This window comes from Lentzea sp. NPDC059081 (assembly GCF_042738015.1).
In the GTDB taxonomy this organism is placed as follows: Bacteria; Actinomycetota; Actinomycetes; order Mycobacteriales; family Pseudonocardiaceae; genus Lentzea.
Genome location: NZ_JBHYGW010000027.1, coordinates 1 through 55,171 on the forward strand (window position 1 = coordinate 1; position 55,171 = coordinate 55,171).

59 protein-coding genes (1 of these 59 cut by a window edge) are annotated in these 55,171 nt (G+C 69.4%); 34 read left to right on the top strand and 25 right to left on the bottom strand.

Annotated elements, in window-relative coordinates:
• Positions 1–137: 137 nt before the first annotated feature.
• A complete protein-coding gene (locus tag ACFWV3_RS36910; RefSeq protein WP_382418514.1) occupies positions 138–524 on the bottom strand; it encodes a VOC family protein in 387 nt (128 codons plus the stop codon).
• Between the two features lie 36 nt (positions 525–560).
• On the opposite strand from ACFWV3_RS36910, the gene pruA reads away from it, so the two are divergent.
• Positions 561–2,189 (top strand): L-glutamate gamma-semialdehyde dehydrogenase, encoded by a 1,629-nt coding sequence (gene pruA, locus ACFWV3_RS36915; protein ID WP_382418516.1) that lies wholly within the window; start codon positions 561–563, stop codon positions 2,187–2,189.
• Here pruA and ACFWV3_RS36920 read toward each other — a convergent pair.
• From ACFWV3_RS36920 to aroA, 4 genes are read right to left on the bottom strand one after another with little or no spacing between them, the layout of a single operon-like run.
• On the bottom strand, positions 2,186–2,914 hold the full coding sequence (locus ACFWV3_RS36920) for an NAD-dependent epimerase/dehydratase family protein (protein ID WP_382418518.1): 729 nt from the start codon (positions 2,912–2,914) through the stop codon (positions 2,186–2,188). The genes pruA and ACFWV3_RS36920 overlap by 4 nt on opposite strands.
• Positions 2,915–2,936: 22 nt before the next feature.
• The gene (locus ACFWV3_RS36925; RefSeq protein WP_382418520.1) at positions 2,937–3,410 is read right to left on the bottom strand and encodes a hypothetical protein; all 474 of its coding nucleotides are present in this window, start codon (positions 3,408–3,410) and stop codon (positions 2,937–2,939) included.
• A gap of 2 nt (positions 3,411–3,412) precedes the next feature.
• Positions 3,413–4,411 carry a ribosome small subunit-dependent GTPase A gene (gene rsgA / locus ACFWV3_RS36930; RefSeq protein WP_382418655.1) on the bottom strand — a complete coding sequence of 333 codons (999 nt, stop codon included), beginning with the start codon at positions 4,409–4,411 and terminating at the stop codon, positions 3,413–3,415.
• Positions 4,412–4,413: 2 nt separating this feature from the next.
• Positions 4,414–5,682, bottom strand: coding sequence for a 3-phosphoshikimate 1-carboxyvinyltransferase (gene aroA, locus ACFWV3_RS36935; protein ID WP_382418522.1), 1,269 nt, complete (start codon positions 5,680–5,682; stop codon positions 4,414–4,416).
• An 86-nt stretch (positions 5,683–5,768) separates the two neighbouring features.
• Between aroA and ACFWV3_RS36940 the strand changes: the two genes are divergently transcribed.
• Together ACFWV3_RS36940 and ACFWV3_RS36945 are read left to right on the top strand one after the other, a co-directional pair.
• Entirely contained in the window at positions 5,769–6,491 is a 723-nt protein-coding gene (locus ACFWV3_RS36940; protein ID WP_382418524.1) for an SOS response-associated peptidase, read from the top strand.
• Positions 6,488–7,099 carry an alpha/beta family hydrolase gene (locus ACFWV3_RS36945; RefSeq protein WP_382418526.1) on the top strand — a complete coding sequence of 204 codons (612 nt, stop codon included), beginning with the start codon at positions 6,488–6,490 and terminating at the stop codon, positions 7,097–7,099. Before ACFWV3_RS36940 ends, ACFWV3_RS36945 begins: the two co-directional genes overlap by 4 nt.
• Here ACFWV3_RS36945 and ACFWV3_RS36950 read toward each other — a convergent pair.
• Positions 7,096–7,953: a hypothetical protein gene (locus tag ACFWV3_RS36950; RefSeq protein ID WP_382418528.1), complete on the bottom strand. Its 858-nt coding sequence runs from the start codon at positions 7,951–7,953 to the stop codon at positions 7,096–7,098. The two genes, ACFWV3_RS36945 and ACFWV3_RS36950, sit on opposite strands and share 4 nt — an antisense overlap.
• A gap of 65 nt (positions 7,954–8,018) precedes the next feature.
• On the opposite strand from ACFWV3_RS36950, the gene ACFWV3_RS36955 reads away from it, so the two are divergent.
• Together ACFWV3_RS36955 and ACFWV3_RS36960 are read left to right on the top strand one after the other, a co-directional pair.
• A complete protein-coding gene (locus ACFWV3_RS36955) occupies positions 8,019–8,561 on the top strand; it encodes a DinB family protein (protein WP_382418530.1) in 543 nt (180 codons plus the stop codon).
• 133 nt (positions 8,562–8,694) lie between these two features.
• Entirely contained in the window at positions 8,695–9,207 is a 513-nt protein-coding gene (locus ACFWV3_RS36960; RefSeq protein ID WP_382418531.1) for a hypothetical protein, read from the top strand.
• Here the strand turns inward: ACFWV3_RS36960 and ybaK are convergent.
• Entirely contained in the window at positions 9,204–9,680 is a 477-nt protein-coding gene (gene ybaK / locus ACFWV3_RS36965) for a Cys-tRNA(Pro) deacylase (protein WP_382418533.1), read from the bottom strand. The genes ACFWV3_RS36960 and ybaK overlap by 4 nt on opposite strands.
• Before the next feature lie 50 nt (positions 9,681–9,730).
• On the opposite strand from ybaK, the gene ACFWV3_RS36970 reads away from it, so the two are divergent.
• Positions 9,731–10,396, top strand: coding sequence for a sigma-70 family RNA polymerase sigma factor (locus ACFWV3_RS36970; protein WP_382418534.1), 666 nt, complete (start codon positions 9,731–9,733; stop codon positions 10,394–10,396).
• A complete protein-coding gene (gene rsrA / locus ACFWV3_RS36975; RefSeq protein ID WP_330853469.1) occupies positions 10,393–10,653 on the top strand; it encodes a mycothiol system anti-sigma-R factor in 261 nt (86 codons plus the stop codon). Before ACFWV3_RS36970 ends, rsrA begins: the two co-directional genes overlap by 4 nt.
• A gap of 64 nt (positions 10,654–10,717) precedes the next feature.
• Here rsrA and ACFWV3_RS36980 read toward each other — a convergent pair whose 3' ends face one another.
• Entirely contained in the window at positions 10,718–10,792 is a 75-nt protein-coding gene (locus ACFWV3_RS36980; protein ID WP_369809028.1) for a 50S ribosomal protein bL37, read from the bottom strand.
• A 54-nt stretch (positions 10,793–10,846) separates the two neighbouring features.
• Between ACFWV3_RS36980 and ACFWV3_RS36985 the strand changes: the two genes are divergently transcribed.
• Positions 10,847–12,325, top strand: a complete 1,479-nt coding sequence (locus ACFWV3_RS36985; protein ID WP_382418656.1) for a histidine kinase N-terminal domain-containing protein — start codon at positions 10,847–10,849, stop codon at positions 12,323–12,325.
• A gap of 142 nt (positions 12,326–12,467) precedes the next feature.
• Here the strand turns inward: ACFWV3_RS36985 and ACFWV3_RS36990 are convergent, their stop codons facing one another.
• Positions 12,468–12,722 (bottom strand): WhiB family transcriptional regulator, encoded by a 255-nt coding sequence (locus ACFWV3_RS36990; protein ID WP_330853468.1) that lies wholly within the window; start codon positions 12,720–12,722, stop codon positions 12,468–12,470.
• A 245-nt stretch (positions 12,723–12,967) separates the two neighbouring features.
• Positions 12,968–13,903, bottom strand: coding sequence for a diacylglycerol/lipid kinase family protein (locus ACFWV3_RS36995; protein ID WP_382418537.1), 936 nt, complete (start codon positions 13,901–13,903; stop codon positions 12,968–12,970).
• A 254-nt stretch (positions 13,904–14,157) separates the two neighbouring features.
• Here ACFWV3_RS36995 and ACFWV3_RS37000 point away from each other — a divergent pair, with 254 nt between their 5' ends.
• The 3 genes from ACFWV3_RS37000 to ACFWV3_RS37010 all read left to right on the top strand — a co-directional run bounded on the left by ACFWV3_RS37000 (position 14,158) and on the right by ACFWV3_RS37010 (position 16,330).
• Positions 14,158–14,574 carry a hypothetical protein gene (locus ACFWV3_RS37000; RefSeq protein ID WP_382418539.1) on the top strand — a complete coding sequence of 139 codons (417 nt, stop codon included), beginning with the start codon at positions 14,158–14,160 and terminating at the stop codon, positions 14,572–14,574.
• Between the two features lie 91 nt (positions 14,575–14,665).
• A complete protein-coding gene (locus ACFWV3_RS37005) occupies positions 14,666–15,367 on the top strand; it encodes a S1 family peptidase (protein ID WP_382418541.1) in 702 nt (233 codons plus the stop codon).
• 84 nt (positions 15,368–15,451) lie between these two features.
• Positions 15,452–16,330: an SAM-dependent methyltransferase gene (locus tag ACFWV3_RS37010; protein WP_382418542.1), complete on the top strand. Its 879-nt coding sequence runs from the start codon at positions 15,452–15,454 to the stop codon at positions 16,328–16,330.
• Between the two features lie 81 nt (positions 16,331–16,411).
• Here ACFWV3_RS37010 and ACFWV3_RS37015 read toward each other — a convergent pair whose 3' ends face one another.
• The 3 genes from ACFWV3_RS37015 to ACFWV3_RS37025 all read right to left on the bottom strand — a co-directional run bounded on the left by ACFWV3_RS37015 (position 16,412) and on the right by ACFWV3_RS37025 (position 18,024).
• Positions 16,412–16,828: a DUF5684 domain-containing protein gene (locus ACFWV3_RS37015; protein WP_382418544.1), complete on the bottom strand. Its 417-nt coding sequence runs from the start codon at positions 16,826–16,828 to the stop codon at positions 16,412–16,414.
• Between the two features lie 126 nt (positions 16,829–16,954).
• Positions 16,955–17,428, bottom strand: a complete 474-nt coding sequence (locus ACFWV3_RS37020; protein WP_382418546.1) for a GNAT family N-acetyltransferase — start codon at positions 17,426–17,428, stop codon at positions 16,955–16,957.
• Entirely contained in the window at positions 17,428–18,024 is a 597-nt protein-coding gene (locus ACFWV3_RS37025; protein WP_382418548.1) for a histidine phosphatase family protein, read from the bottom strand. Before ACFWV3_RS37025 ends, ACFWV3_RS37020 begins: the two co-directional genes overlap by 1 nt.
• 68 nt (positions 18,025–18,092) lie before the next feature.
• On the opposite strand from ACFWV3_RS37025, the gene ACFWV3_RS37030 reads away from it, so the two are divergent.
• Positions 18,093–18,254, top strand: coding sequence for a hypothetical protein (locus ACFWV3_RS37030; RefSeq protein WP_382418549.1), 162 nt, complete (start codon positions 18,093–18,095; stop codon positions 18,252–18,254).
• 190 nt (positions 18,255–18,444) lie between these two features.
• The gene (locus ACFWV3_RS37035) at positions 18,445–21,057 is read left to right on the top strand and encodes an alpha/beta hydrolase family protein (protein WP_382418551.1); all 2,613 of its coding nucleotides are present in this window, start codon (positions 18,445–18,447) and stop codon (positions 21,055–21,057) included.
• Positions 21,058–21,216: 159 nt separating this feature from the next.
• Here ACFWV3_RS37035 and ACFWV3_RS37040 read toward each other — a convergent pair whose 3' ends face one another.
• A complete protein-coding gene (locus ACFWV3_RS37040; RefSeq protein ID WP_382418553.1) occupies positions 21,217–22,077 on the bottom strand; it encodes a helix-turn-helix transcriptional regulator in 861 nt (286 codons plus the stop codon).
• Positions 22,078–22,228: 151 nt separating this feature from the next.
• Here ACFWV3_RS37040 and ACFWV3_RS37045 point away from each other — a divergent pair, with 151 nt between their 5' ends.
• The 3 genes from ACFWV3_RS37045 (at position 22,229) to ACFWV3_RS37055 (ending at position 23,975) form a co-directional block, all read left to right on the top strand.
• Positions 22,229–23,056: an SDR family NAD(P)-dependent oxidoreductase gene (locus tag ACFWV3_RS37045; protein WP_382418554.1), complete on the top strand. Its 828-nt coding sequence runs from the start codon at positions 22,229–22,231 to the stop codon at positions 23,054–23,056.
• 20 nt (positions 23,057–23,076) lie between these two features.
• On the top strand, positions 23,077–23,532 hold the full coding sequence (locus tag ACFWV3_RS37050) for a VOC family protein (protein WP_382418555.1): 456 nt from the start codon (positions 23,077–23,079) through the stop codon (positions 23,530–23,532).
• A gap of 95 nt (positions 23,533–23,627) precedes the next feature.
• Positions 23,628–23,975 (top strand): DUF4333 domain-containing protein, encoded by a 348-nt coding sequence (locus ACFWV3_RS37055; protein ID WP_382418557.1) that lies wholly within the window; start codon positions 23,628–23,630, stop codon positions 23,973–23,975.
• A gap of 56 nt (positions 23,976–24,031) precedes the next feature.
• Here ACFWV3_RS37055 and ACFWV3_RS37060 read toward each other — a convergent pair whose 3' ends face one another.
• Genes ACFWV3_RS37060 through ACFWV3_RS37070 form a run of 3 tightly spaced genes read right to left on the bottom strand, consistent with a single transcriptional unit; the run spans position 24,032 to position 25,478 of the window.
• Entirely contained in the window at positions 24,032–24,436 is a 405-nt protein-coding gene (locus tag ACFWV3_RS37060; RefSeq protein WP_382418559.1) for an arsenate reductase ArsC, read from the bottom strand.
• Complete coding sequence (locus ACFWV3_RS37065) at positions 24,433–25,125, bottom strand: aquaporin (RefSeq protein WP_382418561.1); 693 nt, start codon at positions 25,123–25,125, stop codon at positions 24,433–24,435. The genes ACFWV3_RS37060 and ACFWV3_RS37065 overlap by 4 nt, the downstream gene beginning before the upstream one ends.
• On the bottom strand, positions 25,122–25,478 hold the full coding sequence (locus ACFWV3_RS37070; RefSeq protein ID WP_382418563.1) for an ArsR/SmtB family transcription factor: 357 nt from the start codon (positions 25,476–25,478) through the stop codon (positions 25,122–25,124). Before ACFWV3_RS37070 ends, ACFWV3_RS37065 begins: the two co-directional genes overlap by 4 nt.
• Before the next feature lie 78 nt (positions 25,479–25,556).
• Here ACFWV3_RS37070 and arsM point away from each other — a divergent pair, with 78 nt between their 5' ends.
• A complete protein-coding gene (gene arsM, locus ACFWV3_RS37075; protein ID WP_382418564.1) occupies positions 25,557–26,309 on the top strand; it encodes an arsenite methyltransferase in 753 nt (250 codons plus the stop codon).
• Positions 26,310–26,389: 80 nt separating this feature from the next.
• Here the strand turns inward: arsM and sodN are convergent, their stop codons facing one another.
• A complete protein-coding gene (sodN, locus tag ACFWV3_RS37080; RefSeq protein WP_330850521.1) occupies positions 26,390–26,797 on the bottom strand; it encodes a superoxide dismutase, Ni in 408 nt (135 codons plus the stop codon).
• 73 nt (positions 26,798–26,870) lie between these two features.
• On the opposite strand from sodN, the gene ACFWV3_RS37085 reads away from it, so the two are divergent.
• The gene (locus ACFWV3_RS37085) at positions 26,871–27,173 is read left to right on the top strand and encodes a S24 family peptidase (RefSeq protein ID WP_382418566.1); all 303 of its coding nucleotides are present in this window, start codon (positions 26,871–26,873) and stop codon (positions 27,171–27,173) included.
• On the opposite strand, the gene ACFWV3_RS37090 is transcribed toward ACFWV3_RS37085, so the two are convergent.
• The gene (locus ACFWV3_RS37090; protein ID WP_382418568.1) at positions 27,163–27,762 is read right to left on the bottom strand and encodes a dTDP-4-dehydrorhamnose 3,5-epimerase family protein; all 600 of its coding nucleotides are present in this window, start codon (positions 27,760–27,762) and stop codon (positions 27,163–27,165) included. The genes ACFWV3_RS37085 and ACFWV3_RS37090 overlap by 11 nt on opposite strands.
• Before the next feature lie 337 nt (positions 27,763–28,099).
• On the opposite strand from ACFWV3_RS37090, the gene ACFWV3_RS37095 reads away from it, so the two are divergent.
• Positions 28,100–29,296: an NADP-dependent malic enzyme gene (locus ACFWV3_RS37095; protein WP_382418570.1), complete on the top strand. Its 1,197-nt coding sequence runs from the start codon at positions 28,100–28,102 to the stop codon at positions 29,294–29,296.
• 233 nt (positions 29,297–29,529) lie between these two features.
• Positions 29,530–32,697 (top strand): EAL domain-containing protein, encoded by a 3,168-nt coding sequence (locus ACFWV3_RS37100; RefSeq protein ID WP_382418571.1) that lies wholly within the window; start codon positions 29,530–29,532, stop codon positions 32,695–32,697.
• Here the strand turns inward: ACFWV3_RS37100 and ACFWV3_RS37105 are convergent, their stop codons facing one another.
• Together ACFWV3_RS37105 and ACFWV3_RS37110 are read right to left on the bottom strand one after the other, a co-directional pair.
• A complete protein-coding gene (locus ACFWV3_RS37105; protein ID WP_382418573.1) occupies positions 32,698–33,933 on the bottom strand; it encodes a hypothetical protein in 1,236 nt (411 codons plus the stop codon).
• Positions 33,934–33,942: 9 nt separating this feature from the next.
• Positions 33,943–35,487 carry a bis-aminopropyl spermidine synthase family protein gene (locus ACFWV3_RS37110; RefSeq protein ID WP_382418657.1) on the bottom strand — a complete coding sequence of 515 codons (1,545 nt, stop codon included), beginning with the start codon at positions 35,485–35,487 and terminating at the stop codon, positions 33,943–33,945.
• Positions 35,488–35,624: 137 nt separating this feature from the next.
• Here ACFWV3_RS37110 and ACFWV3_RS37115 point away from each other — a divergent pair, with 137 nt between their 5' ends.
• The 4 genes from ACFWV3_RS37115 to ACFWV3_RS37130 are packed head-to-tail and all read left to right on the top strand — an operon-like array spanning position 35,625 to position 38,908.
• Positions 35,625–36,707: an ABC transporter ATP-binding protein gene (locus tag ACFWV3_RS37115; protein WP_382418575.1), complete on the top strand. Its 1,083-nt coding sequence runs from the start codon at positions 35,625–35,627 to the stop codon at positions 36,705–36,707.
• Positions 36,704–37,342: an ABC transporter permease gene (locus ACFWV3_RS37120; protein WP_382418577.1), complete on the top strand. Its 639-nt coding sequence runs from the start codon at positions 36,704–36,706 to the stop codon at positions 37,340–37,342. The genes ACFWV3_RS37115 and ACFWV3_RS37120 overlap by 4 nt, the downstream gene beginning before the upstream one ends.
• A 7-nt stretch (positions 37,343–37,349) precedes the next feature.
• On the top strand, positions 37,350–38,015 hold the full coding sequence (locus tag ACFWV3_RS37125) for an ABC transporter permease (RefSeq protein ID WP_382418579.1): 666 nt from the start codon (positions 37,350–37,352) through the stop codon (positions 38,013–38,015).
• Positions 38,012–38,908: a glycine betaine ABC transporter substrate-binding protein gene (locus ACFWV3_RS37130; RefSeq protein ID WP_382418580.1), complete on the top strand. Its 897-nt coding sequence runs from the start codon at positions 38,012–38,014 to the stop codon at positions 38,906–38,908. The genes ACFWV3_RS37125 and ACFWV3_RS37130 overlap by 4 nt, the downstream gene beginning before the upstream one ends.
• 51 nt (positions 38,909–38,959) lie before the next feature.
• Here ACFWV3_RS37130 and ACFWV3_RS37135 read toward each other — a convergent pair whose 3' ends face one another.
• Together ACFWV3_RS37135 and ACFWV3_RS37140 are read right to left on the bottom strand one after the other, a co-directional pair.
• Positions 38,960–39,229: a hypothetical protein gene (locus ACFWV3_RS37135; protein ID WP_382418582.1), complete on the bottom strand. Its 270-nt coding sequence runs from the start codon at positions 39,227–39,229 to the stop codon at positions 38,960–38,962.
• 448 nt (positions 39,230–39,677) lie between these two features.
• Positions 39,678–40,463 carry an IclR family transcriptional regulator gene (locus ACFWV3_RS37140; RefSeq protein WP_330850530.1) on the bottom strand — a complete coding sequence of 262 codons (786 nt, stop codon included), beginning with the start codon at positions 40,461–40,463 and terminating at the stop codon, positions 39,678–39,680.
• A gap of 113 nt (positions 40,464–40,576) precedes the next feature.
• On the opposite strand from ACFWV3_RS37140, the gene ACFWV3_RS37145 reads away from it, so the two are divergent.
• The 10 genes from ACFWV3_RS37145 to ACFWV3_RS37190 all read left to right on the top strand — a co-directional run bounded on the left by ACFWV3_RS37145 (position 40,577) and on the right by ACFWV3_RS37190 (position 52,291).
• Positions 40,577–41,104 carry a SigE family RNA polymerase sigma factor gene (locus ACFWV3_RS37145; protein WP_382418585.1) on the top strand — a complete coding sequence of 176 codons (528 nt, stop codon included), beginning with the start codon at positions 40,577–40,579 and terminating at the stop codon, positions 41,102–41,104.
• On the top strand, positions 41,101–42,054 hold the full coding sequence (locus ACFWV3_RS37150) for a hypothetical protein (RefSeq protein ID WP_382418587.1): 954 nt from the start codon (positions 41,101–41,103) through the stop codon (positions 42,052–42,054). The genes ACFWV3_RS37145 and ACFWV3_RS37150 overlap by 4 nt, the downstream gene beginning before the upstream one ends.
• Before the next feature lie 75 nt (positions 42,055–42,129).
• Complete coding sequence (gene hutH / locus ACFWV3_RS37155; protein WP_382418589.1) at positions 42,130–43,635, top strand: histidine ammonia-lyase; 1,506 nt, start codon at positions 42,130–42,132, stop codon at positions 43,633–43,635.
• Positions 43,635–45,275 (top strand): urocanate hydratase, encoded by a 1,641-nt coding sequence (hutU, locus tag ACFWV3_RS37160; RefSeq protein ID WP_382418591.1) that lies wholly within the window; start codon positions 43,635–43,637, stop codon positions 45,273–45,275. Before hutH ends, hutU begins: the two co-directional genes overlap by 1 nt.
• A gap of 197 nt (positions 45,276–45,472) precedes the next feature.
• The gene (locus ACFWV3_RS37165; RefSeq protein ID WP_382418593.1) at positions 45,473–46,642 is read left to right on the top strand and encodes an allantoate amidohydrolase; all 1,170 of its coding nucleotides are present in this window, start codon (positions 45,473–45,475) and stop codon (positions 46,640–46,642) included.
• Positions 46,639–47,913 (top strand): formimidoylglutamate deiminase, encoded by a 1,275-nt coding sequence (locus tag ACFWV3_RS37170; protein WP_382418595.1) that lies wholly within the window; start codon positions 46,639–46,641, stop codon positions 47,911–47,913. The genes ACFWV3_RS37165 and ACFWV3_RS37170 overlap by 4 nt, the downstream gene beginning before the upstream one ends.
• Positions 47,910–49,043, top strand: a complete 1,134-nt coding sequence (gene hutI / locus ACFWV3_RS37175; protein WP_382418597.1) for an imidazolonepropionase — start codon at positions 47,910–47,912, stop codon at positions 49,041–49,043. Before ACFWV3_RS37170 ends, hutI begins: the two co-directional genes overlap by 4 nt.
• 69 nt (positions 49,044–49,112) lie before the next feature.
• Entirely contained in the window at positions 49,113–49,991 is an 879-nt protein-coding gene (locus tag ACFWV3_RS37180; RefSeq protein ID WP_382418599.1) for a hypothetical protein, read from the top strand.
• A 367-nt stretch (positions 49,992–50,358) separates the two neighbouring features.
• Positions 50,359–51,243, top strand: a complete 885-nt coding sequence (locus ACFWV3_RS37185; RefSeq protein WP_382418600.1) for a hypothetical protein — start codon at positions 50,359–50,361, stop codon at positions 51,241–51,243.
• A gap of 55 nt (positions 51,244–51,298) precedes the next feature.
• Positions 51,299–52,291, top strand: coding sequence for an aldo/keto reductase (locus ACFWV3_RS37190; RefSeq protein ID WP_382418602.1), 993 nt, complete (start codon positions 51,299–51,301; stop codon positions 52,289–52,291).
• 4 nt (positions 52,292–52,295) lie between these two features.
• Here the strand turns inward: ACFWV3_RS37190 and ACFWV3_RS37195 are convergent, their stop codons facing one another.
• Both ACFWV3_RS37195 and ACFWV3_RS37200 read right to left on the bottom strand, forming a co-directional pair.
• Entirely contained in the window at positions 52,296–54,959 is a 2,664-nt protein-coding gene (locus tag ACFWV3_RS37195) for an NACHT domain-containing protein (RefSeq protein WP_382418604.1), read from the bottom strand.
• Between the two features lie 55 nt (positions 54,960–55,014).
• Positions 55,015–55,171, bottom strand: the 3' portion of a protein-coding gene (locus ACFWV3_RS37200; RefSeq protein WP_382418606.1) for a DUF6104 family protein. It continues 23 nt past the right edge of the window; only the last 157 of its 180 coding nucleotides appear in the window; the start codon falls outside the window, past its right edge; it ends in the stop codon at positions 55,015–55,017.

Genomic DNA, 55,171 nt, shown 5'->3' on the forward strand with positions numbered 1-55,171 from the left:
GGGCCCCGAAGTCAAGCCCCAATCGCGGATCGTCGCGGAGCGGCGATGAACACCCTCGCTTCGTCCGAGGTGCACGCCCACGCTGGAACAGGCACCAGACCGCAATGGCGACCACGCCGGAACTCGCACGGAACCGACTACATCCCCTCAGCCGGCTCCCAAAGCTCAATCCGATTCCCCTCCGGATCCACACACCACCCGAACCGCCCGAACTCCGAGTCCTCGGTCTCCGGCAGAACCTCAACCCCCCGAGCCTTCAACTTCGTCATCAACGACCCGAGATCGTCCACGCGAAGGTTCAGCATCGTCCGCTGATGCGGCTCCCCGATGTACTCGGTGTCCTGCGCGAACAGCGCCATGGTCGTGGTTCCGGGACGGTCCGACGTGGCCGTGTCGAGCCAGTGGAACGTCACCGCGCCCTTCTCCGACATGGGCACGCCGAGGTTGTCGCGGTACCAGGCCGCTAAACGCGCAGGGTCTCTGGAACGCAGGAAAACCCCGCCGATGCCTGTCACCCGCGCCACCCGACGGACCCTACTACCGCGTGCCACGATGGGGGAATGGACGCCGTCACGTCTGCACCCGAACCGGTCAACGAACCCGTGCGCGCCTATGGTCCCGACAGCGCCGAACGCACCAGCCTCCAGGCACGGATCGCGGAGCTGGAAGGCGAGCGGCACGAGCTGACGATGACCATCGGCGGGCAGCAGCGGATGGCCTCGGGTGAGCGGATCGACGTCGTCCAGCCGCACGACCACCGGCACGTGCTCGGGCAGACGGCGCAGGCCGGCAACGCCGATGTCGCGGACGCCATGCGGGCCGCTCAGCACGCGGCGCCCGGTTGGCAGGAGCTGCCGTTCGACGAGCGGGCGGCTGTGCTGCTGCGGGCCGCCGACCTGCTGGCCGGGCCGTGGCGGGACACGCTGAACGCCGCCACGATCCTCGGGCAGTCGAAGTCCGTGCAGCAGGCGGAGATCGACGCTGCATGCGAGCTCGTCGACTTCCTGCGGTTCAACGTCCACTTCGGCCGTCGCATCCTCGAGGAGCAGCCGGTCTCCAGCAAGGGCGTGTGGAACCGGATGGACCACCGGCCGCTCGACGGGTTCGTCGTCGCGATCACGCCGTTCAACTTCACGGCCATCGCCGGGAACCTGCCGCTGGCACCCGCGTTGATGGGCAACACCGTGGTGTGGAAGCCGTCGCCCACGCAGCAGCTGGCCGCGCACTTCACCATGCGGCTCCTGGAGGAAGCGGGCCTGCCGCCGGGGGTGGTCAACCTCGTCACGGGGGACGGGCAGGCGGTGAGCGAGGTGGCGTTGCGGGAGAGGTTCTTCGCCGGGCTGCACTTCACCGGGTCGACGCGGACGTTCAAGGCGCTGTGGCAGACGATGGCGGGCAACCTCGACAACTACCGCGCCTACCCGCGCGTCGTCGGGGAGACCGGGGGCAAGGACTTCGTGCTGGCACACGCTTCCGCCGACCCCAAGGCGCTCGTCACGGGGCTCGTGCGCGGTGCTTTCGAGTACCAGGGCCAGAAGTGCAGTGCCGCGTCACGGGCCTACGTGCCGCGGTCGCTGTGGGAGAGCGAGGTACGGGAACGGCTGCTCGACGTCACGAAGTCCTTGTCGTACGGCGATGTCACGGACCTGTCGGTGTTCGGCGGCGCCGTCATCGACCGGCGGGCGTTCGCGAAGCACGAGGAGGCGCTGCTGATGGCGTCGGCGTCCACATCGGTCGAGGTGCTGGCCGGCGGCTCGTGCGACGACTCGGTGGGCTACTTCGTCGACCCGACGGTCCTGCTCGGCACCGACCCGCACCACGACATCTTCACGACGGAGTACTTCGGACCGATCCTCGCCGTGCACGTCTACGAGGACGCGGACTTCCCCAAGATGATGGAGATCATCGACACGTCCACGCCGTACGCGCTGACGGGCGCGATCTTCGCGCGTGACCGCTTCGCCGTCGAGCAGGCGCACAAGGCCCTGCGGTTCGCCGCGGGCAACTTCTACGTCAACGACAAGCCGACGGGCGCGGTCGTCGGGCAGCAGCCGTTCGGCGGTTCACGCGGGTCCGGCACCAACGACAAGGCGGGCTCGATCTACAACCTGCAACGGTGGACGAGCCCGCGCGCCATCAAGGAGACCCTCGTACCGCCGACCGACCACCGGTACCCGCACATGGGCTAGTGGCGAGGCTGCCAGCCCGTCGTCTCGGTCAGCTTCGTGCTCACGACCCGCTGCGACCGCGCGAACACCTCGAACGACGCGGCGAACCTGCCCATCAGCCGCGGCAGCCGGGTGATCCCCAGGTTCCGTTTCAGCACCGGCGACCCGACGTTGTAGATCCCCGCGGGAGCGTCCAGCACGGACACGACCGCGGCCGCCGCGTCACCGGGGTGCACGACCGACATCCAGCCGTCGCCCACGAGCACCGGCGGCGACTGCGCCTCACCACCGGTCAGCAGGCCGATGCGCAGGAACACCCCGCCGGGGTGCGCGAGGACGTTGTGCTGGGCGGTGACCGAACTGGCGATGTGCCCGACGGGCTTCAGCGGCGCGTCCTCGTCGAGCTCCCGGTCGCCGCCGTCCGCGTAGACGAACGAGATGCCCTCCTGGACGATCCGCCCGACCCCGGCCCTCGTCGCGGCCTCGACCAGGGCGGCACTGCCCTCGGTGCGGATGCGGTCGTTCTCCGCCCAGGCACTGGCCAGCACGGCCTTCGCCGACAGCGGGATGCGGGTGGCGAGGTTGACGACGGCGTCGTAGCCCGTCAGCGCCGCGGCCAGCCGGTCGGCGTCGAACAGCGAGGTCGTGTGCCGGTCCAGCACCCCGACCTCGTGCCCGGCCGCCTGGAGCCGGGGCACCGCCTGCCGTCCGAGAACACCCGTCGCACCGATCACGAATACCTTCATGACAGGGGGACGGGACAGCGCGTCAGGTTGTGACAAGCCGTTCGTACGCCTTCGCGGCGAGGCCCTGGACGACCTGACCGACCGCGTTGCGGTCGTTGCTCCGCTGGACGACCTGGAGGGTGACGAGCTGCCGTTCCCGCACCTCCAGGACGGCGTCGCACGTCACCTCACCGGAGGAGTCCTCGCACCTGGTGGTCACCGGGCGGTTGTTGCTGTCGCCCTCGCCACCGGCGATCACGCCGCCCGTGCCGCCGTCGGCCAGCAGCTTCTGCGACTCGTCCGCGAAGGCCGCCTCCCGCAGCGTCAGCTTCGCGGTCAGCCCGTCGAAGGCGAAGTCACAGGCCTGACCCGACTTGGCGGGGGTGCCCTTGAGCGCACCCGCGTCCCCGTCCTTCAGCACCGAGCACGGGTCGGTCGCGACGAACGACTTCCCGCCGCCGGGGGCCGAGCAGGCGGCGAGAACGACCAGCAGGGGTGGCAACCAGCGCAAGCTCATGATCAGTCAGCGTAATCGTCGCGGCCCGCGCGCGACGCCAGCAGCCGCCGCAGCGACGCCAGCCTGCCGGGGGCGTCCGGGACCAGCTCGTCCAGCATGCAGCCGGGGTCCTCCGGCGCGCCGAGGTGACCGCAGCCCGGCGGGCACTCCTCCGCCGCCTCCGCGAAGTCCGGGAACGCCTTCACGATGTCGTCCGGCGTGATGTGCGCCAGGCCGAACGAGCGGATGCCCGGCGTGTCCACCACCCAGCCGCCCTCTGGCAGCCGCAGCGCCACGGCCTGGGTCGAGGTGTGCCGGCCCTTGCCGACGCCCGACACCACGCCCACCGCGCGGTTCGCGTCCGGCACCAGCCGGTTGACCAGCGTGGACTTGCCGACGCCCGAGTGCCCGATCAGGCACGACACGGTGTCCGTCAGGCGCTCCCGCAGCACGGCGGGCTCCTCGTCGAACCGCGTCACGATCACCGGCACGTCGAGCTCGGTGTAGAGCGCGAGCAACGAGTCGGCGGACGCCAGGTCCGACTTCGTCAGGCACAGCACCGGTTCCAGGCCACCGGCGTAGGCCGCGACCAGGCACCGGTCGATGAACCCCGTGCGCGGCGGCGGATCGGCTAGCGCGACGACCATGATGAGCTGGGAGGCGTTCGCGACGACGACGCGCTCGAACGGGTCCGTGTCGTCCGCGGTCCGGCGCAGGACCGACGTGCGCTCCTCGACGCGCACGATGCGGGCCAGCGTGTCCGGCTGGCCCGACGTGTCACCGACGATGCCGACCTGGTCACCGACCACCACGGGCGTGCGACCCAGCTCGCGCGCACGCATCGCCGTGACGACGACGCCGGACTCCAGCGCGCACGTCCAACGGCCGCGGTCGACGCCGATGACCATCGCGGTCTCGGCGTCGGCGTGTTCCGGTCGTCTCTTGCTGCGCGGCCGCGTCCCCTTGCCGGGGCGCACCCGCACGTCGGACTCGTCGAGCTTGCGCCAGTCCCGCTTGCCCACTTCTACGCGCACCCGGTGAGCATGGCGTCCCACATGCCCGGGAAGTCGGGGATCGTCTTGGTCGTGCTGCCGATGTCGTCGACGGAGACGCCCGGCACCACCAGGCCGATGATCGCGCCCGCGGTCGCCATCCGGTGGTCGGCGTAGGCCTGCCACACGCCGCCGTGCAACGGCACGGGTTCGATGACCAGCCCGTCCTCGGTCTCGGACGCCCTGCCGCCCAACGCGTTGATCTCGTTCACCAGCGCCGCGATCCGGTCGGTCTCGTGGCCGCGGATGTGGGCGACGCCGCGGATGACCGTGCGCCCCTCGGCCAGCGCCGCCAGCGCGGCGACGGTCGGCGTCAGCTCGCTCTCGTCGTGCAGGTCGACGTCCAGACCGGACAGCTTCGCCGGGCCGCGCACCGTGAGGCCGCGTTCCGACACCTCGACCTCGCAGCCCATCCGCTCCAGGATGCCGCGCACCGCGTCACCGGGCTGGGTCGTCGTGGCCGGCCAGTGCGGGATCGTCACCTCGCCACCGGTCACCGCGGCCGCCGCCAGGAACACCGTCGCGTTCGACAGGTCCGGCTCCACGTGCCAGGTGCGGGCCTTGATCACGCCGGGCTCGACGCGCCAGGTGTTGGCGGAGTCGGTGTCCACCTCGACGCCGACCGAGTGCAGCGTCTGGACCGTCATCTCGATGTGCGGCAACGAGGGGACGGGCTTGCCGTCGTGCCGGATCGTCACGCCCTTGTCGAAGCGGGCGGCGGACAGCAGCAGCCCGGACACGAACTGCGACGAGCCCGACGCGTCGATCGTCACCTCACCACCCGGCACCGAACCCGTGCCGTGCAACGTGAACGGCAGCGCGTCGCCGTCGACCTCGACGCCCAGCGACCGCAACGCACCCAGCACGGTGCTCATCGGCCGCAGGCGGGCGTGCGGGTCGCCGTCGAACCGGATCTCGCCCTCGGCCAGCGCGGCGGCGGGCGGCAGGAAGCGCATGACCGTGCCCGCGAGCCCGCAGTCGACGTCGGCCGGTCCGCGCAGCAGACCGGGCAGCACGTCCCAGCCGCCGTCCTCGCGGTCGGTGAACCCGATGCCCAGCGACGACAGCGCGGCGGCCATCAGCACGGTGTCGCGGCTGCGCAACGGCGCGTGCACGGTGGACGGCCCGTCGGCCAGCGCCGCGAGCACCAGGACGCGGTTGGTGATCGACTTCGAGCCGGGCACCGGCACCGTCGAGTGGACTGGGCCGGACGCGCTGGGGGCTGACCAGTGCTGAGTCATGCCCCGAATGATCCCGCATGCGCGTCCGGGCAGCTCGCACAGGTGTTCCGGGCGTGGGATCATTGCGACTTCGGAGGTGATCTGTTTTGTGCGGTAGGTACGCCTCCACCAAGGACCCGGCGCTGCTGGCGGCCGAGTTCGACGCGGTGGACGGGACCGGTGGCGACGCGCCGGGGGCGGACTACAACGTCGCTCCCACCAAGCACGTCATGGCCGTGGTCGAGCGCAAGCCGGAGGACGAGGAGATCGAGCGCGCCGTCCGGGTCATGCGCTGGGGCCTGGTCCCGCACTGGGCCAAGGACCTCTCCGGCGCGGCCAAGATGATCAACGCCCGCGCGGAGAGCGTGCTGACGAAGCCCGCCTACAAGCAGTCCGTGACCAAGCGCCGCTGCATCATCCCGGCCGCGGGCTGGTACGAGTGGCAGCCGGGCGAGGGTCGCAAGCAGCCGTACTTCATGACGTTCGGGGACGACACGTCGCTCGCGATGGCCGGTATCTGGTCCGTGTGGTGGAAGGACGACGTTCCGACCGTCACGTGCGCGGTGCTCACCACGGAGTCCATCGGCGCGTTGACCGAGATCCACAACCGCATGCCGTTGCTGCTGCCACCGGACCGGTGGGCGGCGTGGCTCGACCCGGAGTCGCTGGACCCCGGTGAGCTGCTCACCCCCGACCCGTCGATCGTCGAGGCGCTCGAGCTGCGTCCCGTGTCGGCGGCGGTCGGCAGCGTGAAGAACAACGACCCGTCCCTGCTGGACCGCGTCCCGCTCGCCGGGGAGCCCGCACCCACCCAGCTCGAGCTGTCGTGACCACACTGCTGGTGGACACGCCGCACGGCCCGGCGAGGGCCTCCCTGCACTGCGCCCAGGAACCGCGTGCGGCCCTGCTCCTCGGCCACGGCGCCGGTGGTGGCGTCGAGGCCCCCGACCTGGTGGCCGCCTGCCACGCCGCGAACTCCGTCGGCGTGCACGTGGCCCTGGTCGAACAGCCCTACCGCGTCGCGGGCCGTCGTGCCCCGGCGCCCGCCAACCAGCTCGACACCTCGTGGCTCGCCGTGGTCGACGACCTCGGCGAACGCTGGTTCGACGGCCTGCCCCTGGTGTTCGGGGGCCGGTCGTCGGGCGCGCGGGTGGCCTGCCGCACGTCCGTCGAGGGCCAGGCCGTGGCGGTGCTGTGCCTCGCGTTCCCGGTGCACCCTCCGGGCAAGCCGGAGAAGTCCCGGCTGGCCGAGCTCGACGGCGTCGAGGTCGCGACGCTGGTCGTGCAGGGCGAGAACGACCCGTTCGGCCAGCCCGGCCGCGGCCACCACCGCGAGGTCGTGCTGCTCAAGGGCGACCACTCGCTGAAGGCGTCCGTCGCCGACGTGGGCCGGTCGGTCGGGGAGTGGCTGGACCGGGTGCTGCGACCGCTCGACTAACGCGCCATCCGCGTCCACGTGTGCCGGCGCCCGCGCACCGCGACCGAGTAGGCGTACAGCAGTTCCGGGTCGCCCATGCCCGGCAGGAAGCAGTCGCCGATGTGGTGCGCGTCGACGCCGATCTCCTTCGCCGTGAGCGCGAGCTGCGGCACGACGTTGGTGTGCGCGCCCTCCTGGGACGTGCCGATCGCGCCCATCACGACGGCACCCCTCTCGTGCACGGCCCTGATGGCCTCGGCGGCCGCCTCCCTGGTCACACCGGGCAGCGTGCCGGGGATGGGGACGATCACGCCGTCCGCGCCCGCGTCGACGAGGGCGGTGAGCTTGGCGGCGGTGATCGGTTCCGGGTGACCGGCGTGGTGCATCTTGCCGACCCACAGCGCGGCGTCCGTGCGGATCTGCTCGGTGGCCCTGGCCATGCCCTCGAGCGAGCCGCCGGTGCTGGGGTTGGCGGTCACGACCAGCAGCGCCGCTCCCGCGTCGGCGAGCCGCAGGGCGTTCTCGGGCGTCGCCTTGCGCAGGTCGGGAACGGTGCCGGGCTCCAGGTTGACGCCGATGGGCCTGCCGAGCCGCTCCGCCAGCTCGCGCAGGCTGCCCAGCTCGCCGAGGCCGGGGAAGTGGAACGTGCGGCCGTCCCAGACCCGGTCGATCATGTTCAGCACGACGACGTCGGCGCCGAACGCGGCCATCAGCTCGGCGTTGTGCACACCGTTCTGCCCGTCGAACGACAGCGCGGCGCGGTCGGCGAACACCTCGGCGACCATGGTCCGTCCCTCGGACGCCGCGACGGCGGCGGACAGGTCGGGACCGCGGAGCGCGGCGAGCCCGGGGCGGTCGAGATCGAGGATGCGCACGTCTGCCTCCTGTATTGGTCTAAACCAAATGGTGGCACCCTACGACTTCGGCTGGGATCTGCGCCATGAGCGACTTCGACGAGCAGGGCCGCCCGGAACCGCCGATGGACGGTGACGAGCCGGCCACCCTGACCGGCTTCCTGGAGTTCCACCGCGCCACCCTCGCGTGGAAGACCGCGGGCCTCACCGCGGCGCAGCTGGCGCAGACGACCGCGAAGTCGTCGATGACGCTCGGCGGCCTCGTCAAGCACATCGCCTACGTCGAGCAGCAGTGGTTCCACGTCGTCCTGCACGACCGCGAGCCGCTGGAGCCCTGGAAGAGCGTCGACTGGAAGGCCGACAACGACTGGGACTGGCACTCGGCCGCCGACGACACCCCGGAGCAGCTCCAGGCCCTCTGGCAGGACGAGGTCGACCGCGCCCGCAGATGCGTCGAGGAGGCTCTGGAGACCGGCGACCTCGGCCAGCTCGCGCGGCGGCCGCCGTGGCGGGACGGCCGGAGGGTGAGCCTGCGCTGGATCCTGATCCACATGGTCGAGGAGTACTCCCGCCACAACGGCCACGCCGACCTGCTCAGAGAGGCGATCGACGGCAAGACCGGCGAGTAGGGCGAACTCTTCCGAATGGAGGAATTGGTCGGCCGAAAGCACGAAATCCGATCTCCGTGACAACCACGTGTATCTCCGGGCCGTCGTTCAGTGTGTACAGCGAATACCTGTCGAGACGAATTCGGGAGAACACGTGAGCCGTTTCCGCACAATTGCGACCGCAGCCGCACTGGCCGGTACAGCCGCTTTGGCCGTCGTGGCGGCTTCCGCCGCTCAGGCCTCCGGCACGAAAGCGGCGGCCCCGTGGTGCACGGGTGACGATCTGGCGATCCGCGTCGACGACATGCACTCCCCGTCGGCCAAGGACAAGGCGCACGTGATCCGGTTCGTCGCGGCGGAGGGCGCCTCCTGCCGGATCGGCGGCACCGTGAGCAACCTGCGCTTCCTCGACTGGAAGGGCGAGGACGTCCACGCCGCCCTGAACGGGCGCCAGCCTCCGTACACCGAGACGCTGGTCGGCGGGGACAGCTACGCCGCCATGTACATCGCGTCGAACAACGAGGGTCCCCAGCAGTCCCCCGCGTTCGTCCGCTTCAACCTTCCCGGCCAGGGTCAGCTGGGCGCTCTGGTCACCGTCGCGTGGCCGGCGTCGGGTATCGGTGCCGAGTACGTCCGGGGCGGCGGCATCCAGGCGCCGGTCGGTTAGGCACTGATTTCCGCGACCACCGCATCGGTGAGCCGCATCAGGTCGGCAGGCGTGATCTCGACTTCGAGACCGCGCCTGCCGGCGCTGCAGAAAACAGTGTCGAATTGCAGTGCCGACTCGTCCAGCACGACCGGCAGTCTTTTCTTCTGCCCGAGCGGGGAAATTCCGCCGGCGACATAACCCGTCGCGCGCTCGGCGTCGGCGACGACCGCCATCTTCGCCTTCTTGCCCTTCAGCGCGGCCGCGAGACCCTTCAGGTCGAGCTGCGAGGTCACCGGCACGACGCCGACAGCGAGCTTGCCGTCCACCTCGGCCACGAGCGTCTTGAACACGCGCTCCGGCACCAGACCGAGCGCCTCCGCGGCCTCCAGCCCGTACGACTCGTGCCGGGGGTCGTGCTCGTACGAGTGCAAGGTGTGCGCCACCCGCTGCTTGTCCAGCAGCGCTGTGGCGGGGGTCCCACGTCCGGCCATGCGGAATTACTACCAGCACCCCCGTTGTTACGTAGGACGTGGTGACGAACATGCTCGAGCGGTCCCGCGTAGAGTCAGTCCCGACCCAGAACCTGTGGGAAGGGAGCGCGGTGCCCGCCACCGGCACGACAGAGACGACGGCGGAGCGCGCCGCGCGTTTCGAGCGCGACGCTATGCCCATGCTCGACCAGCTGTACTCGGCCGCCCTGCGCATGACGCGCAACCCGGCGGACGCGGAGGACCTGGTGCAGGAGACGTACCTCAAGGCCTACTCGGCGTTCGCGTCCTTCTCGGAGGGCACGAACCTCAAGGCGTGGCTGTACCGGATCCTGACGAACACCTACATCAACGGCTACCGCAAGAAGCAGCGCCAGCCGATCCAGCAGCCGACCGACGAGATCACGGACTGGCAGCTGGCGCAGGCGGAGAGCCACACCTCGTCCGGGCTGCGCAGCGCTGAGGTCGAGGCACTCGACAACCTGCCCGACAGCGACGTCAAGGAAGCATTGCAGCGGTTGCCGGAGGAGTTCCGGATCGCGGTCTACCTCGCCGATGTCGAAGGCTTCGCCTACAAGGAGATCGCTGACATCATGGGCACCCCGATCGGCACGGTGATGTCCCGGTTGCACCGGGGCCGTCGCCAGCTCCGCGACATGCTGGCGGACGTCGCCCGCGACCGTGGTTTCCTGCGAGGCAGCAACGGAGACGCGTCATGAACTGCGGCGAACCCCACGACACCGACTGCTCCGAGGTGCTGTCCGAGGTCTGGCTGTTCCTGGACCAGGAGTGCGACGGGTCCCGTCGCGCGGCGCTGCAGACGCACCTCGACGAGTGCCACCCGTGCCTGGAGCAGTTCGGGCTGGAGGAGCACCTCAAGGCGTTGCTCGCGCGCAAGTGCGGCGGTGACTACGCCCCCGCTGACCTGAAGGCGCGCATCAGGGCGACGATCGTGGAGATTCGCACCGAGGACTGAGAGGTCCTCCCGCTAGACAAAAGGCCCTGGTCACCGGCGTGGTGTCCAGGGCCTTTCGCAGCACTCAGGCGTTGGGGCGCTTGCCTCGGTTGGCGCCGCCCTTTTTGCGGTCGCGGCGCTTGCGAGCACGCTTCGACATGGGTGTCTCCTAGGATCAGAACTGCTTCGCCCACCAGTTTCTCATGGAGGAGTTCTGTCTACGCTCACGGACCTGCTGGCCGAGCACACCAAGCTCTCCGGCGCCGCGGTCGACCACCTGCAGCTGGTCGTCGCGGAGTGGCAGCTCCTCTCCGACCTCTCGTTCGCGGACTTCCTGATGTGGGTGCCGCTGGAGGACGACAAGTTCCTCTGCGTCGCCCAGGCCCGTCCCACGACGGCGCCCACGGCCCACCCGGAGGACGTGGTCGGTAGCGAGGTCGACTCGGAGGAGCACCCGCAGCTGCGCCGGGCGAAGGACGAGTCGCGCATCTGCCGCGAGGAGGACCCGCGCTGGCACCTCGGCGTGCCGGTGCGCAGGGAGACCATCCCGGTGCGGCTGGGCAACCAGGTCATCGCGGTGCTGAGCCGCAGCACCAACCTCGCCGTGCCGCGGGTGCCGTCGCCGTTGGAGATCTCCTACCTCGGCAGCGCCGCCGACCTGTGCCAGATGATCGCGGACGGCACGTTCCCGGCACCCGAACCGTCGCCGGACGTGCACACCAGCCCGCGCGTCGGTGACGGCCTGATCAGGCTCGACCCGTCCGGCGCGGTGGTGTTCGCGTCGCCGAACGCCCTGTCGGCCTACCACCGCATGGGGCACGCGTCCGACCTGGTCGGCGTGCACCTCGCGCCGCTCACCCGCAGCCTCATAGGGGATCCGTTCGACGCGACCGAGGTGGCCCAGCGCATCCGGCAGGCGCTCGAGGGCCAGACGTCGATGCGCATGGAGGCCGAGTCACGCCGCGGCGCCGCGGTGCTGTTCCGCGCGTTGCCGCTGCGGCCGCGCGGACAGGCCGCGGGCGCGATCGTGCTGTGCCGCGACGTGACGGAAGTGCGACGGCGCGACCGCGCGCTGATGTCCAAGGACGCCACGATCCGCGAGATCCACCACCGGGTGAAGAACAACCTGCAGACGGTCGCCGCGCTGCTGAGGCTGCAAAGCCGCAGGTTGAGCAACCCGGAGGCGAAGGAGGCACTGGCCGAGTCGGTCCGGCGTGTGACTTCCATCGCACTCGTCCACGAGACGTTGTCGATGTCCGTCGACGAGAGGGTCGACCTCGACGACGTGGTCGACAAGGTGATCCCGATGATGGGCGACGTGGCGGTCACCGAGACCCAGGTGAGCGTGCGCCGCGAGGGCGGGTTCGGCATCGTGCCGGCCGAGATCGCGACCCCGCTGGTGATGGTGCTGACCGAGCTCGTGCAGAACGCCTTCGAGCACGCCTACGCCCCTGGCCAGCGCGGAGAGGTCGTCGTGCACTCCGAGCGGTCGGCGAAGTGGCTCGACGTGACGATCACCGACGACGGCAAGGGCCTGCCGCAGGGTTTCTCGCTGGAACGCACCGACCGGCTGGGTCTGCAGATCGTCCGGACCCTCGTCGACTCCGAACTGAGGGGCTCTTTGAGCTTGCGGCGACGGCCCCGAGGCGGTACTGAGGCGGTCCTGCGCGTGCCGCTCAGAGGGCGGCGGTAAACTAACGCCGTGCACACGTGACGACCAGCCTCAGCGGTCTCACGTGGTCATGCGGGAGGGTGTGCAAACAAAAGAAGAAGCCCGACACCTGGCACGGTGTCGGGCTTCTTCTTATATGTCTCTTTGCGGGCGAACAGCCTGCTCAGGCGTTGCTGCGGGCGCGCGTGCGGGCGTTGCGGCGCTTGAGAGCGCGACGCTCGTCCTCGCTCATAGCGCCCCACACGCCGGCGTCCTGGCCGCTCTCCAGCGCCCACGCGAGGCAGTCGGAGACGACGGGGCAGCGACGGCAGACGGTCTTCGCCTCGGCGATCTGAAGCAGCGCGGGACCACTGTTCCCAACGGGGAAGAACAGCTCGGGGTCCTCGTCGCGGCAGATCGCGCGGTGGCGCCAGTCCATTGGAACTACTCCTCAGCTAGGCGCGCACAAGGGCACGCCGGTTGTCAGCGGTCGTTTTTGGGGTGCTTGTGAATGCTTTCACGAACGGCAGAGATGTCAAGGGGTAAGCACTGACCCGGTGAGTGAACTCACCCAAAAGATCGACAGCGTTCACCTGGGGTTTCACGCTCTGCTGTCACTCGACTGCAGTACATCCCGGGTCAGTACCAGGACGGTCACGAACCGATCACGGACTGTCAAGTTGCTTATACGGCAACAGTCAACGCATCGGGGACCGCCCGGAACTCCACCGCCGTGGTCGTTCCGAGGAAATCTCCGTCCACCTGGAGGTTGGCGGGCTCCTCGCACTTCACTCTGACATAACCCACGTCGTCACGCCGAACGAGTTTCCCGCTCTTCGGATTGCCGGTCGCGAGGATCTGGGCCACGTACCGGCCGACCGTGGGTACCCGCAAAGTCTCCAGCGCACTCAGCCCGAGCCCGCCGTCGAACGAGGTGCTCGGGTTGAGCTGGATCGCCTTGTCGCCGAAGTACGTCCACGGGTCGGTGTTCGACACGAACACCATGCCGACGTCCTCGAACGGCGGCTCGTCGGGGATCTCGACGGTGAAGTGCTGCGGCTTGCGCACGTTCTGCGCGTACGCCTTCAGCGCGACGCTCAGGTAGAGGGCGGGGCTCGCGTTGCGGCCCTTGGCGCGCTTGCGCTCGACGCCCGCCACCACGTCGGCGTCGAGGCCCATGCCGGCGTTGAAGGTGAACCAGCGGCCGTCGTCGATCACGTCCGCGAAGACCTGGCCGAGCCCGATGCGCCTGCTGGTGCCGTGCTCGATCGCCTGGAGCAGGACGTGCGTGGCCTCGACGGGGTCGCGCGGGATGCCGAGGGCACCCGCGAAGACGTTGGCCGAACCGCCGGGCACGACACCGACCATCGGGCTGTCCGGACGGGGGCCGTCGCGCAGGACGCCGTTGACCACCTCGTTGACCGTGCCGTCACCGCCGTGGGCGATGACCAGGTCGAACCCGTCCGCCACCGCCTGGCTCGCGGCGTCCGCCGCATGGCCGCGGTAGGAGGTCTGGACGATCTCCAGCTTCACGTCGCTGGCCAGCGCGTGCGCCAACACGTCACGCCCCGCCGGCGTCGTTGTAGTCGCCTGCGGGTTCACCACGAGAAGAGCGCGCACCACTTGAGAGTAAGACAATGCGTGACTGCCGGCGTCTCGCATGTCCTCCCTCGGGGTGGCCCCAGCCTCACGAAAGTGGCGCAAATCTCCCTTCCGTCAGCACCGCGTTCCCCCTCGCAGTCGAGTGCACCCCGGACGACCGCCGGCTCGCTGAAGAGGCCCCTTGATCTTCTCGCGGCGGGCGTGCCGGGCGAGCCCTCCAACCGGGTGGCCTACGATCCGTGACCAGGTACAGAACGTGAGGAAAGGCCCCCGTGACCACTGGAACCCCGGCGCCGCCGCGCTCGGTGCGCATCGCCTCCGCGCTCACCGTCCTGCAGGGTCTCGGCGGCATCGCGCTGGCCGTCGCGCTCATCGTCCGGGTGATCGGCGGAGCGACACCCGTGGGCCCGATCCTCGGCGCCGCCGGTGTGCTCGTGATCTGGTTCGGCGCGGCGATCCTCGCCTCGGTCCTGTTGTTCCGCGGCCAGCACGGCGCGCGCACGCCCGTGATCGTCACGCAGCTGCTGCTCCTGGGGTGCGCCTGGTACGCGTACGGCCCGTCCGACCAGCAGCTTCTGGGGTCGCTGGGTGGCATCTACTGCGCGGTGGTGCTGGTGCTGCTGTTCACGAACGACGGCCGTCGGTGGGCCTGGGGCGACGACTCGGCGGATCACGACAAAGCCGACTAAAGGAGGGTGGTCAGCCTCACACCGAAGAGTGAAGCTGTGCGTGGTTGCTTAACCACTCCCTGCACTCAAGAGGTGACCAACCATGCGTGTTATGACCGCGATCGCGGGTGCCTTCCTGGCGGCGCTCTCCCTCGCACCGGTGACGGCCTCGGCCGCTCCCGAGGACCCGAACATGTCGCCGATGATCATCGGCGGCGGCACCGCGTCGAACTTCCCGTACGCGGCGCGCCTCTTCGTGAACGGGCAGCAGAACTGCTCCGCCACGAAGATCGCCCCGACCTGGATCCTGACCGCCGAGCACTGCGTGGCCTCGTCTGGCACGTACACGTTCCGCGCGGGCAGCCTGGACCAGACGTCGGGCGGGCAGCTCGTCACCGGTAACCAGATCATCAAGCACCCGTCGGCCGACCTGGCGCTCGTCCGGGTCAGCACGGCGATGTCCTCCCCGTTCTCCCCGCTCGGCCAGACCGTCTCCGCAGGTCAGACCGTGCAGCTCTACGGCTGGGGTGCCACCTGCACCAACCAGCCGGAGATCAACTGCCAGTCCCGCTACCTGAAGGTCGCGGACACCCAGGTCACGACCACCAACGGCCGTGACTACCGGGGTGGCCAGGCCATCAGCGTGCGTCGCATCAACGGCATCGCCGCTGGTGGGGACTCCGGCGGCCCGATGTTCGCGAACGGCCGCCAGGTCGGTGTCGCGTCCACCTCCGACCGGTCGAGCGTCTCGAACTACACCAACATCAACAACACGAGCTACCGCGCCTGGATCCGCCAGTACGCGGGCGTGTGACACACCCTGTCTGACCAGCGGTAACCCTGCGATGGCCCTCGGCTCCGGCCGGGGGCCATCACCCTGCGTGTTCACTAATGGTGGATGGACACGAACGGAGTAGCCGGTTACCGTGCCCCCAGCGTTCGCGCCGCTCGGGAGCAGGTGAGGTGCGCAGTGCAGGACGGCCCGAAGCGGGTGACGACAGGTGGCGCTTCCGAGCGCCCGAACATGGCTCGCCTGTTCGACTACTACCTCGGCGGAGCGCACAACTTCGCGGTCGACCGCGTGCTCGCCGAGGAGAGCATCGCGCAGGTCCCCGTGGCCGAGATCGCGCGCACGATCCGGTCCTTCTCCCGCCGCGTGGTGCGGTTGTGCGTCGAGGAGTACGGCATCCGCCAGTTCCTCGACCTGGGCAGCGGCATCCCGACGGCCGGCAACGTCCACGAGATCGCCCAGGCGATCGACCCGTCGTGCTCCGTCGTCTACGTCGACCACGACCCGATCGCCGTGGCGCACGCCCGCACGATGCTGCGGGACAACCTCAACGCCGCCATCGTGCAGTCCGACGTGAGCGACGTCGGCGCCGTGCTGCGTGATCCGGAGACACGTCGTCTCATCGACTTCACCAAGCCGACCGCGGTGCTGATGGTCGGCATCCTCCCGTACGTCACCGAGGAGCCCGCGGGCGTCGTGGCGCGCTATCGGGCCGCGCTGTGCGAAGGCAGCATCCTCGCGCTCACGCACCTCACGAAGGACGTCGAGCCGGAGCTCGTCGACAAGTTCGTCGAGATGGCGCACGGCGTGCACACGCCGCTCGTGCCCCGGTCGAAGCAGGACGTGGAGGAGTTCCTCTGCGGCCTGCGGCTGCTCGAGCCCGGCCTGGTGCTCGCGGCGAACTGGCGTGCGGACGGCGAGCTGCCCAGCGCCTCGGCGGCGGCGGACGCGTCCACCTACGGCGCGGTCGGGATCGTAGGCGCGTAGGTCCACGTAGGCGCCGGACAAAGCAAAAGCCGGGCCGAAGCACAGGGGTGGCTTCGGGCCCGGCCTTGGTCTTGCTCGGGGTCAGCCCCGGTAGGCACCCTGCTGGCCCGCGAGAGCGGCCGGGCCGTGGTACTGGGCGCCACCGAACGCGAGGATCGCGTAACCGATGAGGCTGAACAGCCACAGGCCGACGACGCCGAACACGGTGTCCTTGCCGAACGACTTGGCGAAGTCGATCGACACGATGACCGAGATGATGATGTTCACGACCGGGATCAGCATGAGGATGAGCCACCAGCCGGGACGGCCGGCGATCTTCAGCCACACGTAGAAGTTGTAGATCGGGATGATCGCGGCCCAGCCGGGCTGGCCGGCCTTCGTGAACGTCTTCCACATGACCACGATGGCGAAGACGAGGAACGCCAGGTACAGGATGATGCCGACGATGCCGATTCCGGCGGACGCCGGGTCGATGTCGGTGGTCGGGTCGTTGCCCACGGTCTTTCCTTCTTTCCACGCTTGCTCTGTGCCGGGGGATCGGCGAGCGGGGACGCTGCCAGGACCGTGCACCGGTCCTGTGTGGAATTCCCGTTTCGTGAGCCTTTCGAGACCTTCCGTCAACCTTCAGAGTGAAGAGCCCAGCTCCCGCAGCGCCTCGTCGGCCACCCGCATGACCGTCCACTCGTCCATCGGGACGGCGCCGAGCTTCTTGTAGAAGCCGATGCTGGGCTCGTTCCAGTTGAGGACCCACCACTGGAACCTGCTGTACCCCTTGGCAACGCACTCCTGTGCAAGTGTCTCCAGGAACTGCCTGCCGATGCCGCTGCCGCGGTGCTCCGGCGTGACGTAGAGGTCCTCGAGGTAGATGCCGTGCACGCCGTCCCACGTCGAGAAGTTGAGGAACCACAACGCGATTCCGACGACCTCACCGTCCACTTCGGCCACGTGGCCGAACAGCGCGGGGTTGTCGTTGAACAGCGCGGTGTGCAACTGCTCCGCGGTGAGGTGGCACTGCTCTGGCGCCCTCTCGTACAGCGCCAGCTCGTGCACCAGTCGCACGACCGCGTCGACGTCGCGCGGTTCCACTCGGCGGATCATCACACCTCCCACGCGGGCACGTTGAGCCTGCGCACCTGCGGGTCGCCCCGCTCGTCGCCCAGCTGGCAGAGGCCGGCCGGGTCCAGTCCGAAGTGGACTCCCTGGTCGGGCGCGAGGCCCAGCCACGCCGCGATCAGCACGCGGCTGAAGTGGCCGTGGCCGACCAGCACCACGTCGCCGCCGGGCAGGATCTTGCGCACCTCGCCGAGCACCTTGCGGGCGCGGTCCTGGACCTCGGCGTGCGTCTCGCCGTTCGGCATCGGGTGCGTCCAGACCGTCCAGCCGGGGACGCGCTCGCGGATCTGCGGGGTGGTGATGCCCTCGTAGTCGCCGTAGTCCCACTCGGCGAGGTCCTCGGTCGTCGCGCTGACCTCCAGCCCGGCGAGCTCCGCCGTCCTGGTGGCCCGGTGCCGCGGGCTCGTCAGCACGAGCGCGGGTGCGGAGTCCGTGCCTCTCAGCCGGGCCAGCGTGGCGCCGGCGCGGCGTGCCTGCTGCTCGCCCTCGGGCGTCAGCTCGATGTCAGTGCGTCCCGTGTGCCTGCCGGTCTCGGACCACTCGGTCTGGCCGTGGCGCAGCAGGTAGAGGTGGGTGCTCACCTGTTCGATCCTAAGGAGTGACGGGGAGCACGTTTGGAGGAGTCCTGGCGAGAGGTACCCCGCACGCCATGACCGCCGACCAGCCCAACCACGGCGTCCCCGACGAGGTGGACGCGCGAGAGATCCGCGAGGCCTTCGGCGTCCGCGTCGCGCGCATCCGCACCGAGCTCACTTCGACGTGGAACAAACTGCGGCAGAACGAACGCGACGGCGACAACAGAGACCACTGACCCGAAATCGCTGTAGAGCCTGGGCTGCGCTGGGTCAACCGCTATTCGCATCTCAAATGAGCCGAGTGGCGTAATACGTCCGTCTGGTTGTCGTTCCGGTCGGCCCGAATCCGGCCGAAGTGGTGTCCTGCCTCGCTAGAACTGAGTGGATCGTCCTCAGTCAAGGGGGAACCACTTGCGCCGGACATTCGTGTTGTTGATACCTGTGCTGCTGGCCGCGGTCGTACCCGCGCCCGCGTCGGCCGCTCCACCACCTCCACTCGGCCTGACCGTCGCCGGTGACGTCATCAGCTGGACCGCTCCCGCACCGCTGCCGGTGACGGACGCGGGCGTCGAGTTCTGGGAGGGCGACCGGTTCCTCGGCCGCGCCAGGGAGTCGGCCGACCTGCGCACGTTCACGCTGGCGGCCGGGCTGCGGGACCCGGCAGCGCTGCAGGTGAGATCGGCGGGCAGGCGGCTGGACGTCGCCGAGCAGCCGCCGGCCTCGCTGGCCGTGCCCGCGCTGCCCGCCCTCCAGCCGAAGGTGGACGTCGACCCCGGCACGCCCGGTCAGTACGCCACGACCACCGCGGAGTACGAGCTCGGCGACATCACGCTGCCGGACTACCAGGTGCCGATCGAGATGAAGGGCGTCGTCGTGGCGCCGGAGGGCGCGCCGGGCAAGCGGCCGCTCGTGCTCTTCCTGCACGGCAGGCACTTCACCTGCTACGGCACGGCGAACCAGATCAGCCTCGCCTGGCCGTGCCCGAGCGGCACGACCGCCGTCCCGAGCCACCGCGGTTACCTGAAGGCGCAGCAGCTCCTCGCCTCGCAGGGCTACCTGACGGTGTCGATCTCCGCGAACGGCATCAACGCCCAGGACGCGCTGACCGCCGACGCGGGTGCGCAGGGGCGGTCGTCGCTGGTGCGCCACCACCTGGCGAAGTGGGCCGACTGGTCGTCCGGCACCGGCTCCGCGCCCGTCGCTGTGCAGGCCGACCTGGACAACGTGCTGCTCGTCGGCCACTCCCGCGGCGGCGAGGGCGTCAACCGGGCGGCCACCGACAGCCTCACTCCGCCGGCCGGCGACACGGGCTACCCCGGTCCGGTGCGATGGACCATCCGGGGCGACGTGCTGATCGGGCCCACGATCTTCGGCCACAACCCGGCGCCGGACGTGCCCTCGGTGACGTTCCTGCCAGGCTGCGACGGCGACGTCTCCGACCTGCAGGGCCAGATCTTCGTGGACCAGACCCGTGGTCTGAGCTCCGGTGCGGCCCTGCACAGCGCGCTGTACGTGGTCGGTGCGAACCACAACTTCTTCAACAGCGAGTGGACCCCCGGCCAGGCGCAGGCACCGGCGTCCGACGACTTCTCGCCCGGCACCCCGGCCGACCCGCTGTGCACACCGGGCACCGCGACCCGTCTCACCGCGGAACAGCAGCAACAGGCCGGTGCCACCTACATCGCGGCGTCCGCGCACCTGTTCCTGGCGGGCGACACCGCGGTGCTCCCGTTGCTCGACGGTACCGGCGTTCGTCCGCCGTCCGCTGATCCGGCTCGTGTTCTCTCGCACGCCGTCGGTGCGGCGCGGAAGCCGTTCATCGTGCCGGATCCGACGACGGTCGCGTCGGGTAGTGCTCGGGTGTGCCTGCAGGTCGTGCGTGACACGACCACGGGGTGCACTGCCGCTCGTTCGCCGCATTTCGTCGGCTTCCGCTATGCGTTGTCGCAGCCGGAACGTGTCGCCGTGGCGCTGAAGTGGACGGCGGCGGGGCAGGCGGCGGTCGTGCAGCCGGCCGCTCCGGTGTCGTTGCAGGGCTCGTCCCACCTGGCGCTGCGCCTGGTCGTGCCCGCCAACGCGCCGGAGTCCCGGTTCGGCGTCTCGGTGACCGACCACAGTGGACAGAAGCACGCGCTCGGGTCGGTCTCGGTCACCGGCCTTCCCGGCAGCAGCCGCGTCAGTCCGTTGTGGGGGCAGGAAGTCCGCGTCCCGCTCCCCGCCGACCTCGGTGAGGTGGCCTCGCTGGAACTGGCCCCGGAGTCCGCTTCGGGTGAGGCGTGGCTCATCGACGCCCACGGCTGGAGCGACGGTCTGGTCCCGGTCGTGCCGACCGGTCTGGGCCGGGCCGATGCCACCGTCAGCAAGGTGAACGAGGGCGACTCGGGCACCCAGACCTACACCGTGGCGGTCACCGCCGGTGGCAGCGGCACGCGGGTGGTCCGGATCTTCTACACCGAGGCCAACCAGTCCGTCACGAAACTCGTGACGCTCGCACCGGGCGAGAACCGCACCGAGGTGGCGCTGTCGTTCCAGGGCAACACGAAGTGGGGTGGTGACCGGCAGATCCCCCTTGCCCTGCAGGCGATCTCGAACGCCGTCGTCGGGACCGCGGTCGGTGGTCTGCTGGTGAAGGAGGACGACCCGGCACCGGAGGTGACGATCGCCCCGGTCGCCGACAGCGTGACCGAGGGCGGCGTGCTGAAGTGGCGGGTGACGCTGTCGGCGGCCGCGGACGCCCCGGTCGCGCTGGAAGCCGTTCCGGTGGCGCCGGCCGGTGCCGAACTGTCCACAACGGACGTCGACGCCACCTGGTTCCTGCGCAACTCGGGGGAGGACGTGCTGCCGTCGCGGCCGTTGTCCACGACCCAGCTCTGGCTCTACGTGTACATCCCGCCGGGGCAGACGTCGATCGAGGTGCCCGTGCCGACCGCGGCCGACACCGAGGCCGAGGGGGAGGAGCAGGTCCGGCTGAAGTTCGACGGCGTCTCGCCCACCGGCATCGGGTTCGAGGTGACGGGCAGGGTGGCCGACGCCGCCTAGTGGCGCGTCTCGGAACGTCGGCGAGGTAATCCACGCTCAGCAGGGCGCCTCGCGGCACCGCCCCCACGCCCACGTACAACCAGTACGAGGATGTGGGGGCGGCACCACGATGCACCCGTCTGACCGCGCATTCCCCCGGCAACGTTCCGAGCCACACCACTAGCTCTCCTGGTGGACGGTGCCGCTTTCCGCCGGGGAGGCGGCACCGTCCGGTCGCGCGGTCCAGCTGTTCAGCAGGCGCAGCTTCTCCTCCGACGGTGAGCCGGTGTCCGCGCTGTAGATGACGACGGTCTGCCCGTGGCCGTCCGGGAGGCGCAGCGTCTGCCAGTTGAGCCGCATGTCGCCGACGGCCTCGTGGAAGAACCGCTTGACGCCGTGCTGGTGCTCGGACACGCGGTAGTCCGCCCACATGGCGGCGAATTCGGCGGACCGGGTGCTGAGGTCGCCGACGATCCTGGACAGGCTCTCGCTGACGGGCGAGGCGCGCAGGACGGCCACCACGTCGGCGGCGATCTCGGCCCAGTCGCGGTACACGACCTTCGCTCGCGGGTTGAGGAACATCCAGCGGGCGGTGTTGCCTTCCGCGACGGGCATCGAGTCGAAGTCGTCGAGCAGGGCCTTGCCCGCGTGGTTGACGCCGAGCACCTCGAGGTGCGGGCCGTGGATGATCGCGGGCACGTCGATGGCGCGGATCATGGACTGCAGCGCCGGCCTGGCCCGCAACGGTGCGGGCGCGCCCTTCGGCTGACCGGACTGCAGCAACGAGGCGAGGTAGCGGCTTTCGACGTCGTCGAGCCGCAGCGCCCGTGCGACGGCCTCCAGGACCTGCTCGGACACGTTGCGGGCACGTCCCTGCTCGAGCTTCACGTAGTAGTCGACGCTCACCCCGGCGAGGATCGCGACCTCGGCGCGCCGCAGCCCCTGGACGCGCCGCGGGGTGGTGGCGGCCGGCAACCCGACGTCCTGGGGGGACAGCGCCGCGCGGCGCGAGGTGAGGAAGTCGCGCAGTTCGTTCGCCATGTCAGCGAGTATGGCTTCCGCCGCGGCCGGTCGGCACGTCGTGGGTGGTACTGCCAGAGCCACGACGAGGGGTACCAGGCAACCCCTTCGAATCGGCGCCTCGCTCGGACGTAATGGACAGCGTCACCAACGTCCCCGCAAGGAGAACATCGTGTCTGTCTGGTTCGTCACCGGAGCGTCGCGCGGCCTGGGTCTGGAGATCGTCAAGGCCGCGCTGGACCGCGGCGACTCGGTGGTGGCCGCCGTGCGCGACCCCCGCTCGTTCGAGGCCCCGGCGTCCGGAGAGCTGCTCGTGGTGCCGCTCGACGTCACCGACCAGGAGCAGGCCGACGCCGCCGTGAGCGCGGCCGTGGCCCGGTTCGGCGGCATCGACGTGCTGGTCAACAACGCGGGTCGCGGGCTCGTCGGCGCGGTCGAGGAGACCAGCGACGCCGAGGCGCGCGCCGTCTTCGACAGCAACGTCTTCGGCCTGCTGACCGTCCTCCGCGCGGTCACCCCGGTCATGCGCGCCGCCCGAAGCGGCCGGATCCTGAACATCAGCTCGACCGGCGGCGTGGTCGCGTGGCCGGGCTGGGGCGTCTACAGCGCGACGAAGTTCGCCCTGGAGGGCATCACCGAAGCCCTGCGCCTGGAGCTCGCCCCGTTGGGAATCCAGGTCACCTCCGTGCAGCCAGGCCCGTTGCGCACCGACTTCCTGTCCTCCACCTCGCTCGGCCAGGTGGAGCGCGTGATCGACGACTACGCCACCACCGGCGGCGCGTCGCGCACGTGGGCGAGCTCGAACCACGGCCTCCAGGAAGGCGACCCGGTCAAGGCCCCGGCCGCCCTGCTGACCCTCGCCGACCTGGACGAGATGCCCGCCCGGTTGCCGCTCGGCTCGTCCACCCTGACCGACATCCGGGGCAAGCTCGCGGCCGTCGGTGCCGAACTCGAGGTGTGGCAGGACCTTTCCCGCTCGTCCGACGTCGTTCCCGCCTGATTTCCCGAAGGAGAAACACCATGCCTCTGCCTCCCGCCCCGCCGCAGGACACCACCTCGCCGTTCGCCTCGATGCGCGGCCACCACACCGGAATCCGCTACCCGGACTTCGAGGCCGCCCGCGCGTTCTGGGTGGACACAATGGGCTGGCGAGTCCTGCAGACCTGGCCCTACGGCGACCTGACCCTCGCCTACGTCCTGCCGCCCGCGCAGGACGACTTCCGCCTGGAGATCCTCGGCGGTCCCGGCGCCACCGCCCAGCAGCAGTTCGGCGACGTGGACGCGAGCCTCGCCGTCAACGGCTACAACCACGTCTGCCTGTCCGTGGAGAACGTGGACGCCGCTCTCGCCGAACTGCGCGCGCGTGGCGTGGAGATCGTGAACCCGCCGTTCGAGATCGACGACATCAGCGCGAGGCTCGCGTTCTTCCGCGACCCGTGGGGCAACATGTTCGAGCTCTCGGAACGACTGGGCTGACCACCGTTCGAACGGGCACCCGGACCCGTGCCGGGTCTCGATCTTCGGTCAATCGCCCTCCGTCATCGGACATGATCCGCTATGAAATGCCTGTGATGAGTCGGAGCGCACAGTTCGCGCTAGCCGCGTCTGCCGTGGTGGTCGCCGTTTGTGCCGTCGTGCTGACGGTGAAGGTCCTGACGTCCTCCGACCTGCCGGTCGTGGCACGGCAGGAGATGACGTTCGACAGCGCCGCGCTCGCCAAACGCGTGGAGCGGGTGCTGCACGACCGGTCGGACCTGCCGGGCTCCAGCAGCGAGATGAGCTGTCCCGAGCACGTGGCGATCAGGGTGGGCAACGCGTTCGGGTGCTCGATCCTGCACAACGACAAGGTCAAGACCGTGCGGGTCGTGGTGACCGACGCGGAGGCAGGGCTGATCGAGGTCGGGAAGGTGGAGGGCTAGCCGGCGTCCGCGCCGATCGTGTGTCCAAAGAGGACGAACGCGGGCCGTCGCGCGTGTCAGGCTCGGACAGCGATCTCCTCGATGAGACCGCGCACGCGTCGTTCGATCTCGTCCCTGATCGGCCGGACCGCCTCGACGCCCTGGGCCGCCGGGTCTTCGAGGGGCCAGTCCAGGTAGCGCTTGCCGGGGAAGAACGGGCAGGCGTCGCCGCAGCCCATCGTGATGACGACGTCCGAGGCCTGCACCGCGTCGGTGGTCAGGACCTTGGGCGTCTCCTGGGAGATGTCGATCCCGACTTCTTTCATGGCCTGCACGACGGCCGGGTTGACCGCGTCGGCCGGTGCCGAGCCGGCGGAGCGCACCTCGACGCGGTCTCCGGCGAGGTGGGTCAGGAAGGCGGCGGCCATCTGGGACCGGCCGGCGTTGTGCACGCAGACGAACAGCACGGACGGACGGCTCACGGCGTTGTCTCCTTGGCACGTGACGGGGCTGGACTGCTGAAGACGGCGGCGACGAGCACCAGGCCCACGACGCCGCCGAGTAGTTGAGCAGCGATGAACGCTGCGACCGACGAGGGCGCGATCCCGGCGAACGTGTCCGTGAACGCACGTCCGACCGTCACCGCCGGGTTGGCGAACGAGGTCGAGGACGTGAACCAGTAGGCGGAGCCGATGAAGGCGGCCACTGCCATGGGGACCAGGTTCTCCTTGCCGGACCGCAACAGGCCGAAGATCAGCGCGACGAGTCCCGCCGTGGCCACCACCTCACCGACGAGCAGGTTCGGGGCGTCCCGTTGGTGGGTCGACCAGGCGACGAGCGGTTCGGCGAACATCGCGTTGGCCAGGACCGCGCCACCGATCGCACCGGCCGTCTGCGCCCCGATGTAGGCACCGACTTCCTTGAGGGGCGGACGGTTCACGAACCAGGCGGCGAGCGTGACCACGGGGTTGAAGTGCGCCCCCGACACCGGCCCGAGCAACGCGATCAGCACACCGAGGCCGAGCACCGTGGCGAGCGAGTTGGCGAGCAGCTGCACGCCGACGTCGGGGGACAGTTCCGCGGCTTGGATCCCGGAGCCGATGACCACGGCCACGAGTGCGGCCGTGCCGAGCCCTTCCGCTGTTGCCCGGTGTCTGAGCGTGCCGGTCATGCGTTCACGGAGGTGCGCAGGAACCCGGCGAGCCGGTCGAGCGTGGCGGGCAGCGCCCAGTAGTAGACCCAGGTGCCGCGTCGTTCGCAGTCCACGAGCCCGGCTTGCCGCAGCAGCTTGAGGTGGTGCGAGATCGTCGGCTGGGCCAGGTCGAAGGCGGGGGTCAGGTCGCAGACGCAGACCTCGCCGCCGTCGCGGGACGCGATCATCGACAGCAGCCGCAGCCGCACCGGGTCGCCCAGGGCCTTGAAGACGGCGGCCAGCTCGACGGCCTGTCCGGCGTCCAGCGGAGCAGCGCTCACGGTGCTGCAGCAGCCGTCCGGCCGCACGATCTTCCGCTCTTGATTCGACACTCTTCTATCTTGACGTTCTTCGAATCAAGGCGCAAGGTTGCATCGACCGACATCGATACAACGATCTGAGGGGCAGAGATGACCGAGTCGTCCGCAGACCTGCGCGAGGTCGTGCGCCAGCGCTACGCGGCCACGGCCGTGCAGGTGACCAACGGCGCCACGGCGTGTTGTGGACCCCAGCCCGTCGAGACCGACGAGAACTTCGGCTCGGGCCTGTACGCCGCCGACGACCGGGACGCCCTGCCGGCCGAAGCCGTCGCCGCGTCACTCGGATGCGGTAATCCGACCGCCGTCGCGTCGCTGAACGAGGGCGAGCGGGTCCTGGACCTCGGTTCCGGGGGCGGGATCGACGTCCTGTTGTCCGCGCGGCGGGTCGGCCCGACAGGCAAGGCCTACGGCCTGGACATGACCGAGGAGATGCTCGCCCTGGCGTTGGCCAACGCGGCGAAGGCGGGAGCGACGAACGTCGAGTTCCTGAAGGGGACCATCGAGGCGATCCCGTTGCCCGCCAACACGATCGACGTCGTGATCTCCAACTGCGTGATCAACCTGTCGACGGACAAGCCCGCAGTGTTCGCCGAGACGTTCCGCGTCCTCAAGCCTGATGGTCGTATCGGCGTTTCCGACGTCGTGTCGAACGACGACCTCACGCCGGAGCAGAGGGCCGAGCGCGGTAGCTATGTCGGGTGCATCGCCGGGGCGCTGTCGTTCACCGAGTACCGGGACGGTCTCGAAGCCGCGGGCTTCACGGACGTCGAGATCACCTCGACCCACGAGGTCGCCGACGGGATGCACTCGGCGATCGTTCGAGCGGTCAAGCCGGCCCTCTGAACAACCCCGGGAGACGACGAACGACGCTGACCGGCGAGGAGATCTCGCTGGTCAGCGTCGCCAGAGGAGTCGAGAAGGGCTCAGCCCTGCTTGGTCTCCCAGAAGATCTTGTCGATCTGCGCGATCAGGTCCAGCAGCTGCTGACCGGACGCCGGGTCCATCGAACCCTTGGTGCCCGACGCGCCGGCGGCCTTGGTGGCGCGGTTGAACAGGTCGTGCAGCTCGGGGTACTTCTCGAAGTGCGGCGGCTTGAAGTAGTCCGTCCACAGCACCCACAGGTGGTGCTTGACGAGCTCGCTGCGCTGCTCCTTGATCAGGACGGCGCGCTCCCGGAACTCCGGGTCCTCGTTGGCCTGGTACTTCTCCTGGACCGCCTTGACCGACTCGGCCTCGATGCGGGCCTGCGCGGGGTCGTAGACGCCGCAGGGCAGGTCGCAGTGCGCGGTGGCTTCGACGCGCGGGCGGAGAATGCGCGACACGAGTCGCATCGTTCCTCCCAGAATGAAAACAGTGGATGCTCCGACAAGCAGAACCCTACTCCGGCCGAGCGAAAGGTGATCGTTGAGACCACGACTCTCCACCGTGCTCGTCCGCGGGCCGTCGATGGCGCCCGCGCTGAAGGACGAGGACATCGTGCTGGTCAGGTGGGGTGCGGTGCCCAGGCCGGGGCAGATCGCGCTCGTCCGGTGGGCGAGCAGGCCCGGTCAGCTGTCGGTCAAACGTGTCTCTCATCCTGTGGACGGAGGGTGGCACGTGAGAGGCGACAACCCGTTCGCGAGCACGGACTCCGAGCAGCTCGGGGCGGCCGAGGTGCTCGGGGTCGTCACGGCCCGGCTGTGGCCGCGGCCGGGGTTCAGGCTTTGAGCGACGCGTACAGCGCCAGGCAGTCCTCGTAGCGCGGGAGCGCGCCGGCCTCGTAGGCCTCCGCCAGGGTCGGGGCCGCGGTGTCCTTCTCCGACAACAGGAACTCGAGCTCGCGCGGCCACGGCAGGTCCAGCGCCGGGTCGAGCGGCGTGAGGCCGTGCTCGCCGGTCGGGTTGTAGGCCGTGGAGCAGAGGTAGTGCATCGTCGTGTCGTCTTCCAGGGCGATCATCGCGTGGCCCAGGCCCTCGGCGAGGTAGACCGCGTTGCACTTCTTCGACGTCACCATCACGGCGTCCCACTGACCGAAGGTGGGCGAGCCGACGCGGATGTCGACGACCACGTCGATGAACGAGCCGCGCGGGCAGAAGACGTACTTCGCCTGGGACGGCGGGACGTCCGCGTAGTGGATGCCGCGGATGGTGCCCGCGCGCGACACGCTGTGGTTGGTCTGGGCCAGCCGGAGCGGGTGGCCGACCGCCTCGACGAAGGCGGCCTCCTGGTACGGCGAGACGAACACACCGCGGTCGTCGGGGAACGAACGAGGGGTGAACTCGAACGCGCCGTCAATTTTCAGCGAACTCGCCTGCATGCCGTCACTCTAAGGCGTCATTCTTTCTTGACCGATCGGGTGCTTCCTGCCAGCGGAAACTGACCGGTCGGTTCAGAAAACCGGACGGACGTCTTGCTACATGCCCTCTGACCTGCGGAAAAAGTGTGATCCCCGCCGCAGACAGCGGCGCGGGACCCTGCCACACTTCGCCTCACCCGCAGCACTCGGGCAGTTCTCCGACGCAACTCGTCGGAGGTCGTCGACCGAGTTTCCAGGCCCCGTGTACTCGGCGTGACAACGCTGGGACGGTGCGCCGTTTGGTGATTGAGCCCCGAGTAGAGGGCCACTACGCCGCCCGCACCGCAGGAGGGACGCCGTGACAGCAGTGAACGAAGCCCGTACCGAGAACTCCGATCCGACGCAGCTGACGGATGACGAGATCTTCAACGCGCACCTGGGCGGGAAGCTCGAGGTCGGCGCGACCGCCTCGCTCGCTGACCCGAAGGCGCTGTCCATCGCGTACACCCCCGGTGTCGCACGAGTGAGCAACGCGATCGCGCGGGACGCCTCCCTGGCCGCGAAGTACACCTGGGCGCACCGGCTGGTCGTCGTCGTGAGCGACGGCACCGCGGTGCTCGGTCTCGGCGACATCGGCCCCAGCGCGTCGCTGCCCGTCATGGAGGGCAAGTCCGCGCTGTTCAAGACCTTCGGCGGTCTCGACTCCATCCCGCTCGTGCTGAACACGACGGACGTGGACGAGATCGTCGAGACGCTCGTCCGGCTGCGCCCGTCGTTCGGCGCGGTCAACTTGGAGGACGTCTCCGCGCCGCGCTGCTTCGAGCTGGAGCGCAAGCTCATCGAGGCGCTCGACTGCCCGGTCATGCACGACGACCAGCACGGCACGGCCGTCGTGTCGCTGGCCGCGCTCAACGGCGCGAACACCGTGCTCGGCAAGGACATCGGCGACCAGCGGGTGGTCATCTCCGGTGCGGGCGCCGCGGGCATCGCGATCGCGAAGATCCTCATCGCCGCCGGCGCCGGTGACATCACGCTCCTCGACTCGCGCGGCATCGTCCGCACGGGCAGGGCCGGGCTCAACCCGGTCAAGGAGGAGATCGCGGCGGTCACCAACCGGTCGAACCTCGACGGCGGCATCGACGTCGCCCTGCGCGGCGCCGACGTGTTCATCGGCGTGTCCTCGTCGAAGGTGCCCGAGGAGCTCATCGCGAGCATGGCGGCCGACTCCGTCGTCTTCGCGCTTTCGAACCCCGACCCCGAGGTGCACCCGGACGTCGCCGCACGGCACGCCGCGATCGTCGCGACCGGCCGCAGCGACTTCCCGAACCAGATCAACAACGTGCTCGCGTTCCCGGGCATTTTCCGCGGGGCGCTCGACGCGGGTGCGCGCCGGATCACCGAGGGCATGAAACTCGCGGCCGCCGACGCAATTCTGGCCGTCGCGAAAGATGATTTGGGCCCAGACCGAATTGTTCCCTCCGCGCTGGACCCGCGGGTCGGACCCGAGGTCGCCGCGGCCGTCGCGGTGGCCGCGAAGGCCGACGGAGTGGCCTGACCTGGGCCTGGTCCAGTCCGTATTCGCCACCCATTTGCATCGCGCGGGAACCGGAACCACGAACGTGGCTTTTCGTTAACCCGTGCAGGGGTGGGCGATGACGCTCCGAAGCGCTACCGTCCCTCTCCTCGGGTGTTCACCCGAGGAGAGGGTTCGTGTTTGCCGCCGTTCGGGTGCTGTTGTCGCGTCCACTCGAATTGCCGCGGGTGGCGAATGCGGGAGAGGGTGGGTCGGTGCCCAAGTGGGTGGGACGCGCGACGGTGGTGAACGGCCGTGCACGGACGGCTGAGCGACTTCCGGTGACGTTGGACGGGCTGACCATGCCCGACACGCCGTCGTTGCTCGTCGACGGCAAGGGCGTCGTCATGCAGGCGAACGCGGCCGCCGTCGAGCTGGCAGGCGCGCAGGGGGCCGACGACCTCGTCGGGCGACCCCTGGGCGAGCTGCTCCTCGGCAACGCCTCCGACCTCCGCCTCGGCCGCTCCGACGGCAGCGAGCTGCCGGTCCGCGTCGCCCGCACGGCCGTCCCGGGAACGGGCCTGCAGGCCGTCCTGCTGATCGACGTCTCCGACCTCGCCGCCGCCGCGGACGCGTTGCGCGACGAACAGCGCCGCCTGCGCAAGGTGCAGCGGGTCGCCGAGCTGGGTTCGTGGGAGTTCGACCCCGGCACGGGCCTGACCGTCTGGTCGGACACGCACTACGAGCTCCTCGGGGTCGACCGCGGCCGAGTCGTGCCCGGCGCCCAGGCCGTCCTCGACGTCGTGCACCCGGACGACTACCACATGGTCGAGACGTACTGGCACGGCCGCGAGATCACCGGCGACCCGATCGACATCGAGTACCGGATCATCCGCCCGGACGGCCAGCTGCGGTGGATCCGCGGCGTCGCCGAGGCGAGGCTGACCGACGCCGGCGACCTGGACAAGATCACCGGCTACATCCGCGACATCACCGAGACCAAGCGCGCGGCCACCGAGCTCGCCCAGGAACGGGCGCGGCTGCTGGAGGCGCAGCGCATCGCCCGCATCGGCAGCTGGGCGTACGAGACCGGCACGCGCGCGGTGCACCGCAGCGAAGTGCTGATGGAGATGTACGCCGAGCTGGGCCTGACGCCGGACGACGACCTGCTCAGCGGCGTGCACCCGGACGACCGGGAGGCCGTCAAGGCGATCCGGCACTCGTTGCTGCACGCGAGCGACGGCGCACCGGTCGAGATCGAGGTCCGCAGCGAGGTCGGCGACCGCGTCTACATGTGCCGGGCGCGCGCCGAGATCGCGCCGTCCGGCCGCATCGAGCGCTACCACGGCACGATCCAGGACGTCACCGAAGCGCGGGCGCTGGAACGCCAGATGCGTGAGGACCGCCGAAGATTGGCGGACGCGCAGCAAGCCGCTCGCCTCGGCATGTGGGAGTGGAAGCCGTCGACGGGCGTGGTCGTGTGGTCCGACATGCTCCGCGAGCTCTACGGCATCCCCGCCGACGTCGAGGGCAGCTACCAGTACTACCTCGACCTCGTACACCCCGAGGACCGCTCCTGGGTCGACGACCTGTGGCGGCAGCTCTCCGTCGACGAGGTCGCCGTCCAGTGCGAGCACCGCGTGGTGCGGCCGACAGACGGATCCACGCGCATCTTCCGGTGCCACGGCATGATCGTCCACGACCCGCAGGGCAAGCAGCTGGCCGTCGGCACCGCGCAGGACGTCACCGAGCAGCGCGCCGCCGAGACCCGCATGAAGCGGTCGTCGCAGCGCTTCACCGACCTCGTCTCCGTGACGCCCGTGGGCATCGGCCTGTTCGACGAGGGCGAGCGCCTGGTCGACGCCAACGACGCGCTGTGCGACCTGCTGGGCATGGAGCTGGAGCAGCTGCGCGGCATGACCGCCGAGCAGCTCACCCACCCCGAGGACACCTCGCCGGGCCTGCAGTGGGCCGCCGAACGCACGCAGAAGATCCCGCAGCGCATCCTCGTGCGCCCCGACGGCGAGAAGGTCTACTGCGAGCTGCATATCGCGCTGTCCGTACAGGACGACGGCCGCCGCTTCTGGCTGATCGTGTTCCTTGACATCACCGAACGCCGCCGCGCCGCCGAGGCGTTGCGCCACCAGGCCACGCACGACGAGCTGACCGGACTCCCGAACCGCGCGCTGGTGAAGGAGATCCTCGGCAAGGTGCTCGACGGCCCCGGCCGGTCCAAGGTCGCCGTCCTCTTCTGCGACATCGACAACTTCAAGCGCGTCAACGACTCCCTGGGCCACGACGCGGGCGACGAGCTGCTCGTGGCGCTCGCCCGCCGGCTGGAGGGCGGCCTGCCCGACGGCTGCACGGCCGCGCGCCTGTCCGGGGACGAGTACGTGATCATCTCCGAGGACATCGACGCGGTGGGCGGCGTGGACGCACTGGCGACGCGCGTGGCCTCGTTGCTGCGCACCGCCGTTCCGGTGCACGGCCAGCTGGTCCGCGTGTCGGCGTCGATCGGCGCCGCCGTCCCGAACGGCTCGCGCGCCAACGGTGCGGACCTGCTGCGGTTCGCCGACGCCGCGATGTTCGAGGCGAAGCGCAACGGCGCCGGCCGCGTCTCGCTGGCCTCGGCCGCGCTCATCGCCTCCGCCGACCGCCAGGTGCACCTCGAAGGCCAGCTGCGCGACGCGTTGCAGCACGACGGCCTGGCGTTGCACTACCAGCCGGTCGTGGGCGTGGACGGTTCCGTGCTGACCGCGGAGGCACTGGTGCGCTGGCCGCACCCGGACCGCGGCCTGCTGCCGCCGGACGTCTTCCTGCCGGTCGCCGAGCAGGGCGACCTGATGCGCGAGCTGGACCGCTGGGTGCTGCGGACGGCGCTGAAGGAGGCCGCGACCTGGCCCGCGCCCGACGGCCGCCCGGTGTCCGTGGCGGTGAACCTCGCCGGTCTCGTGCCGGGCGATCCGGAGTTCGTCGACATCGTGTCGACCGCGATCATGGAGTCCGGCGTCCCGTGGGAACGCGTGGTGCTGGAGCTGGTCGAGACGGCGTTCGTCGACCTGCCCTCCCGCGTGCGCCAGTCGATGGACGAGCTGGTGAAGCGCGGCGTGCAGTTCGCCGTCGACGACTTCGGCACCGGCTACTCGTCGCTGGCCCGTCTGAAGGACCTGCCGGCGCAGATCATCAAGGTGGACCGCCGGTTCGTCTCGGGCGTGGGCAACGACTCGTCGGACTTCGCCGTGGCCCGCGCCGTCGTGGACATGGCGCGTGCGATGGGACGCAAGTGCGTGGCCGAGGGTGTGGAGACGGCCACGCAGTTCCACGTGCTGCGCGGTGTGGGCGTGGACGCGTACCAGGGCTGGCTGTTCTCGCGTCCGGTGCCGCCCAAGGAGTTTCGGGCGGTGCTAGCCCTCGGGCCGCTCCACATCCCCAGGGCGGGCTAGCTAGGACTCGTAATCCTCCACGATCTCGCGCCAGGTCATCTCGCGGTGGTTGACCTTGATCTCCAAGCTGGTGCGCATCGTGAACGGTGCCGAGTTCGGCGAGTACGCGGTGCAGTCCAGTGTGATCAACGACGGCTTGGCGACGTTCACCCAGAACTCGTTCTTGGAGAAGACGGTTCGAGTGGCGTGGACGACGGGCACCTCGAGTTCCATCTTCCAACTGCTCGGACCTTCCTGCTGCAACTGGATGAGCTGGCTGCGGGTGGGCTCGAGGACCTGGAAGTAGTTCGTGCTGATGAAGACGTTACCGGCCGTCCGGGACGGGGAACTCGGCGTGGGGCGCTCCGCGAGGAGTTGGGCATCGCCGGTCGTCGAGGTGACGATGAGATCGAGAAGTAGGTCTTGCAAGCCTCGGACTTCGGAATTGACTAGTGCGATCCGGAAGGCTCGGTAGGCGTCTCGCTCCAAATAGGCTTTCACCACCTCGCGGTAGTAGCCCGTGTTCGGGTGGACAGAGCTGATGATGGTGATCGCTTCATCGCCGATGCTCGAACGTGGTGGCGATGGCTTGGGCTGGTAGTCGGGGACGTGTTCGACGTCCGTGCAAACGACCTGGTCGACCTCGACCACGGCGCTCTGTTCGAGGAGCGTACTGCCTTCAGCCAGCCTCAGCTGCAATTCCGCGGGTTGGTCGGCCTTCTCGCCGCTCTCGTCTGTGATGTCCATGGCGACCAGTTCCCGAACCTTGATCGAGAGGTGGCGCGAGAACTTGTCGCGGAACTCCAGAGTGGTGGCGTACTTCTCGATCAACCCCTGCGGGTAGGTCTTCTCCTTGAACTCGGCCAGCCGTCTGTACTCGTCCAGATCGACGTCTTCCAGGTCGACCTTGGCACGCGAGAAGTACAGCATCACCGGTTTGCCAGCCTCGCCGACCCGCTGGACCTCCTCTGCCGTTCCGCTCTCCGCGACGTCAGTCGGCGTTCCCATCCGCGTCCAGAAGACCCCGACGGCCATGTCGCAGTGGTCGACGACCTGACGATTGATCACCACCTGTGGCCGTTCGTTCAACTCCGGTGCGGAATGCGTCTCCCAGCGCATTGGTAGCAGAACTATTCCCTTGTCGTGGGAATTGAGGTAGTTCCACTCGTGCACGACTTCGGTGATGATGTCCCGCTCCGCCTGGACGTCACCCGGAGAGGCGATGAGGACCTGGAAAACGCGCGCGTCGAACGCCATTCCGAGAGGCTAGCCCTCGGGCCGCTCCACATACCCCGCGCTGGCTGAGATCTCCGGCAGCAGTGCTGCGATCCGGTGCTTCGGCAGGTCGATCAGCCGCAGCTCCAGGTCCTCCGGCGACGCCGCCGCGTTGTCGACGATCTCGGCCGCCTGCCGCTTCGTCAGCACGCCCTGCGACGCCGTGATCAACGCCTCGCGCCACACGTTGCGCAGCTTGCCGTGCGCCTTCATCAGCACCTCGCGCACCGTGCGGTCGCCCAGCGACAGCGTGCCGGTCAACACCTGATCGGCGACGACGATCGTCGTCTTGGAATCCGGGTTGTTGCGCAGGAACTTCAGCGTGAACCGGGTGGCGACCAGTTCCTGCAGCTCCTTCTGCCCCGCCTCCGACGACACCGCGGGGTGGTTGTTCGGCACCAGGCACGCCAGCCGCGCGGGGGACGACGACAGCAGCGTCCGCAGCAGCCACGGGCCGGGATCCGCCGACAGGTCGACGGCCAGCGACGCCGCACCCTTGCCGACGGGCTCGGTCCAGCCCGCGGCACGGGGCTTGGGCGGCGGCGAGGACTCGGGCCGCGGCGCCAGTTCGGACAGGGCAGCCAGCGCCTCCTTCGAGGGGCCCGACGACTCCACGGACTGCGCGCCGTGCGTGTAGATCCGCGTCCCACCGGCCACCGCACGGCGCCCGGTCGGGCGGCAGACGTACAGGTCGGCGGCGGACCCGATGGCCTGCGCGCCGTCGAAGCGGTGGAAGGCGGGCAGGATCGCCTCGAAGACCAGGCCGAGCTTCTGCAGCTCCTGCTGCACCTTCAGGCCCAGCGCGGGCGTGCGGTCCGAGAAGCCGTACGCGAGCAGCACGCGTCCGGAGGCGATATCCTCCAGCGCCTCGACCGCGCGGCCGGCGAACAGGCCCATGCCCTCCGGCGTGTAGGGCGGGTCGCTGAACACGAGGTCGAACGACTCGAGCGCGGCCTGGGGGAGGCCGAAACGCATGTCGCAGTGCAAGGTCCTGATGTCGAGACCCCTGGTGGCCGCCCGCGAGTCGATGAACTCCAGCAGGCGCTCGTCGAGGTCGACGACGGTGACCGACACGGCGGGGTTGACCGCCGCGACGGCCAGCGACGTGAGGTCGTGGTCGCCCAGGCACAGCAGGCGCTTGCCCGCCAGGTCGTAGGTCGAGTTCAGCCACACCGCGCGGTTGAGCGCGGTCTCCGCGGTCGCCTGCACGTGGTCCAACGAGGACAGAGGCGGTGGCACGTCGGCGATGTCCACGAGGATCTGCCGCAGCACGTCCGTGTGGTCGCGGACACCGGAGACCCCGAACTCGGCGCGGTAGGACGCCACCAGGCCGGGCGCGATGCGGTAACGATCGTCTGAAGATTCGGCGTCGTCGCCCAGGGCTTTGAGCAGGTCCTGGACGGTGCGGCGGGGCACGGCGGGCAGGCGCACGAGCTCGGCCAGCGGGTGCCAGTCCTCACTGAGCAGGGACAACACCTCGCGGAGCTTGCGGCCGTGCACTCCGCGCTCGGCCACCAACTGCCGGACCTGATCGATCGTCACAAGCGGTAAACCATACGGCCCGTCACATAGTGGAACGTTGTGCCGGGGTACGCCGAACGAGTTAAGGTCTTTGGGATCTACTTCCAGGGCGGTCCAAACGGGGTGGCCGTCACGACCGGAGGGATCTTCGGGTGATCGAGTTCCGGGCCGTCACCAAGCGGTTCGAGGACGGGACCATCGCTGTCGACGAGCTCGACCTCGCGGTCGAGGCGGGCACCATCACGGTGTTCGTGGGTCCTTCCGGCTGTGGCAAGACGACGTCGCTGCGCATGGTCAACCGCATGATCGACCCCACGTCGGGCACGATCCTGGTGGACGGCAAGGACGTGCTGACCGTCGACCCGCCCACGCTGCGGCGCGGCATCGGCTACGTGATCCAGCAGGCGGGTCTCTTCCCGCACCGCACCGTGCTGGACAACGTCGCGACCGTGCCGCTTCTGTCCGGTTGGGACAAACGCAAGGCCCGCACGCGCGCCGCGGAGCTGCTCGAGATCGTCGGGCTCGACCCGGCGTTCGGCAAGCGGTACCCGGCCCAGCTCTCCGGCGGCCAGCAGCAACGCGTGGGCGTGGCCCGCGCGCTCGCGGCCGACCCGCCGGTGCTGCTCATGGACGAGCCGTTCAGCGCCGTCGACCCGGTCGTGCGCGAGGACCTGCAGAACGAACTCCTTCGCCTGCAAGCGGAACTCGACAAGACGATCGTGTTCGTCACGCACGACATCGACGAGGCGCTCAAGCTCGGCGACCGCGTCGCGGTGTTCCAGAAGGGCGGCCACCTCGCCCAGTACGCGAAGCCGCAGGAGCTGCTCAGCGCACCCGCCAACGACTTCGTGGCCTCGTTCGTCGGCAGGGACCGCGGCTACCGCACGCTGACGTTCCTGCACGCCGAGGTGCCGGTGCACCCGGTCACCACGGCCAGGCTCGGTGAGCGCATCACCATCACCGACTGGACGCTCGTCGTCGACGAGCAGAACCGGCCGAGGGGCTGGCTGTCCGGTGTGGACGGTGAGGTCGAGGTCGCCGAGAAGGACCTGATCTCCGGCGGTTCCCTCTACGACGGCGCGACGCTGCGGGGTGCGCTCGACGCGGCGCTCAGCTCGCCGTCCGCGCTCGGCGTGGTGGTCGACGACGGCGGCGCGGTGACCGGTGTGGTCAAGGCCGACGACGTGATCCAGGCCCTCGCGAAGGCCCGCGCGGCGGGTGAGGTCCCGAAGTGACCTGGATTTTCGAGAACTGGGAAAGGTTCTGGGAAGTCACCGAGGTGCACCTCCGGCTCTCCGTCGTGCCGGTGCTGATCGGGTTCGTGCTCGCCATCCCGCTCGGGTGGGTGGCGAGCAGGTCCTCGACGGCGCGCGCGATCCTCTTCCCGCTGGCCAACGTCCTGTTCACGATCCCGTCCATCGCGCTGATCGTGATCACGCCGGTGCTGATCGGCGTGAAGATCCTCGACGAGATCAACGTCATCGTGCCGTTGGTGATCTACACGGTCGCGCTGATGGTCCGGTCGGTCGCGGACGCGCTGTCCGCGGTGCCGGGCCACGTGACGGCCGCGGCGAACGCGATGGGGTACCGCCCGCTCAAGCGGTTCCTCACGGTCGACTTCCCGCTCGCGCTGCCCGTCACGATCGCGGGCCTGCGCGTCGCGACGGTGTCGAACATCAGCATGGTGAGCGTGGGCGCGCTCGTCGGTCTCGGCGGCTACGGCCAGCTCTTCACCGAGGGCTACCAGACGGACAACACCGACAAGGTGCTCGCGGGTCTCATCGGAACGGTCGTGCTGGCGGTGCTCGCGGACGGGTTGCTGCTGCTGGCCGGACGGCTGCTCACGCCGTGGGCACGGGCGGGGAGGTGAGCTGACGATGGGTGGCTGGCTCTTCGACCCCGCGCACTGGTCCGGTTCGACCGGCATTCCGGTGCGGCTGCTGGAACACCTCGGCTACACGCTGGTCACGTTGCTGATCGCCGCGGTGATCGCGATCCCGCTGGGCGCGTTCGTCGGGCACACCGGCAAGGGCGGCTTCGTGATCGTCGGGCTCTCCAACGCGCTGCGGGCGCTGCCGACGACGGCGGTGCTGATCCTCGTGGTGCTGTGGGCGGGCCTCGGCGACTTCCCCGTGTACGTGGCGCTGGTGCTGCTGGCGATCCCGCCGATCATGGCCGGCACCTACGCCGGCGTGCGCGCGGTGGACCCGGTGACCGTCGACGCCGCGCGCGGTGTCGGCATGCGCGAGTCGGGCGTGCTGCTGCGGGTGGAGATCCCGAACGCGCTTCCGCTGATCTACGGCGGTTTCCGCGGCGCCGCGCTGCAGGTCGTCGCGACCGCCACCATCGCCGCCTACACGGGTGCCGGTGGTCTCGGCAGGTTCGTCTTCGACGGCCTCGCCCTGCAGGAGTTCGGACAGATGCTCGCCGGCGCGGTGCTCGTGGCACTGCTCGCCGTTCTCGTCGACCTGGGTTTCGCCGGCCTGCAACGGCTGACGGTCTCGCCAGGGCTGCGTCCAGCTGGAACCGGAGGAAAGAGATGAAGCGCATCGCGACAGCCGTCGCCGCGGTCATGCTTTTGACGGCGTGCGGTGGTGACCCGCTGACGGGCGGCGCCAACAACCCGGCGCCCACGGACACGATCGTCGTCGGGTCGGGCAACTTCACGGAGTCGCGCCTGCTCGCCGAGATCTACGCGGAAGCCTTGACGGCCAAGGGCGTCAAGGTCTCGAAGAAGCTCAACATCGGCAACCGCGAGCTGTACTACAAGGGCGTGCAGGACGGCTCGATCGACCTGATCCCCGAGTACACCGGCGTGCTCCTGAAGTACATCAACAAGGACGCGACCGAGGTCGGCGCCGACGAGGTGTACGCGGCGCTGAAGAAGGCCCTGCCGCAGAACCTGACCGTGCTCGACAAGTCCGAGGCAGAGGACAAGGACGCGGTCGTCGTCACCAAGCAGATCGCGGCCCAGTACAGCCTGAAGTCGATCGACGACCTCGTGCCGTACTGCAAGGACCTGGTCTTCGGCGGCCCGCCGGAGTTCCAGAACCGCCCGGACGGCCTGCCCGGCCTCAAGGCCAAGTACAGCTGCGAGTTCAAGGAGTTCAAGGCCCTCGACGTCGGCGGCCCGCTGACCGTCGCCGGTCTGAAGGACAACACGGTGCAGGCGGCCGACCTGTTCACGACGGACTCCTCGATCAAGGCCAACGAGTTCGTGGTGCTGGAAGACCCGAAGAACGTGTTCGCCGCGCAGAACGTGCTGCCGCTGATCAACGAGAAGAAGGCGTCGCAGCAGGTGCGCGACACCCTCAACGCCATCTCGAAGAAGCTCGACACGAAGACGCTGCTGGACCTGAACCAGAAGCTGGCGGCGCCGGACAAGCCGGAGCCGGAGAAGGTCGCGAAGGAGTGGCTCGCTTCGGCGGGTATTTGACCTGACGGTCGGGCGGGGCGGGCACCTCCGGGTGTCCGCCCCGCTGCCGTTTCACGGCAGGAAGCTCGCGATGACGAGTATGCATAACGTGGCGGTCAGGGCGAAAGCTCCACCAGCGGAGCGGGCCGCGATGCTGGGCCGTGTCGACCTCCTTGCGAGCCAGAACGCAACGACGGCGATCAAGACTGAGATCAGAAACGCGATGACGAACAGCAGGAACTTGGCGAGCAGGGGATCTGCCAAGTCGAGCTTGCCGGCTGGGACCGTCGGCGCGGCGACGTGGAGCAGGACGTAGGCGGACAGAAGTCTCTGCTGAAGCATGGTTCCGTTCCTCGGGAAGTTCCGCTGGAACGGGTTGGCGGTGTGCGGATTTCTGCCCTTGCCGAGAGAACCACCGCCAGACCCGCACCGATGTCAACTCTGGTTGACAAGGGCAAGCGGAATCAGTTCTGGTGAGTGCAGAGGACGGCTGGTATCGATCCGGCGAGCAGAAGGCGCGGGCGGTGGTTCACGGCCTGCGACGGCGAGACCGAGGGCGCGAGCCACGCGAAGCAGGCGGCGATGAAGTAGAAAAGCAGGCGCAGCACCAGGGAGGGTATGAGTCTCCGAGTGCGATTCATGACTGCGTTCCTCATCGATGTGCGGACCGATCTGCTGCTGGCCGCGAGGCTAGCAGTCGCGAACCCTGCTGTGCGGCTGTATCGATCGGACCAGCTCGTGCGTCCAAGACGGTATGCGGACGATGATCGTCCGCTGATGCCGTGCGCACCTATCCCGTGGCTACGTGCCCGCCGATCCGCACCGTGAGCTCGTCGGCCGCCTTTCTGACCTCCTTGGCCAGGTCGGGCCAGGTCTGCCCGCAGGGCGTGTCGCAGAGGTGCCGAAAGGTGACCGTGATGGCCGCGATCGGCCGCTCCCCGTGGTCGAACACCGGCGCCGCCACCGAGGCGAACCCGACGGTCACGTACCCGTCCTCCACGGCCCAGCCCTGGCGGCGTTCGGCGGTCAGCAACCGCCGCAGCGCGGGGAGGTTGTGCGGGCCGCGGCCGGTGCGGTCGACGAACGACTCGACGGACGGAAACAGTGCCCTGACCTGGGCGGGAGGCACGTGGGCCAGCATCGCGCGGCCCGAAGCCGTCAGATGTGCGGGCAGGCGGACGCCGACGTCGGACACGATCGTCTGGGGTTGGCGGGGCTGCTCGCGTACCAGGTAGAGGGCCTCTGCGCCGTGCAGGACACCCAGATGCGCGACCTTTTCCATCCGATCGGCGAGCTTGCGCAACAGCGGGCGGGCTAGGCGTTCCAGCGGGTCGTGGCGCAGGTAGGCGGAGCCCAGCTCGAACGACGCGACGCCCAGGCCGTAGCGCTTCTCCTCCGGGAAGTGGGTGGCGAAGCCCGCCTCGGTCAGTTCCGAGAGCAGGTGATAGGTCGTTGACCTGGGCAGATTCAGCTCGCGCGCCACCGATGCGGCGGAGACGGGTCCTGGTCTGCCCGCGAGCAGCCGGAGGACCGCCAGCCCTCGCCGCAGCGCGGGAACGTCACTGCTGCTGCCCATATCCGTGATTTTCCCACGTGATCCAGCCCACGCCGTTACTACATCAGGGCACACTCAACAGAACAGGCCCGAGGTGCGTCATAGGGGTGTGACGGTTTTGAAGGGGGTCGGGATTGACACCGAGTTTCGATGACTTCGTGGCAGAACAGGTGACCCCGTTGCTGCGCTATGCCACCGTGCTCACGTGCGACCCGCACCTGGCCCAGGACGTGGTCCAGGAAGTGCTGCTGCGTGCGCAGCAGAAGTGGGACCGCATCGGTTCAGTCGACCTCCCTCACGCCTACGTCAAGCGCATGGTGACCAACGAGTACCTCTCGTGGCGCCGACGCAGGGCCGCCAAGGACGTCGCGCTGTGCATGACGACCCTGGAGTCCGTCACCCCGCCCGTCTCCGACACGACGCACCACTACGACGAGCGGGAAGCCATGTTGCAGCGGATCGCGAAGCTGCCCCGCAAACAGCGGGCGGCGATCGTGCTCCGCTACTACGAGAACTACGAGGACTCGGAGATCGCACAGATGCTCGGTTGTGCCGAGGGAACAGTGCGCAGCCACATCTCACGTGCGCTGGCCACACTCCGCATGGAACACACGCCGGAACCCGCTGGTGTCGGGTTGCGGCTCGGGGAGGGCCTCTCGTGAACGAAACCGAACAGCTGGTCAAGGACGCGCTCGGCAAGCTCGCCGAACGCACCCCGCACCCAGGGCCGACGCTCAACGCCCTGCGGCGCAAGCGCAAGCAACAGCGCAGCAACATCTTCCTGATCGCCACCGCGGGCGTGGCCGCCGTCGCCGTCCTGATCTTCGCGGGGATGATCGCCAGCGACAGGTACTCGCCGCCGACCTCCGACAACGCGGCCGCGGCGCTGATGCCGGTGGACCCGCAGAGCGTCGAGATCAAGTACACGCCGCACTGGCTGCCGGAAGGCTACGTCGAGACGTTGCGCGTCGTCGGCGACGAGACCACCCGCGTGTGGGTGCCGGCGAGCATCAAGGAGAAGGACCCGACGCAGCAGACCGGCGACGCCCGCGTCAGCCTGACCAGCGGGAAGAAGCTGCCCGACCTCACCGGGTGGGTGGAGACCAGCGTCCGCGGCCTGAAGGCGTGGATGAGGACCGCCGCGGGCCAGTCGCCCGGCCCGACCACGGAGCTCGTGTGGCAGGCGCAGGACGTGCTCAGCGTGTCGGTGCGCGGCCAGGACAAGCAGCTGGACGTCGCGATGAGCGTCGCGAACTCGGTGCGGTCCGACGCGAAGTCCGCCTACCTGGCGCCGTTCTCGCTCGACGGCAGGCAGGCCACGGACATCTGGGGGAGCACGACGAACCGGTGGACGTCTCAGTGGCGCTCGGAGCAGTTCGTGGTGACGCTGTCGACGAGCGCGCCCGCGCAGACGTCCGGCTCGCCCGTGACCGTGCGGGGCAAGCAGGGTGCTCTCACCAGCCATGGCGTGCTCGTGGTCCAGGACAGCGGGCTGTGGCTCACCGTGGCGGGTGAGTCCGAGAGCACCGACGCCCTGGTGGACACCGCCAACCGGGTGTCCATGCAGCACATGAGCCACCCCGACACGAACTGGATCGGCAAGGGCCTCTGAGGCCCGTCTGGGCCACCAGACACCATCGCGCGCTCCGGGGTCGCTGAGTCGGCCCCGGAGCGCTGTGATGTCTGCATGCGACAACCGGTGGAGCTGGGTCCCAAGCCTCTGACCCTCGAGGACGTTCATGCCGTCGCCCGCGACGGCGCCCCGGTGGAGATCACCGCGGCGGCCCGTGAGGCGGTCACCACCGCCCGTGGCCACATCGAACAGCTCGCCACGGCCGAACACCCCACCTACGGCGTCTCGACCGGGTTCGGCGCGCTCGCCGTCCGGCACATCCCGCCGGACCGCCGTGCCCAGCTGCAGCGGTCGCTGATCCGCTCGCACGCCGCCGGCTCCGGTCCCGAGGTCGAACGCGAGGTCGTGCGCGCGCTGATGCTGCTGCGCCTGCGCACCCTCTCCACCGGCCACACCGGCGTCCGGTTGTCCACTGTGGACGCGATGGCCGGGATGCTGAACGCCGGCATCACGCCCGTCGTGCACGAGTTCGGCTCGCTGGGCTGCTCCGGCGACCTGGCGCCGTTGTCGGCCAACGCCCTGGCGCTCATGGGGGAGGGCATGGTCCGCAACTCCCGCGACGAGCTGGTGCCCGCCGCCGAGGCGCTGGCCGAGGCCGGGATCGAACCCGTCCAGCTGGCCGAGAAGGAAGGCCTCGCGCTGATCAACGGCACCGACGGCATGCTCGGCATGCTGGCGCTGGCGATCGCCGACCTCACCCGCTTGCTCGACATCGCCGACCTCACGGCCGCCATGAGCGTCGAGGCGCTGCTCGGCACCGACCGCGTCTTCGAGCCCGAGCTGCACGCACTGCGCCCGCACCCCGGCCAGAACCTCTCCGCCGCCCGGATGCTCGCGTTCCTGCGCGACTCCGAGATCGTCGCCTCGCACCGCGGCCCCGACTGCACCCGCGTGCAGGACGCGTACTCGTTGCGCTGCTCCCCGCAGGTCCACGGCGCCGCCCGCGACACGGTGGCCTACGCGGCGACGGTGGCCGACCGCGAGCTGTCGTCGGTGATCGACAACCCCGTCGTGCTGGCCGACGGCCGGGTCGAGTCGAACGGCAACTTCCACGGCGCGCCCGTCGCGTACGTGCTGGACTTCCTCGCCATCCCGCTCGCGGACGTGGCGTCGATCGCCGAGCGGCGCACCGACCGCATGCTCGACGTCTCGCGCTCGCACGGCCTGCCGCCGTTCCTCGCCGACGACCCCGGCGTCGACTCCGGCCACATGATCGCCCAGTACACGCAGGCCGCGATCGTGTCCGAGCTCAAGCGCCTGGCCGTGCCGGCGTCCGTCGACTCGATTCCGTCCTCCGCGATGCAGGAGGACCACGTGTCGATGGGCTGGTCCGCCGCCCGCAAGCTGCGCAAGGCCGTGGACGGGCTCACGACCGTGCTCGCCATCGAACTGCTGACCGCCGCGCGTGCTCTCGACCTGCGCGCGCCCCTCAAGCCCGCCCCCGCGACGGCCGCCGCCGTGGCGAAGCTGCGCGAGACGGTCCAGGGCCCCGGCCCCGACCGCCACCTCGCCCCCGAGATCGCCGCCGCTGAGGCCCTGATTCGAAGTGGAGCCCTGTAATGGTTGTTCGCGCTGACCGAGGCACGTCGCTGACCGCGAAGCAGTGGTCGACCGAGGCCGCCCTGCGGATGTTCCACAACAACCTCGACCCCGACGTGGCCGAGCGTCCCGAGGACCTGGTCGTCTACGGCGGCACGGGCAAGGCGGCGCGCGACTGGCCGTCGTTCGAGGCGATCTCGCGTGAGCTGGCGGCGCTGGAGGCCGACGAGACGCTGCTCGTGCAGTCCGGCCGTCCGGTCGGTGTCATGCGCACGCACGAGTGGGCGCCGCGCGTGTTGATCGCGAACTCGAACCTCGTGCCGGACTGGGCGAACTGGCCCGAGTTCCGCCGCCTGGAGGCCGAGGGCCTCACGATGTACGGGCAGATGACCGCCGGGTCGTGGATCTACATCGGTACGCAGGGCATCTTGCAGGGCACCTACGAGACGTTCGCGGCGGTGGCCAACAAGCGCTTCGGCGGGACGTTGCGCGGCACTCTGACCGTGACGGCCGGCCTGGGTGGCATGGGCGGTGCGCAGCCTCTCGCCGTGACGATGAACGAGGGCGTCGCGCTGTGCATCGAGGTGGACCCGCAGCGCGCGCAGCGTCGTGTCGAGACCCGCTATCTGGACGAGGTCGCTCCTTCGCTGGATGCGGCCATCGAGCGGGTTCTGGCCGCCAAAGCCGCTGGTGAGGCCGTGTCCGTCGGCGTCGTCGGCAACGCGGCAGAGATCCTTCCGGAGCTGCTGCGCCGCGAGGTCGCCGTCGACATCGTGACGGACCAGACGTCGGCGCACGACCCGTTGGCGTACCTGCCGGTGGGCGTGGCTTTGGAGGACTGGGCTTCGTACGCCGCCTCGAAGCCGGAGGAGTTCACGGAGCGAGCGCGCGCCTCGATGGTGACGCACGTCGAGGCGATGGTCGGCTTCATGGACCGCGGCGCCGAGGTGTTCGACTACGGCAACTCGATCCGCGGCGAGGCGCAGCTGGGTGGCTACGACCGCGCGTTCGCGTTCCCCGGCTTCGTGCCCGCGTACATCCGGCCGCTGTTCTGCGAGGGCAAGGGCCCGTTCCGCTGGGCCGCGCTGTCGGGTGACCCGGCGGACATCGCCGCCACGGACCGCGCGATCCTGGAGCTCTTCCCGGAGAACGAGCAGCTCGCCCGGTGGATCAAGATGGCGGGGGAGCGCGTCGAGTTCCAGGGCCTGCCCGCCCGGATCTGCTGGCTGGGCTACGGCGAACGGCACCTCGCGGGCCTCAAGTTCAACGAGATGGTCGCCTCGGGCGAGCTGTCCGCGCCGATCGTGATCGGCCGCGACCACCTGGACTGCGGCTCGGTGGCCTCCCCGTACCGCGAGACCGAGGCGATGGCCGACGGCTCCGACGCGATCGCCGACTGGCCGCTGCTGAACGCCCTGGTCAACACGGCCTCGGGCGCGACGTGGGTGTCGATCCACCACGGCGGCGGCGTGGGCATCGGGCGGTCGATCCACGCCGGGCAGGTGACGGTGGCGGACGGGACAGCGTTGGCGGCGCAGAAGATCGAGCGCGTGCTGACCAACGACCCCGGCATGGGCGTGATCCGGCACGTGGACGCCGGGTACGACGAGGCCAGGTCGGTGGCGGCCGACAAGGGCGTGCGCATCCCGATGGAGGGCTGAAAATTGTCAGACCTCGCTGGAATAATTGAAATCGGGGGACCCCTGGGAGGGGACCCCTGCGCGAGCGTGCCAGGAGCGTCGGTGTCGCCGGAGGCCCCCGGCGTGAGGGCGCCGAAACTGTCAGACCTCGCTGGGATAATTGAATCAGGGGACCCCTTCCGGGGGGACCCCTGCGCGAGCCTGCCGGGGGTGGCGTGATGCTCGACCAGATCGCGGACGTCGGCCGGGACGCCCAGCGCGGCGGCTACTCCCGCCACGCCTACGCCGGCCCTGAGCTCGAGCTGCGGCACTGGTTCGTCGAGCAGGCCGTCCGGCGCGGCCTCAACGTCGAGACCGACCAGAACGGCAACCTCTGGGCCTGGTGGGGCGAGCGCGGCGACGACGCGCTCGTCACCGGCAGCCACCTGGACTCGGTGCCCGGCGGCGGCGCGTTCGACGGGCCGCTCGGGGTGACGTCCTCGCTCCAGGCCGTGGATCTCTTGCAAGCAAAGGGGTTCACGCCGCGCAGGCCGTTCGCCATCGCCGTCTTCGCCGAGGAGGAAGGCGGCCGGTTCGGGGTCGCCTGCCTCGGTTCGCGCCTGCTCAGCGGTGCCATCGCCAAGGACAAGGCGCTCAACCTCAAGGACCCGGACGGCGTCACGCTCGCCGAGGCCATGAAGGCGGCGGGCTACGACCCGGACCAGGTCGGCCGCGACCAGAAGACCCTGGACCGCATCGGCCAGTTCGTCGAGCTGCACGTCGAGCAGGGCCGCGGCCTGACGGTGCCGGTGGGCGTGGCGAGCAGCATCCTCGCGCACGGCCGGTGGCGCTTCAGCTTCCGAGGTGAGGGCAACCATGCCGGCGCCACGCTGATCGAGGACCGCCGCGACCCGATGCTCCCGGCCTCGCAACTCGTTCTCGCGGCACGGAAAGCCGCCAGAAACGGTGGCCGCGCGACCGTCGGCCGGATCGTGCCCAACCCCGGCGGCACGAACGTCATCGCGTCCACTGTGGACGTCTGGCTGGACGCCCGCGACAGCGACGACGCGCGCACCCGTGCGATGGTCGCCGAGATCTCCGAGGCCGCCCACAACGCTGCCGAGGAGGAGGGCTGCGAGCTGCGGATCGCCGAGGAGTCGTACGGCGACACGGTGTACTTCGACGAGAGCCTCAAGAACGACATCGCGCACGCGCTCGGCGGCGTCCCGGCGTTGCCGACCGGTGCGGGCCACGACGCGGGCATCCTCGCCGCGCACGTGCCGACGGCGATGTTGTTCGTGCGCAACCCGACCGGCGTGAGCCACGCGCCGGAGGAGTTCGCCGAGCAGGCCGACGTCGATGCGGGCGTCAGGGCACTGGCCGCCACGATCGAACACCTCGGCTCGTGAACTACTGGTGCGAGCGGGCCTGGCTGCCCGGCGGGCTCGCCGAACGCGTGCTGGTCAGGGTCGAGAACGGCAGGATCGCAAGCGTGTCCACAGTGGACACGATCCCGCTGGGTGTGCGGAGGCTGCACGGTGTTGTCGTGCCGGGCTTCGCGAACGCCCACTCGCACGCGTTCCACCGGGCGTTGCGCGGCAGGACGCACGACGGCGGCGGTACGTTCTGGACGTGGCGCGAAGGCATGTACGCGTTGGCGTCCAAACTGACCCCGCAGTCGTACTACCGCCTCGCCCGCGCGGTCTACGGCGAGATGGCGCTCGCCGGCGTCTCGGCTGTCGGCGAGTTCCACTACGTGCACGACAGGTCGAACGAGTTCGGGTACGCGCTGCGGGAGGCGGCGAAGGACGCGGGCATCCGGCTGACGTTGCTCGACACCTGCTACCTCGCGGGCGGCATCGACCAGCCGGTCAACGAGGTGCAGCAGCGGTTCTCCGACGGCACCGCGGAGAAGTGGGCGTCGAGGGTCGGCGAGCTGAAGTCCGACGAGGTGATGCGCGTCGGAGCGGCGATCCACTCGGTCAGGGCGGTTCCGAGGGCCGAGTTCTCGACGGTGGCGCAGGCGTTCCCGGACGCCCCGCTGCACGTCCACCTGTCCGAGCAGCCCGCGGAGAACGAGGCCTGCCTCGCCGCCTACGGACTCACGCCGACGCAGTTGCTGCACGAAGCCGGAGCGTTGTCGTCGCGCACGACAGCGGTGCACGCCACGCACCTGACGCCCGAGGACATCGCGACCCTCGGCAGCACCGGCACGGGCGCGTGCTTCTGCCCGACCACGGAGGCCGACCTCGCCGACGGCATCGGGCCGGCCCGTGAACTGGCCGACGCGGGCAGCCCGCTGTCGTTGGGCAGCGACCAGCACGCGGTGGTCGACCCGTTGCTGGAGACCCGCGCGCTGGAGCACGGCGAACGCCTCCGCACCGGTCAGCGCGGCCGGTTCTCGCTCGACGACCTGCTCCAGGCCGCCACCCGGCACTCCGCACTCGGCTGGGACGGCGGGCGCATCGAACCAGGCGCGCCCTGCGACCTCGTCGCGATCAGCTGCTCGACACCGCGCACCGCGGGATCGTTGCCGCAGCAGGTCTTCCTGTCCGCGACGGCGTCCGATGTGGACACCGTGGTGGTGGGTGGCAAGGTCGTGGCGTCCCAAGGCGTGCACGAGACTCTGGGAGACGTCGGCAGGCTGCTGGCGGACGCGATCGAGGAGCTGTGGGCATGAGCGTGCTGATCACCGGTATCGGTGAGCTGACGACGAACAGCGAGTCCGCCGGCGACGCGCTGGTCGTGGACGGCTCGGAGATCGTCTGGGTCGGCAGGGCCTCCGAGGCTCCGGCGGCGGACGAGCGGGTCGACGTCGAAGGCCGTGCGGTGCTGCCCGGCTGGGTCGACAGCCACACCCACCTGGTCTTCGCGGGCGACCGCACCGCCGAGTTCGGTGCGCGCATGGCGGGCAAGCCCTACACCGCGGGCGGCATCGCCGTGACCGTCAACGCGACCCGTGCCGCCACCGACGTGGAACTGTCCGAGGTCGTGCGCAAGCATGTCGCCGAGGCGCTGCGACAAGGCACGACGTTCGTCGAGACCAAGACCGGCTACGGCCTCACCGTCGCCGACGAGGTGCGGTCCGCCCGCATCGCCGCCGAGCACGCCGACGAGGTGACGTTCCTCGGAGCGCACCTCGTCCCGCCCGGCGAGGACGCCGACACCTACGTCGACCTCGTCCGCGGCGCGATGCTCGACGCCGTCGCACCGCTCGTGAGCTGGGCGGACGTGTTCTGCGAGAAGGGCGCGTTCGACTACGACCAGTCCAAGGCGGTGCTGGAGGCGGCGAAGGCGAAGGGTCTCGGCCTGCGCGTGCACGGCAACCAGCTCGGCGAAGGCCCAGGCGTGCGGCTGGCTGTGGAGCTCGGCGCGGCCTCCGTCGACCACTGCACGTACCTGTCGGCGGAGGACGTCGACGCGCTGGCGTCGTCCGGGACCGTCGCGACGCTGCTGCCGGCGTGCGACCTGTCGACGCGCCAGTCGTTGCCCCCGGCCCGCGCCCTGCTCGACGCCGGGGCGACAGTTGCGTTGGCCAGCAACTGCAACCCCGGCTCGTCCTACACCTCGTCGATGGCGTTCTGCGTGACGACAGCGGTCCTGCAGATGCGGATGACCGTCGAGGAGGCCGTCTGGGCCGCGACGGCGGGAGGCGCGCGGGCGTTGCGACGCGACGACGTCGGCGTGATCAGGCCTGGTGCACGCGCGGATCTGCACGTGCTGGACGCGCCTTCGGTCACGCATCTGGCGTACCGGCCGGGCGTCCCGTTGACGTACGCCGTGTGGCGCCGAGGCGAGAGGTCGATCTAGGACACGGCCGGGTGACGACCCTCCGTGTGGGCCTACTGGCGGAGGGCGGGAGGGCCGTACGGTGGCGTCGTGGACTTCGCCGAGGCCCTGACGAAAGCCGTGGACGACAGCGGTCTCAGCCTGGAACGCGTGCAGCACCACCTGGCCGCGCGGGGCATGCAGGTGAGCCTCTCGACGCTGAGCTACTGGCGTCGCGGCCGCAGCAGGCCGGAGCGGCCGGAGTCGCTGAAGGTCGTCACCGCCCTGGAGGAGCTGCTCGGCCTCGGTGAGGGCTTCCTGACGGATCGCCTCGGCGACAAGCGCCCGCGCGGGCGGTGGGTCGGCCAGGCCATGTCGCTCGAGGACATGTGGGACTCGCGTGCCACCGACCTCGGCGAGGTCATGGCGCGGATAGACCGCTTGCAGCCGACGGCGTCGACGTACCTGAGCGTGAAGGACCGGCAGGTGATCGGGCCGGACCGGCGTGAGGTCGAGATGCACTGCACCGGCATCGTGCAGGCGCTGGAGGACGGCGTCGACAGGTTCCTCGCCATCCAGCTCGCCGACCCGACCGACCTCGGCGTCGCGTCGATCGAGGCAGGTCCGCCGTGCCGGCTCGGGCGGGTGCGCAGCGAGGACGCCACGGGGTTCCTCGTCGCGGAGGTCCTCTTCGACCGGGTGCTGAGGGCCGGTGAGACGGCACTGGTCGACTACCGGGTCCGGATGAGGCCCGGCGCGGACAGCGAGGTCTGCGACCGGCGGTTCCTGCGCCCGGTGGGCGACTACGTGCTGCAGATCGACTTCCACCCGGACGCGGTGCCGGCGCGGTGCTTCCAGTTCGCGCGGCCGTCGCTGCACGAGCCGGAGACGGCTCTGAACGACCTGTGGATCGGGACGACTGCCTCGACGCACATCCACGTGCGGAACTCGAAGCCCGGGATCTATGGAGTGCGGTGGGAGTGGGAGTAGGCCGCTACTTCCCACTCCCACCGCAAGCGCCCCCAGTTCCGCGATGCGCTCGGCCGAGCCGCATTCGGCCTTCTGCATCAAGGGCGCTGGGACGGCCGTCGCCGCTGCAGGGGTGCGGCGACGGCAGGTTCAGCTGTTCACCATGCGATTCCCGAATTCGGCACACACATTCCTGATTCGCGCGTCAAGAATGTGCGTCGCCGCGTTCGGCCAGTTCACGCGGGGTCCTCCTGGTCGGGAATCAACGGGTGAACACCAAGAAACTAACGCGAGTCGGGTTCCCGATAACAGGTTCGAAACTTCAGTCGTCAAATCTGTCAAAACTGTGGCGGTGCCCGGTGGTGATCACCCGCCGTAGCATTCGAGCGTGCCGGAGTTCGCGGAGGAACTGGCGAGGGCCGTCGAGGTCAGCGGCCTCAGTCTGGAACGGATCCGGCACCACCTCGAGCAGCGCGGCCTGCAGGTCAGCCAGTCGACGCTGAGCTACTGGCGCCGCGGCCGCAGCCGTCCGGAACGCCCCGAGTCGCTCGCCGCCGTCGCCGCCCTGGAGGAGATCCTGCGCCTCTCACCGGGCGCGCTGACCGGCAGGCTGGGCGACCGCCGCCCGCGCGGCCGCTGGGTCGAGCGCACCACGGCGCTGGAGGGCATCTGGGGCGACGCGGCGATCGACCTGGGCCGCGAGATCGCCCGCGTGGACAAGCTCCTACCGGCCCCGGCGCGGTACCTGAGCGTGCGCGACCGCGTCCTGATCGGCCAGGACCGCCGCGAGGTCGAGATCCGCAGCAGCGCGGTGATCGAGGCGTTCGAGGACGGCGTGGACCGCATGCTCATCGCGAAGACCGCCGACGACACCGACCTCTCACCCGGCGACATCGCCGCCGAGAGGTCGTGCCGCGTGGGCAGGGTGCGCAGGGACGACGACCGCAAGCTGCTCGTCGCCGAGATCATCCTCGACCGCGTGCTGCGCGCGGGCGACACCGCGCTCGTCGACCTGAGGCTGATCTCCGATCCCGGAGCGGACAGCGTCTCCGCCGACCGCACGTTCCTCCGCACGCTGCGCAACTACGTGTTGGAAGTGGAGTTCCACCCCGACGCGGTTCCCGTGCGCTGTCACAGCTTCAGCCGCCCCGCGCTGGACGCGCAGGACGTCGACACCGGCGAGCTGTGGATCGGCACGACCTCCGCCGCGCACCTGCTCGTGCCCGAGGCGCACGCGGGCCACGTGCACGGCATCAAATGGGAGTGGGAATAGCAGCTGGAGCAGCTCCACGTGGCACCGGACGTGCGCGAGGGGCAGGGTGAGGGGCATGGAGTACACCAACCTCGGCCGCAGTGGCCTGTCCGTCTCCCGACTGTGCCTCGGCACGATGAACTTCGGTCCCGAGACGTCCGAGGCCGACAGCCACGCGATCATGGACCGAGCCCACGAGCACGGCCTGAACTTCTTCGACACGGCCAACGTCTACGGCTGGAAGCAAGGCGAGGGCGTCACCGAGAACATCATCGGCCGCTGGTTCGCCCAGGGCGGCGGCCGGCGCGAGAAGACGGTCATCGCCACCAAGCTGTACGGCAGCATGGGCGACTGGCCCAACGACAACAAGCTGTCGGCCCTGAACATCCGCCGCGCCGCCGACGCGTCGCTGAAGCGGATGCAGACCGACTACATCGACCTCTACCAGATGCACCACGTCGACCGGGACACGCCGTGGGACGAGATCTGGGAAGCCTTCTCCGTGCTGCGCCAGCAGGGCAAGGTCATCTACTTCGGCTCGTCGAACTTCGCGGGCTGGCACATCGCCCAGGCGGCGGAGGCCGCGCGCACCCGCGGGTTCCTCGGGCTGGTGTCCGAGCAGTCGATCTACAACCTGATGACCAGGTGGGCTGAGCTGGAGGTCCTGCCGGCGGCCCGGCACTACGGGCTTGGCGTGATCCCCTGGTCGCCGTTGCACGGTGGGCTGCTGGGTGGCGTTCTGCGCAAGCAGCGTGAGGGTGGGGCTTCTCGGTCGGCTTCCGGGCGTTCGTCCGATGCGCTGGAGAAGAACCGGGAGCGGATCGACGCCTACGAGAAGCTGTGCGCCGAGCTGGGGGAGGACCCGGCGAACGTCGGGCTCGCCTGGCTGCTGCACCAGGACGGGGTCACGGCGCCGATCATCGGGCCGCGGACCGGGGAGCAGTTGGACAACTCGCTGCGTGCGGCTGAGTTGAAGTTGGACGCTGAGGTGTTGGCGAAGCTGGACGAGCTGTTCCCGGCGCCGGGGCCGAACGGGGCGAAGCCGGCGCCGGAGGCGTACGCCTGGTGAACCGTTAGCCCGTTGCCAGGATGATGGTTTCGTTCCTGTTGAGTCTGCCGTCGGCGCGTCGGCGCATGATCGACACGCCGGCGGCCAGTTGTTGAAATCTTGCTCTGTCGGGCGGATCAGTTTCGTATGCCAGGCAGACGGCGAGGATGCGCAACTCTGCTGCGCCCTGGAAATTGAGGGGACGACGCTCGATGAATGCCGTGGTCACAGCTTTCATGAAGTCGGGCAGTCGTTCCTCGCCCCATCTGCTCAACCGGGCTTCCTGTGTCTTTTGGATTATCTCGGAGTAATTGTCGCGTGGCGCGACGAACAGTGTCGGGAGATTCGGGCTCTCGATCAGTTTCGAGAATGTTCGGTTGAACTTTTCGGTGAACCTCGCCTTCGGCATCGCGCCCGGATGATTCGGGGAGGCGAGGCTGAATGCGACGCCGACCTGATCTTCGATGTTCCTGGTTGGTGATGCCTCGACGGGCAGTTTCAGGAGTCTCAGTGTTGTCATGGTGGTATGACCGACTGGTCGGGGCATCCAGGCCTGCGCGTCTCTGACCTGGTAACAAACTTCGGAGACCTGTGACAGCACCGTCAAGTCGTCGATCAGGTCTTCTTGCACCTCCTGTCCGGAGACGTTGAAGTGAGAGTGCTGAACCTGCCAGCCCGCGTCGGCGGTGTACGCGGACAACGAGTTGAGCTTTGCAGCGAGTGGTGACGACGTCAGCTCCTTCACCCTGGGTAGACGAAAGGTCAGCTCAGACGCCGCAGTTCGGTTGAGCCAGTCGACGAATGCAAGTGCGTCGCCGAACCACATGCTCCTGGCGGGTTCGTCGGGATTACCGAGCGGAACCTCTGGTGCGCTATGCGGTCCGCTGCCCAGGAACAGTCGATAGATTCGTGACGGCACCGGTTCCATACAGATGTGCGTTCCTGCGTCGGTGCGTACGAGCCTGCGCAGATGCCGGGATAGCACGACGCGGGTGATGAAGTTGCGGACGTCGGTGTTCGCGCGTGAGTCGTGCACCGTTTCCAGCAGTCGGTCGAGCCTGGAGCGGAGTTCCGGCGCGAGTTCGCTCCCCTGCTCCGCGCAGTCGAACGCCAGCGACAACGCTACGACAGATCCGGAGTCGAGACAGGCTTGGACGATCGGGTCCGCGTTGGCGCGGGCCACGTGCAAGAGTGTCGTTTCGCGCCACCACACGTTGTCGACGTTGTCGCTCAGTGTCCGCGTCAGGTGCTTCTCGCGGATGTGGTGAGCGGCGAGGTACTCCTGGAAAGTCAGGTGGGCGAAAGCGAAGACGTCACGTTCGCGTTCAAGCAAAAGGCCGCACGATGTCATGTTCGCGAGGAACTCTTCAACGTTCATTCCTTGTGTCGTGCGACGCAGAGAGGAACGGAGTTCCAGGTTGATCTGGTCTCGGCTGATGTCACGGCGTCGACGAATCATCATCGAGTAGGCGAGCCCGTCGAGAAGCTTCATCTTCTGGTCGCCCGTCAGCTCCGAGACGAGCTTCTTGGCTTCCTGTCTGCGCCACAGCAGGACCTGGCAGATCTCGCTGTAGAGATCGACCCGGCTGCCCGGTAGCGCGCCGCGGAACTTGTGCACGTTCGCGATCATCGTAAGCAGCAGCGGGTTCACAGTGAGCTCGTAGAGCGAGGTGTTCTGATGGAGGCGTTCGAGGAGGTCGCTCGCTTCCTGCTCGGCGCGGCGGGCGATGTCCGGTGTCTTCTCGCCGGTGCTGCGCTGCTCGAAGGCGAGGTACCAGCCGCGGACGAACCGCGTCACCTGCTGGTCGGTGAAGCCGCGGACCTGCACGATGTCGGCGCCTGAGATCGGCGCGGTCTGGTAGCCGTGCGGGCGGGACGTGATCACGAAGTCGTTCAGCGGGTAGAGCGCCACCTGGCGTTCGACCCAGTCCGAGACGGCACGTCGGTTGTCCTGGTCGGCTACCTCGTCCAGACCGTCCAGTAGGACCGCGCAGGAGCCTGCTCGGAGTTTGCGCTCGAACCAACCAGTGGGGGCGTTGCAGTCGATCAGGTCGGGCAGAGCGGTGCCGTTCGTGATCGCCTGGAGGTGGTCTCGCAGGTAGAGCAGGATCGGGATGCGACGGCGGCGGCGTCGCGTGCGGCACACGAGTAGAGCCGTGTGCCGCAGGAGGGTTGTCTTACCGCAGCCTGGCGCGCCGATCACGGCCAGCACCACGGGTTTGGGGCGGTCGATCAGGTCGCCTATGAAGTGGCGGTCTGGTTGGACCTGCGGGCGGCCCAGAATGTCCGTGGGCACCTTGGTCGGCTCGCTGTGCACAAGGCTGACGTCTACGAATACCTCGTCCAGTTCGGGCGTGTAGAAGCCCATGGTGGCGAGGCCCTTGAGATCGATGAACCTCAGGTTGCCCAGCACCGACTGGCGGTAACGGCGTTCGAACCTCGACAGCCGGCGCCGGGTGCCCTCATCGATCGCCTTGGAGAGCGGGTCCTTCCATTTGTTGCTCAGCTCGTCGGCCGTGCGGCCGACGAGCTTGCTCACGAAACCGAAGCCCAGGACCACTGCCTCGTAGGCCGCGAGCACCACGAGCGCGAGCACAGGATTGGCCTTCGACCAGGCCTGCAGGAACGCCACATAGGTCGCGACTGGTGGTCCGATGGCGGCGGCGAGTAAGCCGAGGATCTTCCCCATGCGCCGCTCATCGTGTGGAACCCAGGGCGCGTGACACTATTCGCCTCGAGGGTGACTAGTCCTCGAAATCGTCGTCGTCGCGCGCCAGGAACGTGGCGAAGCGCTCGACGGCGGTCTCGAACTCCGGGTTGGTGTCGACGAACTCCCGCAGCTTGTCGGCGAGCCACGCGAAGGTGACCTCCTCCTCGCCGCGCCGCTTCTCGAGCTCCTCG

What these genes read in the sequence shown, in the direction of transcription:
- pruA (WP_382418516.1), top strand. Translation starts at nt 561, where the DNA reads ATGGACGCCGTCACGTCTGCACCCGAACCGGTCAACGAACCCGTGCGC.
- ACFWV3_RS36920 (WP_382418518.1), bottom strand. Translation starts at nt 2,914, where the DNA reads ATGAAGGTATTCGTGATCGGTGCGACGGGTGTTCTCGGACGGCAGGCG.
- ACFWV3_RS36925 (WP_382418520.1), bottom strand. Translation starts at nt 3,410, where the DNA reads ATGAGCTTGCGCTGGTTGCCACCCCTGCTGGTCGTTCTCGCCGCCTGC.
- aroA (WP_382418522.1), bottom strand. Translation starts at nt 5,682, where the DNA reads ATGACTCAGCACTGGTCAGCCCCCAGCGCGTCCGGCCCAGTCCACTCG.
- ACFWV3_RS36955 (WP_382418530.1), top strand. Translation starts at nt 8,019, where the DNA reads ATGAGCGACTTCGACGAGCAGGGCCGCCCGGAACCGCCGATGGACGGT.
- ybaK (WP_382418533.1), bottom strand. Translation starts at nt 9,680, where the DNA reads ATGGCCGGACGTGGGACCCCCGCCACAGCGCTGCTGGACAAGCAGCGG.
- ACFWV3_RS36970 (WP_382418534.1), top strand. Translation starts at nt 9,731, where the DNA reads ATGCTCGAGCGGTCCCGCGTAGAGTCAGTCCCGACCCAGAACCTGTGG.
- rsrA (WP_330853469.1), top strand. Translation starts at nt 10,393, where the DNA reads ATGAACTGCGGCGAACCCCACGACACCGACTGCTCCGAGGTGCTGTCC.
- ACFWV3_RS36990 (WP_330853468.1), bottom strand. Translation starts at nt 12,722, where the DNA reads ATGGACTGGCGCCACCGCGCGATCTGCCGCGACGAGGACCCCGAGCTG.
- ACFWV3_RS37005 (WP_382418541.1), top strand. Translation starts at nt 14,666, where the DNA reads ATGACCGCGATCGCGGGTGCCTTCCTGGCGGCGCTCTCCCTCGCACCG.
- ACFWV3_RS37010 (WP_382418542.1), top strand. Translation starts at nt 15,452, where the DNA reads ATGGACACGAACGGAGTAGCCGGTTACCGTGCCCCCAGCGTTCGCGCC.
- ACFWV3_RS37020 (WP_382418546.1), bottom strand. Translation starts at nt 17,428, where the DNA reads ATGATCCGCCGAGTGGAACCGCGCGACGTCGACGCGGTCGTGCGACTG.
- ACFWV3_RS37030 (WP_382418549.1), top strand. Translation starts at nt 18,093, where the DNA reads ATGACCGCCGACCAGCCCAACCACGGCGTCCCCGACGAGGTGGACGCG.
- ACFWV3_RS37040 (WP_382418553.1), bottom strand. Translation starts at nt 22,077, where the DNA reads ATGGCGAACGAACTGCGCGACTTCCTCACCTCGCGCCGCGCGGCGCTG.
- ACFWV3_RS37050 (WP_382418555.1), top strand. Translation starts at nt 23,077, where the DNA reads ATGCCTCTGCCTCCCGCCCCGCCGCAGGACACCACCTCGCCGTTCGCC.
- ACFWV3_RS37055 (WP_382418557.1), top strand. Translation starts at nt 23,628, where the DNA reads ATGAGTCGGAGCGCACAGTTCGCGCTAGCCGCGTCTGCCGTGGTGGTC.
- ACFWV3_RS37065 (WP_382418561.1), bottom strand. Translation starts at nt 25,125, where the DNA reads ATGACCGGCACGCTCAGACACCGGGCAACAGCGGAAGGGCTCGGCACG.
- arsM (WP_382418564.1), top strand. Translation starts at nt 25,557, where the DNA reads ATGACCGAGTCGTCCGCAGACCTGCGCGAGGTCGTGCGCCAGCGCTAC.
- sodN (WP_330850521.1), bottom strand. Translation starts at nt 26,797, where the DNA reads ATGCGACTCGTGTCGCGCATTCTCCGCCCGCGCGTCGAAGCCACCGCG.
- ACFWV3_RS37090 (WP_382418568.1), bottom strand. Translation starts at nt 27,762, where the DNA reads ATGCAGGCGAGTTCGCTGAAAATTGACGGCGCGTTCGAGTTCACCCCT.
- ACFWV3_RS37105 (WP_382418573.1), bottom strand. Translation starts at nt 33,933, where the DNA reads ATGGCGTTCGACGCGCGCGTTTTCCAGGTCCTCATCGCCTCTCCGGGT.
- ACFWV3_RS37125 (WP_382418579.1), top strand. Translation starts at nt 37,350, where the DNA reads ATGGGTGGCTGGCTCTTCGACCCCGCGCACTGGTCCGGTTCGACCGGC.
- ACFWV3_RS37130 (WP_382418580.1), top strand. Translation starts at nt 38,012, where the DNA reads ATGAAGCGCATCGCGACAGCCGTCGCCGCGGTCATGCTTTTGACGGCG.
- ACFWV3_RS37135 (WP_382418582.1), bottom strand. Translation starts at nt 39,229, where the DNA reads ATGCTTCAGCAGAGACTTCTGTCCGCCTACGTCCTGCTCCACGTCGCC.
- ACFWV3_RS37140 (WP_330850530.1), bottom strand. Translation starts at nt 40,463, where the DNA reads ATGGGCAGCAGCAGTGACGTTCCCGCGCTGCGGCGAGGGCTGGCGGTC.
- hutH (WP_382418589.1), top strand. Translation starts at nt 42,130, where the DNA reads ATGCGACAACCGGTGGAGCTGGGTCCCAAGCCTCTGACCCTCGAGGAC.
- hutU (WP_382418591.1), top strand. Translation starts at nt 43,635, where the DNA reads ATGGTTGTTCGCGCTGACCGAGGCACGTCGCTGACCGCGAAGCAGTGG.
- ACFWV3_RS37165 (WP_382418593.1), top strand. Translation starts at nt 45,473, where the DNA reads ATGCTCGACCAGATCGCGGACGTCGGCCGGGACGCCCAGCGCGGCGGC.
- hutI (WP_382418597.1), top strand. Translation starts at nt 47,910, where the DNA reads ATGAGCGTGCTGATCACCGGTATCGGTGAGCTGACGACGAACAGCGAG.
- ACFWV3_RS37190 (WP_382418602.1), top strand. Translation starts at nt 51,299, where the DNA reads ATGGAGTACACCAACCTCGGCCGCAGTGGCCTGTCCGTCTCCCGACTG.
- ACFWV3_RS37195 (WP_382418604.1), bottom strand. Translation starts at nt 54,959, where the DNA reads ATGGGGAAGATCCTCGGCTTACTCGCCGCCGCCATCGGACCACCAGTC.